Below are 55,188 nucleotides of genomic sequence, written 5' to 3' on the forward strand. Positions count from 1 at the left end.
GTCCGCCCACAACCACCTGCCGACCGCGCCGGGCAGCGACGACCACAGGCGGCTCAGCGACAGGCCGCGCCGCGCCATGCGACCGCTCCGCCTCGCGGTGCCGCTACTCGGGCTTCGTCCAGGTGAGGGAGTACCGGCGGAGCACGTGCCGGCGGTAGCGCACGCCGGGCAGCAGGCGGTGTGCCGCGGCCCGCACCTGCTCGTAGCTCATCCGCGGTGCGGCCACCGGCATCCCCTCCGGCTCCCGCGCGCGGCGCAGCACCTTGGTGATCCGTACGACCGGGGCGGCCGCGATCGTCGCCGCCCAATCGGCCGGGGACGCCTCACGGGCCAGCCCGACCACCACCAGCGTGCCGCCGGGCCGCAGCAGTTCGCGCATCCGGGTGAGGGCCGCGTCGAAGTCCATATGGTGGATCGCGGATACCGAGCAGACGAAGTCGTAGCTCCTGAAGGGCAGGGTGGCGACGAGGAGGTCGCCCTCGACGAAGGTGAGCTCCGGCTGTCCGGCGGACAGCTCGCGGGCGCGCGCGATCATCTCCGGTGACCTGTCGAGGCCGGTGACGCGCTTGGCCCGGCCGGTGAGCTTGCGTGCGAGCAGGCCGTCGCCGCAGCCGACGTCCAGCGCGTCGCCGCACCCCTCCGGTACGGCGCGGAGGATGCCCGGATGCCGGGCGACATTGGTGTTCCAGTACGGCTTCAGGCCGGCCTCGTGCATCCGATCATGGTAGGGCGGGCGCCATGACGAAGTCCCGGAATCGGACGGCGGGGGCGGCCAGGGCGTGGTCGGTACGCCACGTGAGGCCGATGGTGCGCCTGGCGGCCTCCGCCGCGATGCGGACGCCGACGGTCCCGGACTGGCCGGCGAAGGGTTCGGGGACGATGGCCACGCCGAGCCCGGCCGCGACCAGGCCCTCGATGGTGGCGAGATCCTGGCTCTCGAAGGAGACCGCGGGGGACACCCCGGCGTCGCGCAGCAGCGCGTCGACCAGGGCCCGGTAGCCGAAGCCGACCGGCGTGGTGACGAGTTCCTCGTCCGCCAGCTCCCGCAGCTCCACCTCCTTCCGGTCGCGTAGCCGGTGGCTCGGCGGCACGACGAGCACCAGCCGCTCCTCCTGCAGGGGGTGCCAGCCGAAGTCGCCCGACGGGCGTGGGGACACGATCGCGAGATCGGCGGCCCCCGTGCGCAGGTCCCGCACGATCTCGTGCGCCGGCTCCTGGCGCAACAGGATCCGCATCCGGGGCGCGTACTCGTGGAAGGAGCGCAGCAGCCGGGGGACGAGAGAGGTGGCGATGGAGTCGAGGAAGGCCAGGCGCACCACGCCGGCGTCCGGGTCGAGCAGGCTCCGGAGGTCGGCGAGGAGCTGTTCGTAGCGCGCGGTGAGGTCGCGTGCGGCCGCCACCACGAGTGCCCCGTTGGGCGTCAGGTGCACGCCGTCCGGCGCGCGCTCGAACACCCGGGTGCCGAGTTCGGCCTCCACCCTGGCGAGGGCGCGGGAGAGCGTCGGCTGGCTGGTGCGCAGGACGGCGGCGGTGTCGGTCACGTGCTGGTGGTCGGCGAGGGCGACCAGCCAGGACAGGTCCCGGAGCAGCATGCCCGCCATCATACGCATGACGCATCGAAACTGGCCTTTCACCGCATTGGACGCATATCCCCAGGAAGTGCACAGTCGTGGAGGTGACCGCTGTTCTTGAGACCTCCGCCATGGAAGGACACCTGCCGGGGACCGCCGGGTACCGGCGCGTCGTGGTGGCGCTGTTCGCCGCCGGGGTGGCGACCTTCGCGCTGCTCTACAGCACGCAGGCGATCCTGCCCGAGCTCGCCGCGCAGTTCGGGGTGTCCACCGCGGAGAGCACGCTGAGCGTTTCGCTCACCACGCTCGGGCTCGGCGTCGCGCTGCTGGTGGCCGGTCCCCTGTCCGACGTCGTCGGACGCACTCGGCTGATCCACCTGTCGCTGACGGCGTCCGCCGTCGTCGCGGCGGCGTGCGCGCTGGCCCCCGGCTGGCCGGCGCTCGTGATCCTGCGGCTGCTCCAGGGCCTCACGCTGGCCGGGCTCCCCGCCGTCGCCACCGCCTACCTGCGCGAGGAACTGCACCCGTCCACGCACGCCCGCGCCGCCGGTCTGTACGTCGGCGGCACGGCGCTGGGCGGGATGGCGGGCCGCCTCCTGACCGGCGGGGTCGCCCAGGCCGCCGGCTGGCGCTGGGCCCTGGCCGCGGCCGCCGCCCTCGGTCTCCTGTGCGCCCTGACCGTAGGCGTGCTGCTCCCGGCCTCCCGGCGCTTCGTCGCGGCCCCGGCGGGCGTCCGCGCACTCCTGCGCGGGAGTCTGCGCGCGCTGTCGGACCGCGGGCTGCTGGCGTTGTACGGCATCGGCGGCTGCTCGATGGGGGCCCTGGTCGCCGTGTTCAACACCCTGGGCTTCCGGCTCGCGGGCGCGCCGTTCGGCCTCGGTCTCGGCGCCGCCGGCCTGATGTTCCTCGTCTATCCCGTGGGCTCCGTCAGCTCCGCGGTCTTCGGCCGGCTGGCCGACGCCCACGGACGCCGCACCGTGACGCCGCTGGGCTGCCTGCCGGCCGTCGCCGGCGTCCTGGTCACGCTGTCGTCCTCGCTGCCGGTCGTGGTCGTCGGCCTCGCGCTCCTCACCGCGGGGTTCTTCGCCGTCCACGGGGTGGCCAGCGGATGGGTCCCGGCCCGGGCGCACGCGGGCGGGGTGTCCACGGGTCAGGCCGCCTCGCTCTACCTGTTCACCTACTACCTCGGGTCCTCCATCTTCGGCAGCCTCGCGGGCCACGCATGGACGGACGCCGGGTGGCCGGGCGTCGTCGCCCTCGCCGTGCTCCTGCTCACCGCCACCGGCGCTCTCACGCTCCTGCTGCGCAGGACCCCCGCCCTGGGGAAGTGACGCTCCCGTCGTCACCGGGAGCCGCGACGCAGGCGAAGGTCGCCCCCGAAGGCTTCCGCGATCACGCGTCCCGTCTCGAAGACGAACTCCGCCTCCACCCACTGGGTGGGATCCTCGGGGTCGAATCCCTTTCCCACCCGGACGAGTCGCTCGCCGACATGCCGGACGAAGGGGACCTCTGCAGGTGCCCGGACGATGTCCACACGGCTGCCGAGCTCCTCCATCACGTAGCTCTCTCCCGGCTCGTCCGGCGTGACGCGCAGCGCCCAGTCGGCGGTGTCACGGACCACGACGGTCGTCGTCTCCAGATGGAGCCACACGTGCAGGAGTTCGGGGGCGTCGGATTCGTGGGTGAACAGGGCCGCCGTGACCGCGGTCAGACGCAGGCCCTCCAGGGCGGACAGATCCATCACCCCACCGTCCAGGGCCGGAGCCCGCACTACAACCGATTTGCCATTCCGCGATCGATCTTGTCGGTGGCGGTGTCTACGCTCTCCGCTCATGCATGACGATCAACAGCGGACCGTGCGCCTGCAGGTCGAAGTGGAGGACTGCGGTGTCGCCTACCTGGCGGACGATGAATTCAGCGAAGGTGTGGAAACGCCGGCCCAGTCCGCTCGGATCATCGAGGTCGAGAAGGGCTTTGCCACCCTGCACATCACCCACCAGTGGGGACCGGCCCATTTCACGGTGACGGTCGCCGACCGGGATCCGGGGGCGGACCGAGAGGGTTACGAGGACATCGTGGAGGTCAGCTACGTGACCGGGGCGGGCCGATTGGCGATGACCGGGTTCAGCTTCGGAGAGCATGTCATGTGCCCCCTGCCCGCTCTCCCGGCAGGGCCGGGGGCTTATCGCATCCGGTACCACGTCAAGGGCATGGACACCGAGGGCACGCAGGACACCGTCGACGACCATTACCTGCAGATCTGGCCCGCGCCCGTCGGGGATCCCGTCGTCGTCAAGGCCACGACCGAAGCGTTCGAGTACTTTCTCGACCCGGAGAAGTACGAGCGGAGGCACGGGGAAAACGCCGGATGAACCGGCTCGGCCACATCGGCCCGCACCTGAGCGGGGAGCGCACACCGGCGGACACGTCGCCGAGGGTCGGCGGTCGCGGGAAATCCGGATTATGCGGGAACGCCGAAGTGCCGGTCGTGCTCGCCTGCGGAAATGCTACGCTGCGGCACCGTTGAAGATCATGATGTCCGAGTCCGTTTTCTCGAAGGTATGCATTGATGCGCCGATTACCAGTCCTCTTATCCGCCGTACTCGTCGGTCCGGTGGCGACGCTCACCGTCCCGGCCGCGGCCGAAGCCGCGGTTCCCGATGTGGTCCGAGTCGTGCAGAACCAGCTCGCCAGGGGCGCGAGCGTGAAGTTCACCCAGTACGGCGCCGTCTACTTGGGTGCCAGGAACAAATATGACGGTCACCAATCCAATTCGTACCGCTTCACCCTCCTGCAGAACGGAACGCTGCTTCTCGGCAGGCGTGGCGTCGCCGCGGTGGGCACCACGCGCCAGGTGCGGTTCAACCGCTATGAGCTCCCCCTGGTCAAGGAACGCGCCGCCGGAGGCGATCTGGTCTCGCAGAGCCTGATCGCGCAGAGTCAGCCGCAGCGCTGGGTCAACACGAACGGCCGGTTCTACAGCACCGGACGCCTGTGGACCGCGGGACTGCCCAAGGGGAAGACCTGGGCGGCGCGCGGCGCGCGCACCGCTGGAGCCACTGCCTTCGGCGACCAGGTCGTCAACATCTTCGAGATCTCGACGCTCAAGGCACTGATCGCCCATGCGGACAGGCGGACGTTCAACGTGCCGAACCCCTCCGGCAAGACCCCCGACCTCAAGGTGATCGGCTTCTACGACGGCACTATCACGTTCGCCGAGCTCTACCGGCTCTCACCCACGTTCCGGGAAGTGGCGGGGGACCGACCCGACCCGGATTACGCGAAACTGGTCCTCAGGTGGAGCATCACCTTCGACAGGCGGGGTCTTCCACTCAAGGTCACCTCAAGCTGGAGCACTAAGGAACAGAAAAAGCACTTCAGCAGAGGCGGCGCCAGCATCGATTTCGAGTCGTGGGGTTCGACCACGGCCATAGCGGCACCCAGACCGTCTCAGACCGGTGTCGTCCGTGCTCCCGCCGGAGGCCTGCCGGAGTTCGACGACATGGTGGAGATCATCAGAGAGGACGCTCGGCCGACCTTCAAACAGTGAAAAGTGATCACACAGGAAGACTTCGATCGTCAAGGCCAGAATCGCGCCGACTGTCCATGATCACTTTCTCACAGCCGCACAAACGGATCTCGGACAGTTGGTGTGGTTTGACGGCCTGAAGTGAGCGGACGAGTCGGCCTGTAGGCCGGGTTCTTCTCATTCTCGATCCGCGTCATCAGCTTGAGAATAGGTTGCGATCACGCCGCGCGGACACGGGGAACGCGGCCGACGTTGTGCGACACCTTTGGAGAGAGTCGACCATGGTGAATCTGCTCGCCAGTATGGTGGAGATGATCAGCCTCACCCCTGGCGACGATTTCGTCATCACCGAGGTGACGGACGGGGAAATCACCGGCGACCCCGGTCCCGGGGGTGGGGCTCCCCTCGTCGGTCCCGGCGTTCACGCGGGCCCTAGCGGCCTTATTCTGACCAGCCGGCTCCCTTTTCAGACCAGCCGGATGGTTGAAAAGAGCGACCACTTCGTCCGGTACGAGCTGTGGGACGGCCCTCCGGAGCCTTTGGAGTCCTGGGCGGAGCTATGGAACGGCGAACTGCGGATCGATTCGGGGACGATCGTCCTCTCGGAGTACTCCTCCGAACATGAGCCGGAAGAATTTGAGCCGTTCGACCTAGGGGAGACTGGCCTTTCCTGGTCGGTTCGCGTGCTGACCAAAGTCATGACCAATACCGAGGAGCCGGACTTCCCACGTGACGCTTACCAGGTCCAGCTCTACCGCCTCCAACTATGGCGGCCCGGCCTGACGCCCTGACCACTTCCCAATCGGAGCCTTCGGGGACAATCGCGGACGCGCGTGCTGGCCATCCGGGAGCCGGAGCGCCCCCGCCGGGGCGCCACCACGCGCCGCGCGGCACCGGCGACTGTTCCAGCCCGGCCCCACCGCCCGGGAAGAGACCCTGTTCTGTCGCGCGGCGGCCCGCTCCACTCGTCCGCGCCAGCCGCCCGGCGGTGCCGGGCCCAACTCGACCAGGCGGGCCACCGCGGCCGTCACGGTCGTCACCGGCATGCGTAGCGGGGGGCGCCCGAATGTCACCGCGCCACCGTCTCGACACCTGAGACGGCCGCCGCCTAAGATCGATTCAGGCACTCACCCTCGTTTAGCTTTCACGCTGCTCCGAGAATGCGATCCTCGGCGCAGATCTTTGTCGCGTCAGCATCGGAAGAGGAATACGTGGTGCAATTCGCTCAGCGCCCGTCGAAAGTCCGTCGCGCCACAGCGATTCTCCTGATGACAGTCGTCGCGCTGGCGATCTCCCCGCCCGCGCGCGCGACCGCGGATCCCACAATTCACCTGAGAGGGGTGACGGACTGGGACGGGGACGGCCACCAGGACCTCATCGCCATCGACAGCAGCACCGGCTACTTATGGCTCTATCCGGGCGAGAGCAAGCGCGGCTACAGCAGTCAGCAACGGGTGAGAATCGGCAACGGCTGGAACGATTACTACGTCCGCGGGATGACGGACTGGGACGGGGACGGCCACCAGGACATCCTCGCCATCCAGCGCAGCACCGGCCTGTTGTGGCTCTATCCGGGCGAGAGCAGGCGCGGCTACAGCAGGCAGGAACCGGTGGTAATCGGCAACGGATGGGACGGGTACTACATCCGTGGACTGGCCGACTGGGACGGCGACGGCCACCAGGACATCCTGGCGCAGTACCAAGGCAATGGGCTGTGGCTCTACCCCGGCGAGAGCAAGCGAGGCTACAGCAGCCAGCCAAGGGTGTGGGTCAGTAAGGCGGACGGTGCCATCTATTACTACCGGTGGGTGGCGGACTGGGACGGCGACGGCCACCAGGACATCATCGCCAACGGTCGCCTGAACGATCTGTTGACTCTCTATCCCGGTGAAAGTGTCCGAGGCCTCAGCACTCAACCGCCGGTGCAGATCGGTAACGGCTGGCAACGGTATTTCGTCGCCAGCGTCGCGGACTGGGACGGCGACGGCCACCAGGACATCATCGCCATCAATTACGACACTTGGGACCTGTGGCTCTACCCCGGCGAGAGCAAGCGCGGCTACAGCAGTCAACCACCGGTGAAGATCGGCAACGGCTGGATAGGCTAGCTACTCCAGCGACGGTTCGCGATCTTCGCGGCCCAGGTGGCACGAGAACGGCCACCACGTGATCATTCGGAGTTTGTGAAGCCATCTGAAGATCGCGTGATGGCCGTGGCCGACAGCGTAGACCCTGACCACTAGCCGGCCGCCGGGAGCGTCAGCGGGAGGCGGCGGCCTGCCGGCCGGCTCCGCGGCCACTGTCCGGCCAGAACCGGCACGGGGGCGCCCGTGCCGACATGTCGGCTACCGCCTCTGAACGCGGTACCGCTGAAGCAGCGCCGTGATCTTCTCGCTGTTCTTGTCACCGTTCAACTCGCCCAGAAGGTCGTAGGGGCAGAGATCATAGAGGTCACCCCACCAGCGACGGGCCTTGTTGTCCCAGATCCGGTAGCCGCCGGGCACGCCCCTGGCGACGTATCGCCTCCTGCTCACACGGACAGAGTAGGCCCGGCACAACATCTGGTTCGATCACTGGCATCGCTCGCGAGCGTGCTGCTGCCGGATGCGTCGACCTGCACGGCCTAGCCGCATCTCCTGCTTGACGTGGACTCGGGGGGTCACGCGCCGGACGCGCACCCACCTGGTGCCGCTGGAGGAAGGCATGCGAAAGGCCATCGCTCGTGCCGACGGTGCGGCGCGGCCGATGGCCTTTCCTGCGGACGTGAGTGCCCTGAAGGTGCCCTGAACGGGAGGCGTACGGCCCCTCCCGCCCAGGTCGACGGCTCAGAGGATCACACGTCGTAGTAGAGCTCGAACTCGTGCGGGTGCGGGCGGAGGCGGATCGGGTCGACCTCGTTCTCGCGCTTGTAGGCGATCCAGGTCTCGATGAGGTCCGGCGTGAACACGCCGCCCTCGAGCAGGTAGTCGTGGTCGGCCTCGAGCGCGTCGAGCACCTTCTCCAGCGAGCCCGGCACCTGCGGGATGTTGCGGGCCTCCTCCGGCGGCAGCTCGTACAGGTCCTTGTCGACCGGCTCCGGCGGCTCGATCTTGTTGCGGATGCCGTCGATGCCGGCCATGAGCATGGCGGCGAAGGCGAAGTACGGGTTGCAGGACGGGTCCGGCACGCGGAACTCGATGCGCTTGGCCTTCGGGTTCGAGCCCGTGATCGGGATGCGGACGCAGGCCGAGCGGTTGCGCTGGGAGTAGACCAGGTTGACCGGGGCCTCGTAGCCGGGCACCAGGCGGTGGTAGGAGTTCACCGTCGGGTTGGTGAAGGCCAGCAGCGACGGGGCGTGCTTGAGCAGGCCGCCGATGTAGTAGCGGGCCATGTCCGACAGACCGGCGTAGCCGACCTCGTCGTAGAACAGCGGCTCGCCGTCCTTCCAAAGCGACTGGTGGCAGTGCATGCCGGAGCCGTTGTCACCGAAGATCGGCTTGGGCATGAACGTGACCGTACGGCCCGCCTGGATGGCCGTGCTCTTGATGATGTACTTGTACAGCATCAGCTTGTCGGCCGTCTCGAGCAGCGTGCCGAACCTGAAGTCGATCTCGGCCTGACCGGCGGTGCCCACCTCGTGGTGCTGCATCTCGGTCTCGATGCCGGCCTCGATGAGGTTGCGGACCATCTCCGAGCGCAGGTCGGTGAAGTGGTCCATCGGCGGGACCGGGAAGTAGCCGCCCTTGTAGCGGGGCTTGTAGCCCAGGTTGCCGCCCTCGGAGGCCTTGCCGGTGTTCCAGGCGCCCTCGATGGAGTCGATGTAGTAGTAGCCGGCGTTGGCGCGGGTCTCGAAGCGGACGTCGTCGAAGATGTAGAACTCGGCCTCGGGCCCGAAGAACACGGTGTCCGCGATGCCGGTGCCCTTGAGGTACTCCTCGGCCTTGCGGGCGACGTTGCGCGGGTCACGGCTGTAGGCTTCGCCGGTCAGCGGGTCGTGCACGAAGAAGTTGATGTTCAGCGTCTTGTGCTGACGGAACGGGTCGAGCACGGCCGTCGTCGGGTCGGGCAGCAGGAGCATGTCCGACTCGTGGATGGCCTGGAACCCGCGAATCGACGAGCCGTCGAACATGAGGCCGTCGGTGAAGACGTTCGGGCCGAAGTTTTCGGACGGGAAGGTGAAGTGGTGCGTCGTCCCCGGCAGGTCCGTGAACCTGACGTCGACGAACTGCACACCCTCGTCCCGGATGAACTTGAGGACGTCATCGGCGGAGTTGAACACTCTCGAACCTCCCAGGGGCATGGGCTAGCAACCCGAAAGTAGGCCGGTGCCGTTTCCGCCCCGTGTCTCGACTGTTTCGCGCGTGTTAAGGGAAAGCGCTACCCAGGCGGTCGCGGCGATAACGTCGGCCCGCCGTTCCCCGCTCTCCATCGTACGGCCTTCTCGCAGGTCAGGTGCCCAACGCGGCCGGACAGCGCGGCCCGCCGGAAACGCCGGAGAGGCCGGAGACGCGGTCGTAGGGATCGACGGGCTCGCCGGACGGCCGCGCTCCCTGGGGGTCGCCGGGGAATCGCGGATGCACGAAACCGTCATTCGCGTCGCAATTGGCGCCGAAGAGGGTCGAATTATCCGTGGCAAGCCAGACGACGAGTCTGCCGTTCTCCTGATACGCGGAGAACTCGCTTCTGTGGTGCTCGACGACCCTCGCCACGATCAGGGGCGCGCCGGGGCGGCTGACCGGGTGGACGAACAGGTAATCCGCCGTGATCGTGACGCCTCCGCCGGCCCTCTTGGCGATCGTCGTCTCGCCGGAGACCTTCACGACGTCTCCGACCGGCTCGGCCGTGCCCGGGGCGAGGCTGAACAGCCAGGACCGGGTGCCGGTGGGGCCGCCGTCGCCCAGGCGGCGCAGGAACGCCTCGCGCTGCCGGGGATGCAGCAGGCGGGCGAACGCCTCCGGGCGCTCGCCCCGCACTGTGGCCGGGTCGAGGTGCGCGGCCGACAGCAGCCGCCGTACGCGCAGCAGGGCCTGGCCGACCTCCTCCTCGGTGAGCCCGCCGAGCGCCTGCGCCGCGGGCATGACCAGTCCCTGCTCGCCGTCGGCGTACCCGGTGGCGGGGGTCCCGGCGAAGGGGCCCGCGGACGGCGCCGGGACCGGCCCGTGGTCGAACAGGCCCTCCTCGCCGTCCGGAATCGGCGTGAGCACGGGCCCGGGCCGGGCGACCACCGGGCCGGAGACGACCACGTCCTCGCCGCCGCCGGCGGCGGACGGACGGACGACGCCGAGCCTTTCCAGGACGTCGGGCCGCAGGACGACGACGAGTCCCACAAGCACGACCAGGCCCGCGATCGCCGCCGCCACGGCCGGGCGGCGTCGCCGTGCCGGCGCGAACGAGGCCGTCCCGGCCGCGGCGGTCATTCGCCGGATCTCGTCCTCGTCGAACTGCGCGACCAGCGCCTCGAAGCGCGCGTCGATGTCATCGGGGTCCGCCGGCCGCACGGTTCCCTCCAAAACGCTCAGGTCGGAAGCGACTCACCATACCGGGATTTCATGCGATGGCCTGCCCATGATCTCCGGCTTCGCGGCCGGACGCCAGACCGGCGACCCTCCCCGATACGCTGGGAAACCATGAGTGACCGGCAGCCGCGTTGGACGCAGACCTGGCTCGGGGGCCCGCGGGCCGCCGGGGTGGACCTGGGCTACCCGGGGGAGCGCCTCGGCCTGCCCGAGCAGGGTCCCGGGGCGGTCGCCGGGTGGGGACGCAGGATCGGCGCCATCGTCGTCGACTGGCTGGTGTGCACCTGGGCCATCGCCGCGGGCCTGCTGCGCGTGCAGGGCGACGACCTCGGCGCGGTCGGCCTCGGGGTCTTCGCCGCGGAGTACGTCCTTCTCGTCGGCACGATCGGCATGACGCTGGGGATGCGCCTGTTCGGCATTCGCGTGGCCGGGCTCGACGGCGGGCGGCCGCGCCTCCTCGGCGTGCTGGTCCGCACGCTGCTGCTGTGCCTCGCCGTGCCCGCGCTGATCTGGGACCGCGACCGGCGCGGCCTGCACGACCGTGCGGCCGGAACGGTCGTGGTCAACCTCTGACACCGCGGGAGACCTCGGTCAGGGCTCGACGAGGCCGGCGCGGATGGCGTACCGGGTGAGTTCGAGCCGGTCGCGCATGCCCAGCTTCTGCAGGATGTTCGCGCGGTGCCTGTCCACGGTCTTCACGCTGATGAAAAGCGTCTCCGCGATGTCCTTGGCCGAGTTGCCCTCGGCGATGAGCTTGACGATCTCCTCCTCCCGGGGCGTCAGGATGCTGTCCGGCATGCGTTCACCCTGCCGGGCGCGCTGGAGGTAGTCGCGGATGAGGGCGGTGACCGCGCCCGGGTAGAGGAAGGGCTCCCCGCGCATCGCCGCCCGGCAGGCGTCCAGGAGGTCCTGGTCGGCGACCGACTTGAGCACGTAGCCCGAGGCGCCGGCCTTGAGCGCCTCGAAGAAGTACTGCTCGTTGTCGTACATCGACAGGATCAGTATCCGGACCTGGGGCGCGAGCCGTGAGATCTCACGCGCCGCCTGGATCCCGGTCATCCGGGGCATCGCGATGTCGAGGATGGCGAGGTCGATCTCCTCCGATCGAACGGCCTCGACCGCCTCGGCGCCGTCGGCGGCCTCGGCGACCACTTCGAGATCGGGCTCCGCGTCGAGGATCAGCCGCAGTCCGCGCCGGACCAGCGCGTGGTCGTCGGCCAGCAGGATACGGGTTTTGGGGCTTCCCACGGATCAGCTCTCCTTCACCGCGTGTGGGGGTACGACCAGTCGCACGTCCGTGCCGCCGCCGGGCGGGGAGTCGACGGTCAGCCGGGCGCCGATGAGAAGGGCGCGCTCGCGCATGCCGCGGATCCCGGCGCCCTCCTTGCGGACACCTCCGCGCCCGTCATCGGCGATGCGGAGCGTGAGCTGTCCGTTCTCCTGCGTGAGCGACAGCTCCGCATGACGGGCCTGCGAGTGCCTGGCCACGTTCGTCAACCCCTCCTGCGCGATCCGGTAGAGGACGAGTTCGACCTCGCCGCTGAGGGCGGGCAGGGCGGGGTCGACCTCACGGGTGATCGCGATCCCGCTCGCCTGCGAGAAATCGCTGCTCAGCGCGCTCAGCGCACTGTGCAGGCCGAGATCCTCCAGGACTCCGGGCCGCAACCGCCTGGCGACCTGCCGCACCTCGTCCAGGCTGGCGCGGACCGTCTCCTGGGCGGAGCACAGCTCCTCCCGGAGCTCCTCGGGCGCACGGTCGACGACGCGCTTGAGCGACAGCAGCGCCACCGTGAGGCTCTGGCCGATCTCGTCGTGCAGCTCGCGCGCGATCCTCTGCCGTTCTCCCTCCTGCGCGGCCAGCGCGTACGCGCTGCTGGCGCTGCGCTCGGCTTCGAGACGTTCGAGCATCTCGTTGAACGTGCCGATCAGCTGGGCGAGATCGCCGTTGCCGCTGTCGGTGAGCCGGTCGCCCGCCCTCAGCAGGTCGACCCGCCGCATGAGAGTGGTGAGTGCGCCCAGCGGGGCCAGGCTCTTGCGGATCAGCAGCGCGTTGGCCGTGATGATCAGGGCCAGCCCCACGGTCAGGACCGGGATCTCGGCGAGCAGGACCGGTGACGACACCGTGGCGGGGGAGAGCGCGAGCACGAACGTCCCGACGGTGAAGACCAGCCCGTTGATCGCGAACAGCCGCCAGAACAGGGCGCGGGCCGGGTGCCGTGCCCGCGCCGCCGCTCGGCCGCTCTGCGGGTCGGTGCGCTCGTTCACGGCTCACAGCCTGCTCGTTCTCGTACGCCGCTGTCCATGCGGGCTGCCCCCCATCGCGCGGGCCTCCCTACATGTCATACCTCTCCCGATATGGGTGCCGCACCCGATGGTGGTGAGCCGCGCCGTCTCGAAGACTGGAACACAGGAGACGACGGACGGAAAGGGGGACGCGATGACGCCTGCAGGCCTCGGTTCCCAGGCGCCGCTCGCCGCGTGGGCGGTCGTGGCCGGAGTGCTTCTGGTCGTGTCGGCCGTCGCCGCGCTCCGCGTCGTCAAGGAGGGAGAACGACTGGTGGTGTTCCGATTCGGCCGCCTCGCCGCGGTCAAGGAGCCCGGCCTCGCCGCCGTGCTGCCGGGAGCCGACCGCGCCGTACGCGTCCCGCTGGGTCCGGCCTTTCTCGACCTGCTGTGGCTCGACGCCGTGACCGCGGACGGCGTCGCGGTGACCGTGAACGGCACCGGGCTGGCGTCCGTGCGGGATCCGGCCGCGTACGCCCTGGACCCCGGCCTGTCGGAGTCGGCCACCCTCGCGACCACGGAGGCGGAGATCCGCGCCCACGTCGCGGAACGCGACCTGGTGGAGCTGGCTCAGCCGACCGGCGAGAGCCTGCGCGACCTGTCGGCGAGGATCAGCCGCCGCACCCGCGAGTGGGGCGTCGAGGTGACCGTCGTCGACCTGCACCGCGTCGAGGTGCGGCTCAAGGCCGATCTCGTCCGCTGGGCCGAGGGTTACGCGGCCCGGGCGGAACGGGCCCGTGCGGAAGAGGCCCGTGCGGGAGAGGCCCGTGTGGGAGAGGCCCGTGTGGGAGAGGTCCGTGCGGAAGAGGCGCGGAGCGGGTCCTGATCCCGGCCCTGTCACCGATCGGAGGTAGCTGAGATGGACGTGACCCGCGCCACCCTGCCCGGCGTCGCGGCCGTGGTGCACCAGTGCGTCACCCGCGACGGACAGCGCTTCGGCGTGCTCGTGGAGAAGTCCGGTCGTCGCCGGCTTCTCGTCTACGACTCCGCGGAGCCCGACACGCCACTGCAGGCGATCAACCTGGACCAGCGCGAGGCCGACCAGCTCGCCGACATCCTGCACAGCAGGCCGGTCCTCGATCGGCTCGCCCATCTGGAACGCCGCTTCGCCGAGTTCGTGGAGGCGGCCCGATGACCACGACCGAAACCGTCCGCCTTCCCGATCGATGTGATGACCTGATGCAAGCGCGCGATGTCGTTGTGAACCTGCCGACGGTGACCGTCCACGACTCCGTCGCCCGGGCCGTACGGATCATGGTGCTGAACCGGATGCCCGGATTGATCGTGGTGGACGACAGGGGACGGCCGGGATGGGTGCTTCCCGGCACGCAGGTCCTGCGTCTCGCGGTTCCCGGTGCCTACCAGGAGGATCCGGCGCTCGCCCGGGCGATCGACGAGGCCCACGCCGACCGCTTCTGGCAGGAACTGGCCGGCATAACGGTGGGAGACTGCCTGCCGTCCCAGCCGCCCAGGCCGGTGACGGTGTCCCTCGACGCGACCCTGCTCGAAGTGGCCGCCCTCATGACCCGGCTTCGCAGCCCCATCGCCGCGGTCGTCGAGCGCGACGGCACCCTGGCCGGGGCGATCACATTGGAGCGGCTGCTCACCAGCCTGGCGCTCGTCCCACCGGGTGAGTGAGCGCCCCAGACAGGTCGCGGGCCGCCCGCACCCTCAGCTCGGCGCTCGTCCCGCCGGGTGAGTGACCGCCGCAGGCGAGTCGCGGGCCGCCCCGCATTTCTCTTCGGCCGCAGACCCCGTCGCGTCCGTTCGCGCCGCGTCGCGTCATGCGGCATTTCCATGATCCGGAGGTTCGATCATTCACCGCTTCACCATGCCGTCCTCGCGGCGCCGTCCCATCCGGACGCCGTGCCACGATCCCGCCCGCCGTACGCTCGTCGCCGGACCCCCGGGGCGCCGCACGTGAGCGCGGTCGTCTCCTTCGCGATCTTCCTGGTGGCCTTCGTCTTCATCGCGTCGGAGAAGGTGCACAAGGTCAAGGTGGTCCTCATCGCCGCCGGCGCGATGGCCGTCCTGGGGCTGATCCCCGGCGACGAGGTGTTCTTCTCCGAAACCGCGGGCATCGACTGGAACGTCGTCTTCCTGCTGCTCGGCATGATGATCATCGTGGGGATCGTCAAACAGACGGGGGTCTTCGACTACCTCGCCATCTGGGCGGCGAAGAAATCCCAGGGCCGGCCGTACCGGCTGATGGTCATGCTCATGGTGATCACCGCGGTCGCCTCGCCGTTCCTGGACAACGTCACGACGATCATGCTCGTCGCGCCGGTCACCGTGGTGGTCTGCGACCGGCTCCGCGTCCCGGCCCAGCCGTACCTCATCGCCGAGGTCCTCGCGTCCAACATCGGCGGGGCGGCGACACTCATCGGCGACCCGCCCAACATCATCATCGGCAGCCGCGCCGGGCTGACGTTCAACGACTTCCTGGTCCACATGGCGCCGATCGTGGTCGTCGTCTTCGTGGTGTTCGTGCTGCTCACCCGGGTGCTCTTCCGCAAGTCGTTCCGCTACGACCCCGAGCGGGTCGCGGCGGTGATGGCGCTGCAGGAACGGCGGGCGATCACCGACCCCCGCCTGCTCGTGCGGTGCCTGATCGTGCTCGGCGGGGTGGTCGCCGGGTTCTGCCTGCACGCCGTGGTGCACGTGGAGCCGTCGATCGTCGCCCTGGTGGGCGCCGGGGTGATGCTGCTGGTGTCCCGCACCGACGTGTCCGACGTCCTGCGCGAGGTCGAGTGGAGCACCCTGGTCTTCTTCATGGGCCTGTTCGTGATGGTCGCCGGACTGGTGAACACCGGGGTCATCGCGACGATCGGCGGCTGGGCCGTCGGCGCGCTCGGTGACGACTACTTCCTCGCGGCCACGGCGCTGCTGTTCGGCTCCGGCGTGCTCGGCGCGTTCTTCGACAACATCCCCTACGTCGCCACGATGGTGCCCGTCGTCGAGGAGATGGTCGCCCAGGCTCCGGACGCGCAGACCGGGCAGGCGCTGTGGTGGTCCTTCGCCCTGGGGGCCGACTTCAGCGGCAACGGCACCGCGGTGGCGGCCAGCGCCAACGTCGTCGCCATCGGCATCGCCGCCCGCACCGGTCACCGCATCGGCTTCTGGCAGTTCACCAGGTACGGCGTCCTCGTCACCGCGCTGAGCATCACGATGGCCTGGGTGTACGTCTGGCTGCGCTACTTCGCCTGACGCCGGGTCCTACGACACGGGCCGCACGCACTGGAAGATCGCTGTGCCGGGCAGCAGGCGCCCGCGCAGCGGACTCCAGCCGCCCCACGTGCGGTCGTGGCCCGGTGGCCACTCCGGCTCGGTCAGCCCGGTGAGCACGAGGCCGGAGGCGGCGATCAGGCCCACCCAGTCGCCCATCGTCCGGTGGTGCTCCACGTACGACGGCTCGCCGTCCTCGCCGAACTCCACGTAAGGCGACCGGTCGAAGTAGGGGCGGTCGGCGGTCAGGCCGCGCGGGCCCGGATCGTCGGGGAAGGCCCACCGGACGGGGTGGCTGACGGAGAACACGAACCGGCCGCCCGGCCGCAGCACGCGCCGCACCTCGGCCAGCACCGCCCCGGCGTCGGCCACGAACGGCAGCGCGCCGTAGGCCGAGCACGCGAGGTCGAACGACCGGTCCGCGAACGGCAGCGTCTCGGCGTCGGCCTGGACGACGGGCAGGGTCACCCCGGCGGACATGTCGATCCGCCGGGAGTGCTGCAACTGCCGGTAGGACAGGTCGACGGCGGCGACCGAAGCGCCGCGCCCGAGCAGCCACCGGCCGCACTGCCCGGCGCCGCAGCCGATCTCCAGGACCCGGCGCCCCGTCACGTCGCCCAGCAGCCGGGCGTCGGCCTCGTCCAGCCCCTCGGGGCACCACACGAAGCCGTCGTCGCGCAGGAAACCGCCGTGCTCGGCCTGGTACTCGTCGGCCGCGCCGTCCCACCAGCCCCGGTTGGCCCGGGAGGTCTGCGACCGGGAGACCGGCCGCCTGCCCACGAGGTCCAACGGCGTCAGCGCATCTTCGGGCCGCGCGGCATCCGGGCGCCCTTGGGGATGGGGCCCTTCGGCATCGGCATGGCCGGGGTGAGCGCGCGCATCCGGTTGTTGACCTCGGACACCGCGCCCTTCTTCAGGTTGCGGGGCAGCTTCATCACGTGCCGCTGCAGCTTGGCCAGGGGGACCTGGCCCTCCGCGTCACCGCACTGGATGTCGTACACGGGCACGTCGACCGCGACCCGCTGCACGCGCTTCTTCTCCGCGACGAGCATGCGCTGCACCCGGTTGGGCGGGCCCTCGGAGACGAGGATGACCCCCGGATATCCGACGACCCGGAAGACGAGGTCCTGGTCGCGGTTGACCGCGACCGGCTTCTCCTCGACGTACCAGGTGCCGCGCAGGCTCTGCAGGATCGCGTACGTCGCCCCCGGCTGGCCGTGGAGCAACGAGTACTGCGACCGCTGCGCGAAGCGGCTGAAGACGATCATCCCGACCAGTACGGCGGCGAAGACGCCGAACACGATCCACGTCCAGCCGAAGATCACGCCAAGGACGATGAACAGGACGAGCGTGCCGAGAGCCGACGCGTAGACGATCGGCATACCCTTGGGGTTCGCCTGCTGAATGATCTGTGCGACCATCCGGAGCTGCTTGAGGCGCCCCGGAGACGCTGCGTCTTTCGCCATGGTGTGAAGGATACAAACGTCGAGCTGACTTAATGAAAACGAGACTCGCCAACGCGGGCGGCGACGGCCTGCTGGTAGAGGCGGCCGGCCCGGTAGGACGAGCGCACGAGCGGGCCGGACATGACGCCGGCGAAGCCGATCTCCTCGGCCTCCTGCTGGAGCTCCACGAACTCCTCGGGCTTGACCCAGCGGTCCACGGGGTGGTGACGCGGGGTCGGACGCAGGTACTGCGTGATCGTCACCAGGTCGCAGCCGGCCTCGTGGAGGTCGCGCAGCGCCTGGGTGATCTCCTCGCGCTCCTCGCCCATGCCGAGGATGAGGTTCGACTTGGTGACGAGCCCCGCCTCACGGGCCATGCCGATGACCGCCAGCGAGCGCTCGTAGCGGAACGCCGGGCGGATCCGCTTGAAGATCCGGGGCACGGTCTCGATGTTGTGCGCGAAGACCTCGGGCCTGCTGGAGAAGACCTCCTCGAGCTGGCCGCGGTCGCCGTTGAAGTCCGGCACCAACAGCTCGACTCCGCACCCGGGGACCGCCTCGTGGATCTGCCGGGCGGTCTCCGCGTAGAGCCAGGAGCCGCCGTCGGGCAGGTCGTCACGGGCGACGCCGGTCACCGTGGCGTAGCGCAGGCCCATCTGGCGCACCGACTCGGCGACGCGGCGCGGCTCGTCCCTGTCGTACTCGGCGGGCTTGCCCGTGTCGATCTGGCAGAAGTCGCAGCGCCGCGTGCACTGGTCGCCGCCGATGAGGAAGGTCGCCTCGCGGTCCTCCCAGCACTCGGAGATGTTGGGACAGCCCGCCTCCTGGCACACCGTGTGCAGCCCGGCGCCCTTCACCAACGACTTGATCTCGTTGAAGTTGGGGCCGTTGCGCAGCCGCGTCTTGATCCACGGCGGCTTCTTCTCGATGGGGGTCTGGCTGTTGCGCACCTCCAGGCGGAGGAGCTTTCGGCCTTCAGGAGCGACGGTCATGCGACATCCTTCGCAGCACTCCGCGGCAGCGGTCCGCGGGCCCGGGGTCCGAGCGGGGGCACGGGGCCCGGCGCCGTACGCGGGCCTGCGTGCCTGTCGGAACGCTCGTTCACGAACCCAGCTTATTACCTGCCTTCAGGTGATCCGGGACAGCTCCAGGACGGCGCGGGCGAGGTGACGGGACAGCTCGGCGTCGATCCGGTCCGACTCGCCCGGGCCGAGGCCCACCGTGCCGTCCTCGACGCCGGCCGATTCGAGCAGGACGGCCCGCAGCGCCGTCGGCGGCTCCGCCTGCCGGCTCGTCTGCTCGGCGAGGGAGTCCTGCCTGCGCGCGGCCACGAGGCCGGGGGAGGCGTCCCTGGAGAGCACGGCCCGGCGGATCTCCTCGGCCGTCTCCCCGCGCCTGGCCGCCGCCATGACGGGGGTGAGGCGGCTTTCCGCCGTGGTGAGGGCGTCGGCGTACTCGGCGACGGCACGCGACGAGACGGCGCGGGCCGCGACCTGGTCGGCGTAGTAGACGGCGTGCTGCGACTGGGCGGAGACGAGCCGGCGCAGCGCGAGCTCGGCGAGGAACAGCGGCCACGCCAGCACCCAGCCGGTGATCTTGCCGATCGCCTGTGACGCCATCCTGCCCCCCGGGACGGTGCTTCTCATATCGAGCAGGGGGTCGCCGTAGTCGCGGTAGCGATCCACCCGCACGCCCGTCAGCGCGTGCCGCCATTCCCGCGTGGTGGCGAGCGCCGACGGGACCAGCAGGCCGCGGCCGGGGTCGCCGCTGACGTCGCGCGCGAGCTCCGCTCCGAGCATGCCGGCCCGCTCCCGCGGCGTCAGGGTGAGCAGCAGCGGGAGGCCGACGAGCAACACGGGCCGCCGTCGCAGCCCGGGCCGCAGGCAGGCGCACTGGAAGAGGCGGTCGTGCAGGTAGATCGCGGCGGGTGGCGCCGCCCCGACCGCGCCGGCGATCCGGTCGGCCGCCTCGAACAGGGCCGGTGCCTCGGCCCTGGTGACCTCCTCGGCGCCGTCCGGGAGCCGGATCGTCCGGGGCCTGGTCCAGATCGCGATGGCGATGGGCACGCTGCCGCACAGCCAGCCGATCACGTTGCCCTTCCAGCCGGCGACGATGAGGACGCCGCCGGCCAGGAGGGCGGCCGTCACCGCGTGGACGACGGCCGACACGGCGTTGGTGAGCAGCCGGGCGGCCGGACCGAGCCGGTCCAGCCGCCGGCCCCGGAGCCGGAGGAACCGTCTCCTGGCGTCACGGGGAAGCAGGTCGGTGCGGATCTCGCCGGGGGGTGCGGACGCGTTCATTTCGCGAGTATCTCCGAGGCCGCCGCCCCCGGCGAGACCCTGAAAGTGCAATCCATTGCAATTTTACAGTAGGGTCCAGAAATGGCCGAGGGGTTGCGGGAGCGCAAGAAGCGGCGGACGCGACAGCGCATCGCCGAGGTGGCGGTCGGGCTGTTCGTGGAGCGCGGATTCGGCAACGTCACGATGGCCGAGGTCGCGCAGGCCGCCGAGGTGTCGGTCAACACCGTCTACAACTACTTCCAGGCCAAGGAGGACCTCGTGCTCCCGCCCGAGGAGGCGTCGCCCCGGAGGCTGGCCGACATCGTGCGGGAGCGGCCGCCGGGCCGGTCGGCGGCCGTCGCGGTGCTGGAGCGCCTGCGCCGGGAGATACACGGGCGCGAACGCACGGTGGGGCTGAGCGCGGGATTCGGGCGCGTGCTGGAGATGATGCGGGCCGCCCCCACGCTGACCGCCCGGCTGGAGGACCTCGGCCGCCGGATGACCGACGAGCTGGCGGCCGAGCTGGCCGAGGAGACCGGCGCGGACGCCGGCGATCCGCTGCCGCGCGTGGTCGCCTGGCACATCGGCTGCCTCCACTCGCTCGTCTACGCCGAGATCGGGCGGCGCACGACGGCGGGGGAGAGCCCGGACGCCATCGCGGCCGCCGTGCTGGAGCTGCTCGACGTCGCCGAGAGCCTCCTGGGCGAGCGGGTCCGCGACTACGCCGTACGAGAGGGACGACCGTGTTCAGAGTGACGATCAGAGGAAAGTTCAAGGGCCTCGACGACGCCGGCCGGGCCGCCGTGACGGCGGCCGGCGGCGCGGCCTACACCGAGGGCGGCGCGTTCACCTGCGACGCGAGCGTGTCCGCCTTCACCTTCCGCTGCCAGGTGCCCGCGGGGCCGGACGACGGCGAGGACGAGGCCGCGCTCGGAGCGCTGGCCGCGCTGGACGCGCACGGGCATCCGTACGAGATCCTGCGGGTCGCGGTGACCGACATGCGCCAGATCAAGATCCGCCGGAAGGGCCGCGGCGCGTAGCCGTCAGGCGATGTCCTCCTCGTACAGGTCGTACGGCTCCTGGCCGAGGGCCTCGGCGAGACGCTTGCCGGCGAACGGGATGACCTCGTCGACCGTGATCCGCCTGCCGGTCTCGGCCGACAGCGACGTGACCCCGGCGTCGTCGCCCGTGATGCGGGTGTACCAGCTCAGGTCGTTGACGCAGTTGAGCGCGAAGCCGTGCATGGTGACCCCGCCGGAGACCCGGATGCCGATCGTGCCGAGCCTGCGGTCGGGCAGCCCGTGCGCGGGGTCGCCGGGCACCCACACCCCGCCGGCGCCCTCCACCCGGCGCGCCGTCAGCCCGAAGTCGGCGCAGACCTGGAGCAGGACCTCCTCCAGCGCCCGCACGTAGGAGACCACGTCGCCGATGCGGATGATGGGGTAGCAGACGAGCTGACCCGGGCCATGCCAGGTGATCTTCCCGCCCCGGTCCACGTCGATGACCGGCGTGCCGTCCACCGGCCGCTCGTGCGCCAGGGTCCGCTTGCCCGCGGTGTAGACGGGGGCGTGCTCCAGCATGAGGCACAGGTCGGAGATCTCGTCGGCCGCCCGCCGGGCGTGCAGCCGCCGCTGCAGGGTCCAGGCCTGCTCGTACGGTACGTCGACGCCCAGGCGGACGATGGCCACGCCCTTCAGGTTCCCATCGCCCATCACGTTCACAGCGTAGAGGTGAGCAGCCGGGGCTCGATACGCAGCTCCTTCACACCGGGCCCGTCCCGCTCGATCCGGTAGGCGTACCCCTCGGGGTCGATGGTCACCGCCTGGATGAACTCCGTGCCCACGTAGTGCAGCGCCACGCCCTCGTCGGCGGCGTACCCCTCGGGCAGCTCGCCCGACGCGACCGACTCGTGCAGCAGCGTCCGCCGCTGGGGGTCGGAGTTGTAGTGGACGCCGCAGGAGTAGGGGAGCAGGCCGAGACCATCGGCCCAGGGCCGCAGCGCCGGCCCGAACGAGTCGGTGTTGCCCCCGACATGCCAGCACAGCGCGCCGGCGCTCTGCCCGGACAGCACGATTCCCGCCCGCCACGCCTCGGCGAACGCCTCGTCCAGGCCGTGCAGCCGCCACAGCGCGGCGAGGTTGGCGACGCTGCCGCCGCTCACGTAGATCGCGTCCTGCTCCAGGATCCACTCGCGGGGATCCTCGACGTTCGGCATCGGGAAGACCGTCAGATGGCTCACCTCGACGTCCCAGCGGGCGAACGCGCCGTACATCCTGAGCAGCCAGTCGGCGTCGTCGCCGGTGGCGGTGGCGAGCAGGCCGAGCTTGGGCCGGTCCTGCCCGGTCAGGTCGAGGACGTAGCGCAGCAGCGCGGTCGGCTCGATGAAGCCGTACCGCTCGGTCTGCCGGAACGACCCACCCCCGATGGCGACGATGTGCGACTGCCCGATGCGGCTCATGCCCACCACTTCCGTTCCCGGGTCCAATGACTTCTCAGAGTACGGCGGCCAGCGCCTCGCCGACGGTGGGATGGGCGAACCGGTGGCCCGCGTCGAGCAGCCGCCGGGGGAGCACCCGCTGCCCGGCGAGCAGCGCCTCCTCCGCGAACTCCCCGAGCGCCAGGCGCAGCGCGAACCGCGGGGCGGGGACCGGCATCGTCGGGCGCCGCAGCGCCTTCGCCAGAGCGGCCGTGTATTCGGCGTTGGTCACCGGCTCGGGAGCCGTGAGGTTCACCGGCCCGGCCAGTTCGTGCGCCAGCAGGAAGCGGACCGCGTCCACCCAGTCGGGCAGCGAGATCCACGAGACGTACTGCCTGCCGCTGCCGAGCACGGCGCCCGCGCCCATCTTGAAGATCGGCAGCATCCGGGCGAGCGCGCCGCCCCGGCCGCTGAGCACCATGCCGCTGCGCAGCAGCGTCACCCGCGCGCCCGCCTCCGCGGCGGGCTCGGTGGCCGCCTCCCAGCCGCGCACCAGATCGACGAGGAAGCCCCGGCCGGGCGGTGCGGACTCGTCCACCGCCCGGTCGCCGGTGTCGCCGTAGAAGCCGATCGCGGAGGAGGACAGCAGCACCCGCGGTCCGCCCTCGGCGCGGGCCAGCGCCTCTGCGAGGGTCCGCGTGCCGTTGACCCGGCTGTCCACCAGCTCCCGCTTGTACGCCTCGGACCACCGGCGGTCGCCGATCCCGGCGCCGGCCAGATGGACGACGGCGTCCGCGCCCTCCAGCGCCCCGGGGTCGAGCACGCCGTTCGCCGGGTCCCAGAAGCGCTCACCGGGCCCCGCGGGAGTGCGGCGCACCAGGCGGCGCACCTCGTGCCCGTCGGCGCGCAGCGCGTCGACCAGGGCCGTTCCGAGCAGTCCCGAGGAGCCCGTCACCACTGTCGTCATTGTCTCCACGTATGGATCATTACCCCCGGAACGGGCGGCTGCGCGGCGCGCACGTCCTTCGAAGGCCGCGATCGGGTCTCGACCCGGGCCGGAGACGGCGAGGGCCGCCCCGCGAAACGCGGGACGGCCCCGATGCGTCCGGGCGTACGGCTCGCGCCGGCCCGGGTACGGCTACGCCAGGCCGAGCTGGGCCTCGAAGCGGCCCTCCTCGAGACGGTTCTTGATCGTCGTGAGGAAGCGGGCCGCGTCGGCGCCGTCGACCAGGCGGTGGTCGTAGCTGAGCGCGAGGTACACCATCGAGCGGACCGCGATGACCTCGCCCTCCGGGGTGTCCACGACGACCGGGCGCTTGACGACCGCGCCGGTGCCCAGCATGCCGACCTGCGGCTGGTTGAGGATCGGCGTGTCGAACAGCGCGCCCCGGCTGCCGGTGTTGGTCAGCGTGAACGTGCCGCCGGTGATCTCGTCCGGGCTCACCTTGTTGGTGCGGGTGCGCTCGGCGAGGTCGGCGATCTTACGGGCGAGCCCGGCGATGTTGAGGTCGCCCGCGTTCTTGATCACCGGGACGAGCAGGCCGCGCTCGGTGTCGGTCGCGAAGCCCAGGTGCTCGACGTCGAAGTAGGTGACCTCGTTGGTCTCGCTGTTGATCGTGGCATTCAGCTTCGGGTGCTGCTTGAGCGCCTCGATCGCCGCCTGGGCGAAGAACGGCATGAACGACAGCTTGACGCCCTCGCGCCGCAGGAACTCGTCCTTGGCCCGGTTGCGGAGCTGCGCGATGCGGGTGACGTCGACCTCGACCACGGTGGTGAGCTGGGCCGAGACCTGCAGCGACTCCACCATGCGCTTGGCGATGGTCTGCCGCAGGCGCGACATCTTCTCCGTGCGGCCGCGCAGCGTGGTGTCGGCCTTCACCTCGGGCGCCGGGGCGGAGGCGGCGGCCGGGGCGGCGGGCGCCTGGGCCGGGGCGGGCGCCGCCTGCGGCGCCGCCGGAGCGGCGGCGGCGGAGGCGGCCTGCTCGCGCTGGACGCGGGCGGCCTCGATCACGTCCTGCTTGCGGATCCGGCCGCCGACGCCGGTGCCGGTCAGCGCGTCGAGGTCGACGCCGTGCTCGGCGGCGAGCTTGCGGACCAGCGGCGTGACGTACGGGCTCTCACCGGACGACGGCAGCGGGGTCGGCTCGCTCGGCTGCGCGGCCTGGGCGGGCGCCTGCGGCTGCGGGGCCGGAGCCTGCGGAGCCGGGGCGGGCGCCGGGGGCGCCTGCTGCGGCGTCACCACGGCGGGCGCGGGCTGCGGAATCGACGAGATCGGCGCCGGTGCGGGCTGGGCGGGAGCGGGCTCGGGCGCCGCCGCCTGCGGCTGCGGGGCCGGCTCCGGCTCGGGCTCGGGCTGCGGAGCGGGGGCCGGAGCCGCCGGCTCGGCGGCGGCCGGAGCGGCGCCCGCCTCGGAGTCGATCAGGGCCAGCTCGGCGCCGACCTCGACCGTCTCGTCCTCGGCCACGATGATCTTGGTCAGGTAGCCCGCGGACGGCGAAGGGATCTCGGTGTCGACCTTGTCGGTCGACACCTCGAGGAGCGGCTCGTCGGCCTCGACGCGGTCGCCTTCCTTCTTCAGCCAGCGGGTGACGGTGCCCTCGGTAACGCTCTCGCCGAGCTGGGGCATGGTTACGGAGACCGGCATGGTGTGTCTTCTCTCGCGTTCGCTAGGAGGGCTTCAGTTGTGGACGTGCAGCGGCTTGCCGGCCAGGGCCAGCATCGCCTCGCCGAGGGCCTCGGACTGGGTCGGGTGCGGGTGGATCAGCTGGGCGACGTCGGTGGCCGTGGCCTCCCAGTTGAAGATCAGCTGGGCCTCGGCGATCAGCTCGCCCACCCGGCTGCCCACCATGTGGACGCCGAGCACCCGGCCGTCGCGCTCGGCGATGACCTTGACCTCGCCCTGAGTCTGCAGGATCTTGCTCCTGCCGTTGCCCGCGAGGTTGTAGTTCAGCTCGACGACGTCGTGACCGCGCTCGCGGGCGACCGACGTGGCGATGCCCACCGACGCGACCTCGGGCTCGGAGTAGGTGATGCGCGGCACGCCGTCGTAGTCGATCGGCACCGGGTTGAGCCCGGCGATGTGCTCGGCGACCAGGATGCCCTCGGCGAAGCCGACGTGGGCGAGCTGCAGCGTGGGGATGAGGTCGCCCACGGCGTAGACGCCCGGCACGCTGGTCTGGCAGAACTCGTTGACGAGCACGTAGCCGCGCTCCATCGCGACGCCGTTCTCCTCGTAGCCGAGACCGGCCGAGACCGGGCCGCGCCCGACGGCGACGAGCATGATCTCGGCGTCGAGGGTCTTGCCGTTCTCCAGGGAGACGACGACCCCGGTGTCGGTGGTCTTGACGCTCTCGAACCTGGCGCCCAGTTCGTACTTGATCCCGCGGCGGCGGAACGCGCGCTCCAGCAGCTTGGAGCTGGACTCGTCCTCCAGCGGCAGCAGGTGCGGCAGCGCCTCGACGATCGTGACCTCGGCCCCGAACGAGCGCCACACGCTGGCGAACTCGACGCCGATGACGCCGCCGCCCAGGATGACGACCGAGGACGGGACCCGGTCGAGGACCAGCGCGTGGTCGCTGCTGATCACCTTCTCGCCGTCGATGTCCAGGCCGGGCAGCGACTTCGGCACCGAGCCGGTCGCCAGCACGACGTTGCGGCCCTCGTACACCTGGTCGCCGACCACGACGCGGTTGGGGCCGGCCAGGCGGCCCTCGCCCTCGACCACGGTGATCTTCTTGCTCTTGATGAGCCCGGCCAGGCCCTTGTAGAGGCCGCCGATCACCTTGTCCTTGTACGCGTGGACGCCCGGGACGTCGATGCCCTCCAGGCGGGTGCGGACGCCGAACGACTCGCCCTCGCGGGCCTGGTCCGCCAGCTCGGCCGCGTGCAGCAGCGCCTTGGTGGGGATGCAGCCGCGGTGCAGGCAGGTGCCCCCGACCTTGTCCTTCTCGATGAGGACGACGTTCATGCCGAGCTCGGCCGCCCGCAGGGCACAGGCGTATCCACCGCTACCGCCACCTAGGACGACGATGTCGTAGGGGCCGCTGCCATCAGCCACTGGAATGCTCCTTGGTCGTATTCACACCGCCGGAAGGACCCGGCAGCATCTTTTCACTTGTCCCGGAAGATCGTGGCCCCGGCCCGGGGGCCCGCCGCGGGCGAGCCGCGACGGGGCCGTTCCGAGGGCCGTCTCCCTGTTTAAACAGCCTGCGCGGGCGTGCCGTTCCCCGCGTAGCGCTCGGCGACCGCGACGAGCGTGCGGGTCATCGCGCCGGTGCCGCCCTTGGGGGTGTAGCCGTGCGGCTCGCCCTTGTTGAACGCCGGGCCGGCCATGTCGATGTGCGCCCACTGGACGCTCTCGGGCACGAACTCGCGCAGGAAGATGCCCGCGGCGAGCATGCTGCCCCACCGCTCGGGCTGGAGGTTGGCGATGTCGGCGACCGCGGAGTCGAGCCCCCTGCGCAGCTCGGCGGGCAGCGGCATGCCCCAGGCGCCCTCGCCCTGCTCGCCGGCGATGCGGACGACCTCCTCGCGGAGGGCGTCGTCGTTGGCCATCACGCCGGCCGTACGCCAGCCGAGCGCGACGATCTGGGCGCCGGTCAGGGTGGCGACGTCGATGATCACGTCGGGTTCGTCCTGGGCGGCGCGGGCGATGCCGTCGATCAGCACCAGACGGCCCTCGGCGTCGGTGTCGAGCACCTCGACCGTCTTGCCGCTGTAGGTGTGCAGGACGTCGGAGGGGCGCTGCGCGCTTCCCGAGGGCATGTTCTCGGCCAGGCAGAGATAGCCGACCGCGTTGACGCGCAGGCCCAGCCGGGCGATCGCGACGAGCGCGCCGAACACGGCTCCCGCGCCGCCCATGTCGGACTTCATCCAGTCCATGGAGGCGGACGGCTTGAGCGACAGGCCGCCGGAGTCGAACGTGATGCCCTTGCCGACGAAGGCGACCTTCCGGGTGGCCTCGGGGTGGCTGTAGGCGACGCGGACCAGGCGCGGCGGATTGACCGAGCCCTGGCCGACGCCGACGATTCCGCCGTAGCCGTCCTCCTTGAGCCTGACCTCGTCGAGCACCTCCACCGAGAGGCCGGCCTTGCCGCCGGTCTCCTGGGCGATCTCGGCGAAGCGCGCGGGCCACAGGTCGGACGGAGGCGTGTTCACCAGGTCGCGGACGAGGGCGACGGAGTCGGCGAGCGTCGCCGCGTGCGCGGCGGCCTCCTCGGCCCCGGCGGCGCCGGACAGGACGGCCAGCTCGCCGACCGGAGCCTTGCGGTCGCCCCCGGTACGGTACCGAGTGAAGTCGTAGGCCCCGAGCAGACCGCCCAGTGCGACGGCCTCCGCCTCCTCAGCCGTACGGGCGGGCAGGGCGAGCGCCGCGGACGCCGTCCCGGCGAGGGAGCGGACGGCCGCTCCGGCCGCGCGGCGCAGGGTTTCCAGGTCGTAGCCGTCCTCGGGCGCGTCGCCGAGGCCCACGGCGACGGCGACGGGCGCCGGCAGCGCCCCGAAGGTCGGGATCTTGACGACTTCCTCGGCCTTGCCGGTGAACCCCATCGTGGTGAGGATCTCGGCCAGTCGTCCGTCCAGGGCCTGGTCGAGGCCTTCGCCGCCCGGGGCGGGGCGTGGACCTTCCGGGGTCGTGTGGACGCCGATTATGAGAGCTCCGGTCTCGATGGAGACCGCGTCAGATGCGTTTATGCGCACTGTGGTCACGTGAGCCGATGCTAGCTGGGCTTACTCGGCTACGCATAAACGAGGGTTCATCCTACCTATCAGTAGGGTGGATGGTGCCAGTGGAAGTAGCACCATCGCGACACTTTGGGTAGATGGTGCTAATGTGACTAGCACTATGTTGCTCACGCTCGATCTCAACGATCCGCGGCCCCTGCACGAACAGGTGGCCGCCGCCGTCAGGCGCGCGATCGGGGCCGGGGACATCGCCCCGGGCGATCGGCTGCCGCCGGCCCGCGACCTGGCCCGCGCGCTGGGCGTCAACGCGAACACGGTGCTGCGCTCGCTGCGCGACCTGCGCGACGAGGGCCTGCTGGAGTTCCGCCGCGGGCGCGGCGTGTCGGTGCTGCGCAGACCGGACGGCCGCGAGGCGCTGAGGGCGCGGGTGCGAGACCTGCTCGACGAGGCCGCCGGATACGGCCTCACCGCGGACGACGTCGTCGCCCTCGTCAGGGACATCGGCGAAGACCTCGGCAACGACCCCGGCAACGACCCCGGCAAGGACTCCAGCAAGGACTCCAGCAAGGAGACGGCATGACCGATCCGTACGACAGCTCACTGACCGATGTCCGCGCGCGGCTGATGGTGGCCATCGCGGGCTGGGCCGTGCTGGTCGCCGCCGTGCTGGTGGCGGTGCCACTGGCGTTCGCGGACCGCCTCCCCGACCCGCTGGCCACCCACTGGGGGTCCTCCGAGGGGCCCGACGGCTCCATGCCGTTCACCGCCTTCATGATCCTCCTGATCGGGATGTGGGCCGTCCTCGCGGTGATCGGCCTCGGGGTCGCCGCGCGCCGCCGTAACCTGGCCCGCCGGGTGACGCGCGCCTGGTTCTGCGCCGGGCTGGCCTGGGCGGGCGGGTTCATGGTGACCACGCAGGCCGTCACGATCGCCGCCAACCTCGACCGCGGTCACTGGACCCGCGCGGAGGACGTGAGCTGGCAGGTCGCGGTGGTCCTCGCCGCGCCGATCGCGCTCGGGGCGCTGGGCTGGCTCGCGGGGCGGCCCGGCCCGGACGTCCCCGCCGCGTCGCCGGAGACCGGACCGCTGATCGACCTCGACCCCGGGAAGCGGCCGGTGTGGGTCTCCACCACCACCGCGCGCTGGGCGGCCGGGCTCGCGCTCGTCTCCCTCGCCGCCGCGGTGGTCATCGCGGGCGTGGCCGTGACCGGCCGGTTCCCCGGCGGCTGGGGCGGTGTGGTGCCGCTCGCTCTGGTGGGTGTGATCGGCACGGTGCTGTCGTCGGTCTCGGTGCGGGTCGTCCCCGAGGCGCTGACCGTGTCGGTCGGTCCGCTGCGGTGGCCCTCGCGCAGGGTGCGGCTCGAGCGCGTGGAGCGGGCGTGGGTGGAGGAGCGGTACCCGGCCCAGGTGGGCGGATGGGGCTTCCGGGGGCTTCCAGGACGGGCCACGATCATGATCCGCGGTGGCGAGTGCCTGGTCGTCCGATACGTCTCAGGCGGCGAACTGGCGATCACGGTGGACGACGCCGCCACGGGCGCCGCTCTCGTCAACGCCCTCGTCGCGCGTCGGCACTCCTCCGCGGGACGGTGATGACGGTGACGCGGCGTCACGCCGACGTCCGGCTGTTCCTCCTCGTCGCGTTCGCGGCCTCGTGGCTGATCGCGCTGCCCGTCTGGCTGGGGGCCGTCCCGTTCGGCGGGGCCGCCTTCCGGATCCTCGGCATCCTGATCATGTTCACCCCCTCCCTCGGCGTACTGGCCGTGTGGCTCACCCGGCGGCGCGGTACGACGGCGCGGCAGTGGGCGCGGGCGACCGGGCTCACGTTCGGCCCGCGGCGGGGGAGGACCGCCGCGCTCCTGGCGGCGGCCCTGATCGGCGTGCCGCTTCTCGTGGCCGTCGCCCTGCTGGTGAGCGCCGCCGCGGGCGTCGTGCGCCTCGACGTCGCCGGGCTGAGCCTCTACCGCGCGCAACTGGCCGCCGTCCTCGACCAGGTGCCGCTGGACCCGAGGGTCCTGTACGCGGTTCAGGTCGCGCAGGCCGTGCTGATCGCCCCGATCCTCAACGCGATTCCCGCGCTCGGGGAGGAGTGGGGCTGGCGGGGCTGGCTGCTGCCCCGCCTGCTCGGCGACCCGGCGGTCTCGCCCACACCGGCCACGGGGGAGTTCAGCAGTGGGGAGCCCGGCACTGCGGAGCCCGGCACTGCGGAGCCCGGCACTGTGGAAGCCGGCACCGGGGAGTGGCGGCCCGCCCGGGTGTGGCCCGCGCTGGTGCTGTCCGGTGTGATCTGGGGTCTGTGGCACGCCCCGCTCACGCTCAAGGGGTACAACTACCCGGCGCTCGGCGCCTGGGCGGCGGTGCTGTTCGTCGGCTTCTGCGTCATATTCGGGGCGCTGCTCGGCTGGGTGCGGCTGCGCTCGCGCAGCGTGTGGCCCGCGGTCGCCGCGCACGCCTCGGTGAACGCCACGACGGGCCTGGCGCTGCTCCTCGGCGACGCGGCCGCCCCGCCGAACCCGGCGCTCGCCGGGATCAGCGGGATCGTCGGCTGGGTGCTGCTCTCGGTCGTCGTCCTCGTCGTCTACCGGCTGCGTCCCGTCGCCGTACCGCGCTGACGCGCGCCTCCCCGGGAGTCCCCGGCTGTCACAGCAGCAGGACGGCGGCCAGCAGCGTCACCGTGGTGGCCGTCTCCACGAGGGCGCCGAGCACGTCGCCCGTGATGCCGCCCAGCCGCCGTACGGCCCGGCGGCGCAGCAGCGCGGCGGCCCCCAGCCCGGCGGTCATCGCCAGCAGCAGCCCGGCGGGTGCGAGCAGGTACGGGTCGACGGTCAGGTGGGACAGCAGTCCGGTGGCCCGCGGACCGGTATCGCTGATCGACCCGGCGTAGGGGCTCAGGCCGGAATAGTCGGCATAACGGCGCTCGAAGCCGGCGGGGAACAGCGCGCCGAGGTCCAGGACGAATCGGGTCCCGTCGCCGGCCGGCACGCAGAAGGCCGGTGCGCCGATCACCGCCACCAGGGCGAGCACCGCCACGACGACGGCCGATCCGAGGGTGGCCCCCATCGCGGCGCCCCGCCGTACGGTGCCGGCGACGAGCGCGCCGAGGCCGGTGGGCCGGGCCGGGGGCACGCCGGCGCGGCAGGCCCACGTGACGGCCAGCCTGCCGGTCACCGTCGCGGACACCAGCGCCACCCAGGCGACGGCGTCACCTCGCGACAGCGCGGCCACCTGGACGAGCAGGGCGATGATGGCGGTGACGACCCCGAACGGGCCGATGTCGGAGCGCTTCATCACTTCCAGCGCTCCGTCGGACGGCTTGCCGCTGCCGAGCCCGTCGGCCAGGTCCGCGAGTCCGTCGAGATGCAGGGCCCGCGTCAGCCACGCGAGCGCGCCCACCGCGAGGACGGCGCCGAGCAGCGGCGAGCCCGACAACGAACCGGTGACGACGAGCACCACGGCCCCGGCCAGGCCGAGGACCACGCCGACGAACGGCGCCAGTGCCATGGCGCGTCCCACGACGACGCGGCCGGCGTCCACCGGCCTTACGGGGAGGATCGTGAGCGTCCCGACCGCGAACCGCCAGGCCGCGCCAAGTCCGCTAGTGCGAGGTTCGTCGGACACGAGGGGAAAGCGTAGTTCTCACGCGGGCAACGGGACGACCCGTCCGGCGATCACCAGGGCGACGTCCTCGGACTCGCGGGCGAGGCCCTGGTTGAGGCGGCCGAGCGCGTCGCGGAACAGCCGTCCGGCGGGGGTGGCCGGGATCACCCCGAGGCCGACCTCGTCGCTCACCGCCACCACGCGGGCGCGGGCGCCGCGCCAGGCGGCCACCAGCGCGTCGCACCGCCGCGACACCCGGTCGAGCGCCGTGCGGTGGTCGTCCGCGGGGGTGCCGTCCGGCCAGGCGGCGCACTCGTCGAACACGGCGGCCAGCCAGGTGCCGATCCCGTCGACGAGGAACGTCCCCGAGCCGGCGGACAGGACGGCGACGAGGTCGGTGGTCTCCGCGGTGCGCCAGTGCGCCGGGCGCCGCTCCCGGTGGGCCCGTACGCGGGCCAGCCAGGCCGGGTCGTCGCCGCCGGAGGGCCCGGTGGCGACGTAGGTCACGTCGGGTTCGGCGGCCAGCCGGAGCTCGGCCTCCTCGGACTTGCCGGACCGCGACCCGCCCAGCAGCAGCGTCCTGCGTGGCAGCGCGCCACCCGGCCGTACCCTGAGCGCCGCCTCCGCGCTCGCCGTGCCGGCCGTGTCCACGACGGTCCCGTCGGGGACGGCCGTCGCGCCCCAGAAGCCGAGGCAGCGGGCCAGTTCGTCCTCGGTCGTGACACGGTGGTCGAGACGCACCGCGATGATCCGCGTCGCGGGCGTGACCCGTCCGCGCCGGCGCAGGTCGCCCAGCCGCTCCGGCCGGTCGGGCAGGTCCATGAGCACCACGTCGAAGGGCGCGTCGTCGTCCCGCGCTCCGGCGGACGGTCCCACGGAGCAGAGCAGGCGGCCGCCGTCCGGGCCGGTGACCTCGCAGCCGTCGGCGGTGTGACGGATCCGGTAGCCGCCGGGCAGGCGGGCGTCCGTGAGCCGTACGCGGCCGTCGACCACGACCGAGAAGGGGAGGCGGTGGCCGGGGGCGAGCCGGCCGCAGGACGCGCAGGGACAGCCGGGGGCGGGCCAGCCGTCCGGGCCTCCGGTTCCCTCCAGACGGACCTCCATGCCGCTCCTCTCCAGCGTCTCGGATGATCGGGCGGCCCCGACCCTAGCCGCGGCCCCAGGGGGAGGTGGAGGCCGGGGAGGAGAGGATAGGGTCCGGCTGCACGGCCTTTGTGCCGTACCGGTCCCGGCGCGGGGACGGCCAGGAGTCGAAGGAGCGGGTGCGGATGATTTGGCGGTGGCGTTACGAGGACGCGAACGGCGGCGAGGTCACGGACCGGCCGCTGCCGAGGGAGATCTTCTCCAGCCAGTCCGACGCGGAGTCGTGGCTGGGGGAGAGCTGGCGCGAGCTGCTCGAGGCCGGTGTCGAGCAGGTCACGCTCATGGAGGACGAACGGGTCGAATACTCAGGGATGTCCCTGCGCGCCGAGTGAGCCGGGCGGGGCCGGGACCGCGACGGGCGCGGTCCCGGCCCCGGCTACGACACCGCCCCGGTGGGACGGGAGCCGGATATCAGGGACGCGCGGACGGGCTGACGGTCTTGGCCGGGTCGCGCTCGACGACCGTCCCGAGCACGTCGTCGATCTTCTTGAGCACCTCGGCGTCGAGCTTCACGCCCGAGGCCTTCACGTTGTCGCGCACCTGCTCGGGCCTGGTGGCCCCGACGATGGCCGACGACACGTTGGGGTTCTGCAGCACCCACGCCACGGCGAGCTGGGCCATCGTCAGCCCGAGGTCGGCCGCGATCGGCTTGAGGTCCTGCACCCGGCGCAGCACGTCGTCCTCCAGCAGCCGGCTGATGAAGCCCGAGCCGCTGGGGTCGGTGGCGCGGGACCCGGCCGGCGGCGGCTGGCCGGGCAGGTACTTGCCGGTCAGCACGCCCTGCGCGATGGGCGACCACACGATCTGGCCCAGCCCCTCCTTCTCGCACAGCGGCACGACCTCGGACTCGATGACCCGCCACAGCATCGAGTACTGCGGCTGGTTCGACACCAGCCGGTCGAACCCCATCTCGTCGGCGATCTTCAGTGCCCGCGCGATCTGGTCGGCGGTCCACTCGCTGACGCCGACGTACAGGACCTTGCCCTGCCGTACGAGGTCGTCGAAGGCGCGCAGGGTCTCCTCGAGGGGGGTCTCGAAGTCGAAGCGGTGCGCCTGGTAGAGGTCGACGTAGTCGGTCTGCAGGCGGCGCAGCGAGCCGTTGATCGACTCCATGATGTGCTTGCGGGACAGTCCGCGGTCGTTCCTGCCCTCGCCGGTGGGCCAGTAGACCTTGGTGAAGATCTCAAGCGACTCGCGGCGGAGGCCCTTGAGGGCCCGGCCGAGCACCTCCTCCGCCCTTGTCCCGGCGTAGACGTCGGCGGTGTCGAAGGTGGTGACACCCTCGTCGAGGGCCGCGCGCACGCACTCGACGGCGGCGTCCTCCTCCACCTGGGACCCGTGCGTGATCCAGTTGCCGTAGCTGATCTCGCTGACCATGAGGCCACTGCGGCCAAGATGACGGTATTCCATGGTTCTGACCCTAGGTCATCCCGCCGGGACAGCCCTCCTAAGTGGTTCGCGGTAAGGTGCCCGGCGTGCGCCGGTTGATCGTCTCTCGCCCTGTACGACTGGCTCTGGCCGTCGCGCTGGTCGCCGGCGTCGCCGCCGGGCTGGTAGTCGCCGCACGCCGCCGCCGTGCCGCCGTGCCGGTGCCGCCTGGTCCGCGTCCGGCCCCGTGGCGGGACGCCGCGGCCCCCGCCAGGAGCGGCCCCGAGCCGGTGCTCGGGTGGCCCACGGCGGACGACCTCGCGAGGTACGCCCGGCCGGAGGGCGGCGCGCCGATCGCCCGTCTCCTCTCCGGGCTTCCCCGGATCGGGCGGCCGCGCGGGACGAAGGCGCGCCGCTGGACGGCCGCGCTCGTCGCGCTCGGCCTGCTCGCGCTCGGAGCGCAGGCGCTCGACAGCGCGGTGTTCGGCCCGGAGCGCGGATCGTCCGGCTGGACGGCGTACGCGGGCGAAGACGTCGAACCTTGTCTCGAGGAAGGTTGCCCGGCGGCCGGGAACCACATGCCACCCGGCTACCGTCCCTGTCCCGCGTCCGGCTGCGGCGTGGCGGGGGAGCCGGTGCCGTCCGCCGATCCCGTCGCCGACGTACCCGTGGCGGAGCCGCCGCCGTCCCTCGACGCCGCGTGCGCGCTCAGGCGGACGGGCGGCACCACCCCGGTCGTACGGCCGATCTCCCGCCGGGTGACGGCCGCCGTGAACCGCCAGTGGCGGCGGATGGAGAAGTGGCTGAAGGCGCACGCGCCGAAGACGTACGCCTCGCTGAACAAACCGGCCGGCCCCCGGCTGGTGGCCAAGGCGGAGGCGCGGCTCGGGAGGCCCATCCCCGACTCGCTGCGGGCCTCGCTGCTGCGCCACGACGGCGCACGCGGGCCGGCGGCGTTCCGGCTCCCGTCGAACCACGCGCTCATGGGTGCGCGCGGACTGGTCGCGTCCTGGCCGGAGGCGTGCGCGATGGGCGGCGGCATCCCCCTCGCCTACGACCCCGATTCCGGCGGCTACCTCGTGACGAGCTCCGCCACCGGCGGCGTGGGCTTCGCCGACTGGGAGCTGCCGTATTTCGAGGACGAGTGGTCGTCGTACTACGCGCTGCTCAAGAGCACGGCGGACGCCCTCGCCGGCAGCCGTGCCGTGGACGGGTCGGTCCCGGTGGTGCGCGAGGGCGTCCTGGGGTGGGACTGAGAGTCCCGGGTCACACGCGGGTCACGCGCGCCACGAGGGTCACTTCTTCGCGCCGGCCGTGTCCTTGACGGCGACCGGGATGCCGCCGGGCAGGACCGTGGGCTTGGGGAAGCGAAGGCGGCGCATCTGGGACGAGCGCATCGCCGCGTAGAAGCCCACGCCCTTGAGGTCCTCGCCCGGGAACTTCGCCGCCGCCGCCTTCTTCACCTTGCTGGCCACGTAGAACGAGCTCGCGAGCACGAGCACCATCACGATCGGCAGGGACAGCGTGTAGACCGTGAGGACGGCCGAGCGGATCGGGATCGGGAACTGCACCATCGACAGCAGCATGATGACGAACACGACGGGCAGGAAGTACTGCCCGGGCAGCCGCCGCGCGTCCACCCAGTCGCGGGCGAACTTGCGCACCGGGCCACGGTCGCGCGCGGGGAGCGCCCGCTCATCGCCGCGCAGCATGGCCTCGCGCTGCTTGGCGCGCAGTGCCTTATCGCGCTCGCGCGCCAGGCGGTAGGCCTCCTTGCGGTTGGCCGGAGCGGTCACCGGGGAGCGGCGGCGGCCCTGCGCCTCGCTCCGCTTCGGGGTGGGACGGCCCTTCCCCGGGGTGCCGTGGGGCTTAGGATCCTCTACAGGGACGGGGGAGTCCTCCGCTGAGGTCTGAGTGCGACGTCGGAACACGTCGCCCAGCCTACCGGGAGTGCAACTTAGTGACGCCCTCGCGCGTTATGCGTAGGGTGAACCCAGGCGGCTATGCCGCCTGACAAGGGGCTTGAGACGGCTGGGATCACCCACGCACAACCTTGGAGAAGGGGACGGCCGACGCGCATGAGCGTGATGAAGAGACTTTCCATGATCTTCAAGTCCAAGGCCAACAAGGCCCTGGACAAAATGGAGGATCCGCGGGAGACGCTGGACTATTCCTATCAGCGCCAGCTCGAGTTGCTGCAGAAGGTCCGCCGTGGCGTGGCAGACGTGGCCACCAGCCGCAAGCGGGTGGAGCTGCAGATCAACCAGCTGGAAGGGCAGGCCGCCAAGCTGGAGAACCAGAGCAGGCAGGCCCTGTCGGCCGGGCGCGAGGACCTGGCCCGCGAGGCGCTGACCCGCCGCAACGGCCTCAACGCCCAGATCGCCGACCTGCGTATCCAATACAGCAACCTCCAGGGCGAGGAGGAGAAGCTCACCCTCGCCAGCCAGCGGCTGCAGGCCAAGGTGGACTCCTTCCGTACGAAGAAGGAGACCATCAAGGCCACCTACACGGCGGCCGAGGCCCAGACGCGGATCAACGAGGCGTTCTCCGGAATCTCCGAGGAGATGGGCGACGTCGGCCTGGCGATCCAGCGGGCGGAGGACAAGACGGCGCAGATGCAGGCGCGCGCCGGCGCGATCGACGAGCTGCTGGCCAGCGGCGCGCTGGACGACTTCACCGGGCAGCGTGACGACATCCAGGCCGAGCTCGACCGCATGGGCGCGGGCTCGGACGTGGAGCTGGAGCTCGCCAAGATGAAGGCCGAGCTCGGCCAGGGCCCGGCGCCCCGGAGCGCCATCGAGCCCGGCCAGCAGGGTCAGGCGGCCCCGTCCAGCCAGCAGCAGCACACGCAGCAGCTGCGCCAGCCGGGGGAGGGACTGTGATCGTCAGAATCATGGGTGAGGGACAGGTCGAGATCGGCGCCGCCGACATCGACGTCCTGAACGAGCTCGACAGCGAGCTGGAAGCCGCGATCGAGTCGGGCGACGAGAACGATTTCCGGACGAAGCTCCACGCTTTGCTCGACAAGGTGCGTCACGTGGGCAAGGCCCTGCCGGACGACTCGCTGGAGCCGTCCGAGCTGATCCTGCCGCCGGCCGACGCCTCGATCGAGGAAGTGCGGGAGATGCTCGGGGACACCGGGCTCATTCCCGGCTGATGTCCTCCACGCGGTTCGCCCCTGATCGCGGCCTCACCGTCCGGATGACCGTGACGATGTTCCTGCTCGGGCTGCTCTACGTCGCGTTCGTGGCCGTCCTGGTCGCGGCGGGCGTACGCGCGGTCACCGTGCTCGTGATCGCCGGGGCTCTCCTGCTGGCGCAGTACTTCCTGTCCGACAAGATCGCGCTGTTCGCGATGCACGGGCGGGAGGTCTCGCCGCAGGAGGCCCCCGAGCTGCACGGGATCATCGACCGGCTGAGCGCGATGGCGGGAATGCCGAAGCCGCGGGTGGCGATCGCGGACTCGGACATCCCGAACGCGTTCGCCACGGGGCGCGACCGGAAGAACTCGGTGGTCTGCGTGACCACCGGCATCCTGCGCAGGCTCGACGCGCGGGAGCTCGAAGGGGTGCTGGCCCACGAGATGTCCCACGTGGCCCACCGGGACGTGGCGGTGATGACGATCGCCTCGTTCCTGGGGGTCGTGGCCGGCCTGATGACGCGCTTCGCGCTCTACACGGGCCTGGGCGGCCGGCGCAACGACAACGGCCCCCCGATCGGGCTGATCATCTTCGCGGTCTCCGGCCTGGTCTACGCCGTCAGCTTCCTGCTGACGCGGGCGCTGTCGCGCTACCGCGAACTGGCCGCGGACCGCGCGGGCGCGCTGCTGACGCAGCAGCCGAGCGCCCTGGCCAGCGCCCTGGTGAAGATCAGCGGCGACATCGGCAGGATCCCGACGAGGGACCTGCGCGAGGCGCAGCCGTTCAACGCCTTCTTCTTCGCGCCGGCCATCTCGGGCCAGAGCGTCGCCTCGCTGCTGTCGACTCACCCGCCGCTTGAGCGCCGGCTGGAGCAGTTGTCCAGGATCTCCGCGGCGCTGGGCCGCGGATGAGGGGGCGCTGATGGGCTGGTTCGACGCGCTGCTCGGCCGGTCCAAGCCCGCCAGGCCCGACCTGGACGCGTTGTTCGCGCTGCCGTCCGCCGCCGTCACGCTGCAGGCTGCCACGGGCTTCGCCCCGGCGGGCGCCGGGTCGGTGTGCTTCCGCGCCGCCGAGGGCGGCGCCTTCGCCCGGCTCGAACAGGACGTCCAGGCCCTGATGGGCAAGGTGGATGTCGTGCGGGACTCCTACGGCTACACCTGGCTGCAGGTGCGCAACCCCGACGTGGCCGGGCTCGTGACCGACCTGCACGCCGCCAACTCGTCCCTGGAGTCGGCCGGGTTCGGCCCCTCGCTGCTGTGCTCGCTCGTCGCGTTCGCCGATCCCTCCGGAAGGCGGCTCGCGATCGTCTACCTCTACAAGCGCGGCACGTTCTACCCCTTCGTCCCTGCCGGCGAACCGCGCCGCGACAACGCGCTGGAACTGCAGGTGCGCGGTGTCCTGGAGCGCGAGCTCAAGATCGAACCCGATCTGGCGAGCTGGTTCCCCGTCTGGGGCGCCCCCGGCCTCTGACCGTTCCAGGAGCCTTCATGACCGAGTGGACCCACCTGCGGTACACCGAGGCGGCGGCCGCGGAGATCGGCCGCATGGCCGGCGCCGTACGGGGCCGGGACGGCGCCACCCCTGTCCCGACCTGTCCCGGCTGGGATCTGCGCGCCCTGACCGAGCACACGGGGGCCATCCACCGGTGGGCGGCCGCGATGGTGCGCGACGCCGCGCCGCGCCGGTACGACCGCGAGGCCATGGACCACGGCTTCCCCGAGGACTTCGCCGAGGCCGCCGGCTGGCTGGAGGCGGGAGGCGTCCTGCTCACCGAGGCGCTGAAGAGCCGCGACCCGGACACGGAGATGTGGGGATGGGCGGAGGATCGGCGCGCCCGGTTCTGGTCCCGCCGCCAGCTCCACGAGACCGTCGTCCACCGCGCGGACGCCGAGATCGCTCTCGGCATCACACCCCGTATCGACGAGGACGTCGCGGCCGACGGCGTGGAGGAGTTCTTCGCCGTCCTCCCGTACGCCCGGTGGCGGCCGCAGGTCGCCGAGCTCAGGAGCGACGGAGAGGCGATCTCCTGGCGGACCGGAACCGGTCTCGCCTGGCTCGTGCGGCTCACTCACAAGGGGTTCACCTGCGAGAGGTCCGAGGAGGCCGCGGACGTCACCGTACGCGTGCCGACGGCCGGGGACCTGATGCTGACGCTGTGGAACCGGCGCGAGCCCGACGCGGTCCACGGTGACGACGAGCTGCTGCGCTTCTGGCGCGAGCGCGCGCGGATCTGAGCCGGGACCCGGAGCCGGGACCGGAAGCGGGGATCCGAAGACGCGAACGCCCCCGGAGCACGGCTCCGGGGGCGCCCACGTCCTACGCGCGTGGTTACGGCAGGGCGAGCATGCGGTCGAGGGCGACCTTGGCCCAGTGGGTGGTGTCCTCGTCGACCGTGATCCGGTTGACGACCTCGCCGTCGGCCAGCGACTCCAGCGCCCAGACCAGGTGCGGCAGGTCGATCCGGTTCATGGTGGAGCAGTAGCAGACGGTCTTGTCGAGGAAAGTGATCGTCTTGTCCGGGAACCGGTCGGCCAGGCGGCGCACCAGGTTCAGCTCGGTGCCGACCGCCCAGGACGACCCGGCCGGGGCCTCCTCCAGCTTCCGGATGATGTACTCGGTCGACCCGACGAAGTCCGCCTTGGTCACGACCTCGTGGCGGCACTCTGGGTGGACGAGCACGTTCACCCCGGGGATGCGGGCCCGCACGTCGTCCACGCACGCCGCGGAGAAGCGCCCGTGGACCGAGCAGTGCCCCTTCCACAGGATCATCTTCGCGTTCTCCAGCTGCTCCCGGGTGAGGCCGCCGTTCGGGCGGTGCGGGTTGTAGACCACGCAGTCGTCCAGGGACAGCCCCATCTCCAGCACCGCGGTGTTGCGGCCCAGGTGCTGGTCGGGCAGGAACAGCACCTTCTCGCCCTGCTCGAAGGCCCAGGTCAGGGCGCGCCGGGCGTTGGAGGAGGTGCACACGGCGCCGCCGTGGCGTCCGCAGAACGCCTTGATGTCCGCGCTGGAGTTCATGTAGGTGATCGGCACCACCCGGTCGGCGATGCCGGCGTCCTCCAGGGCGTCCCAGCAGTCCTCGACCTGGGTGAAGGTCGCCATGTCGGCCATCGAGCAGCCGGCGGCCAGATCGGGGAGCACGACCTTCTGCGTGTCGCTGGTCAGGATGTCGGCCGACTCGGCCATGAAGTGGACGCCGCAGAACACGATGTACTCCGCCTCGGGCCGGGCGGCGGCCTCGCGGGCCAGCTTGAACGAGTCACCGGTCACGTCGGCGAACTGGATGACCTCGTCACGCTGGTAGTGGTGACCGAGCACGAACAGCCGGTCGCCCAGCCGCTCCTTGGCCACGCGTGCGCGCTCCACGAGCGTCGGATCGGACGCGGGAGGCAGCTCGCCCGGACAGTCGACGCCGCGTTCGCTGTGCGGGTCGGTGCCCTGGCCGAGGATGAAGAGCGGAAGGCCGGTCTCGGTGATCGTCACGACCACACCCCCTCGGGGACTTATCGTCTAACTGACGACTAATCATTACACATGGCATCGGCTGGTTCGTCGCGGGTCGCCGGTGGGGCACTGGAATGTGTAGGGCTTCACGGGTGTTGGTAGCGTCTAGGTAGGACGTCAGAACCAATCGACCGCCCCGATGGGCGGTTGGCGCAGACGCGGGAGTCAGCACATGACGGTTGAGAGCAGCGAGACCACTCAGCAGGGCCTGATCCTGACTGACGCGGCCGCCGCCAAGGTCAAGAGCCTGCTCGAGCAGCAGGGCGAGGAAGGGCTGCAGCTTCGGGTGGCCGTCCAGCCGGGTGGCTGTTCCGGCCTGCGTTACCAGCTCTTCTTCGACGACCGGTCGATGGACGGTGACGTGGTCTCCACCTTCGGCGGCGTGAACGTCGTCACCGACCGGATGAGCGCGCCGTACCTCATCGGGGCCACGGTCGACTTCGTGGACACCATCGAGAAGCAGGGCTTCACCATCGACAACCCCAACGCGACGGGGTCGTGCGCCTGCGGCGACTCGTTCAACTGACGGCGAGCGCGCGCCCGGCCGCGGGCGACGGATGATGCGTCGAGCGCCCCGCACGGATTCCTCCGTGCGGGGCGTCGTCACGTCACGAGACGGTACGCTCAGTAGGTTCGGCGGGATTCATCCCGGCCCCCCGTCTTCCTGATGCTGACAACGAGGAGAATGACCCCGTGCGCATCGCCGTCACCGGCTCCATCGCCACCGACCATCTGATGACGTTCCCCGGCCGCTTCGGCGACCAGCTCATCGCCGAGCAGCTCGACCGGGTGTCGTTGTCGTTCCTCGTCGACGATCTGCAGATCCGCCGTGGCGGATGCGCGGCCAACATCGCCTTCGGCATGGGCTGCCTCGGGCTCACCCCGATCCTGATCGGCGCCGTGGGCACGGACTTCGCCGACTACCGCTCCTGGCTGGAGCGCCACGGCGTCGACTGCGAGTCGGTCCACGTGTCGGAGCTGCACCACACCGCGCGCTTCCTGTGCACTACGGACGAGGACCACAACCAGATCGCCTCGTTCTACACCGGCGCGATGGCGGAGGCGAGGGAGATCGAGCTGGGCCCGATCGCCGAGCGTCTCGGCGGGCTCGATTTGGTCCTCATCAGCCCCAACGACCCGGCGGCGATGGTGCGGCACACCGACGAGGCGCGCCAGCGGGGCATCCCGTTCGCCGCGGACCCGTCGCAGCAGCTCGCCCGCATGCCCGGCGAGGAGATCCGCCAGCTCGTCGAGGGTGCGGCGTACCTGTTCAGCAACGACTACGAGCTCGGTCTGATCGCGCAGAAGACCGGCTGGTCGGACGAGGAGATCCTGGACCGGGTCGGCGTACGGGTGACGACCCTCGGCCCCAAGGGCGCCAGGATCGACCGGAAGGGCGAGCCGTCGCTGCACATCCCGCCGGCGCCCGAGCTGGGCAAGGCCGACCCGACCGGCGTCGGGGACGCCTTCCGTGCCGGGTTCCTGTCCGGGCTCGCCTGGGGCCTGTCCCTGGAGCGCTGCGGACAGCTCGGCAACCTCACCGCGACGCACGTGCTGGAGCGGGTCGGCTGCCAGGAGTACGAGCTCGGCCAGCGGGTCTTCCTGGAGCGGTTCGCCGGCGCCTACGGGCCCGACGCGGCCGCCGAGGTGGCCGGGCACGTCCGCTGCCACCACGCCTGAGGCCGCCGAATCGTCAGGCGCGGCTCAGTAGTTGCGGCGCACGTGGATGGACCAGCCGCCCTGGGGCAGCTCGTAGCTCCCCACGTGCTCGTGTGACTTCAACCGGCACCAGGCCGGGACGTCGGTGAACGCGGCGGGGTCGTCGGCCAGTACGGCGACCACGCCGCCCGTCGCCACCTGGTTGATCCGCTCGGCCAGCATGATGATCGGGATCGGGCACTTGCGGCCCAGCGCGTCGATCGTCAGCGCGGGCGGTTCCGCCGGCCGGGCGGGCGCGGCGGGCTCGGCCCGCTCCGCCGCCCTGGCCGCCTCGGGAGACCGCCGGGCGCCGCCGCCCGTCCGTCTGCGCCACATCAGTGCACCCCCAAGCTCGACCGGATCCGCCGCACGATGTCCGGGAGCACCGCGAGGAAACGATCGATGTCGTCCTCGGACACGCCACGGGGCAGCGATACCCGCACATTTCCATGCGTAAGCACGCCCATGGCCTCCAGAACGTGCGATGGACGAAGCGTACTCGCCGTGCAGGAGCTTCCGGACGAGACGGCGAAACCGGCCTTGTCGAGCTCGGTCAGCAGCGCCTCGCCCTCGACGTACAGGCAGGAGAACGTCACGATGTGCGGCAGCCGCAGGACCGGCGCGCCGACGACCTCGACGTCGGGCACCAGGAGGGGCACCTCGGCGCGGATCCGGTCGACCAGGGCCGACAGCCGCCTGTTCTCCGCCTCCGCCTCCTCGGCCCGCGCGCGCAGCGCCGCGGCGGCTGCCACGATCGCCGGCACGTTCTCGAACCCCGGCACGCGCCGCCGCTCCCGCTCGTCCTCCGGCAGCGGCGAGCGCCAGCGCACGCCCTTGCGCACCGCCAGCACGCCCACCCCCGCCGGGCCGCCCCACTTGTGCGCGCTCGCGGTGAGGACCGACCAGCCCTCGGGGAGCGGCAGGCGCCCAGCGGACTGGGCGGCGTCGACCAGCAGCGGCACGCCCGCCTCCCGGCAGGCCCGCGCCGCCTCCTCGACCGGCTGGAGCGTCCCGACCTCGTGGTTGGCGGTCTGCAGGCACGCCAGGGCCGTGCCGGGCCGCGCGACGGCCTCGGCGAACGCGCCCGCGTCCACCCGGCCCGTACGGCTCACGCCCACGAGCTCCACCTCGCCGCCCGCGCGCTCGTGGACCTCGCCCGCGTGCAGGACACTGGAGTGCTCGACGGCGCCCGCCACCAGGCGCGTCCCGGCCCGCCGGCGGCCGGCCAGCGTGCCGAGCACCCCGAGGTGGACTGCCTGCGTCCCCGACGAGGTGAACGACACCTCGTCGGGCCGGGCGCCGATCAGTTCGGCTACCTCCGCCCTCGCGCGCTCCAGTAACATCTGGGCGCGGCGCGCCGTGCCGTACAGGCGGGCGGGATCGGCCCAACCGGCGTCGATCGCCGCCAGCAGGGCGTCACGGGCCGCGGGATGGAGAGGTTCGGTCGAAGCCGCGTCCAGGTAGGCCACAGTTGAGACATTAACGGGGGCTGGTCAGGGGGGCGGCGCCGGTCCGCGCTAATGTGTCCCCCAGCGTGAACTCAGCTAAGTAAAGGGCAGACCGGCCGGAAGGTTGGTGCCGGTCTCACCTAAGGGTCAATTGGAAAAACCGCCCAGGAGAGGAACTCTTGGGCTTCATCTGTGGGGTAGGCGATCCGTGAGTCCGACCCGCCGTACGACACGGCGACCGTGGGCACGCCGCCGGTTGCCCGGAGCCGCCGCCGTGGCGCTGCTGGTGGCGTCCGGCACGGCGTGTAGCAACCAGGCGATCGATCAATGGTCCCGTGGGGGCATGCCGGAAGGTGTCACCAAGCAGGCCGGCATCATCCAGACGCTCTGGAACGGGAGCTGGATCGCGGCTCTCGCCACCGGCGTGGTCGTCTGGGGACTGATCCTGTGGGCGTGCATCTTCCACCGCAAGAAGAAGAACAGTCCCGACCAGCTGCCTCCGCAGGTGCGCTACAACCTGCCGATCGAGATCCTCTACACGGTGGTCCCGGTCATCATGGTCGCGGTCTTCTTCTACTTCACGGCCCGTGACGAGACCGAGGTCACGCGGATCACCAAGGCCGCCCCGGTCAAGGTGGCCGTCGAGGGCTACCAGTGGAGCTGGCGCTTCACCACCGAGTACCAGGGCCAGAAGGCCGTGGTCGCGGGTGTGCCGGTGGACCTCAGCAAGCAGAGCGAGCAGACCCCGCAGGGTCCGCAGCTCGTGCTGCCGGTCAACACCCAGGTGCAGTTCGACCTGCACTCGCCCGACGTCATCCACTCGTTCTGGGTGCCGGCCTTCCTGTTCAAGCAGGACGTCTTCCCGGGCAACGTGCACAACCACTTCCAGATCACGACGCTCGACAAGACGGGTGTCTTCGTCGGCCGTTGCGCCGAGCTCTGCGGCAGCGACCACAGCAAGATGCTGTTCTCCGTGAAGCTCGTCCCGCAGGCCGAGTTCGACCAGTACATCAAGAGCCAGGCGGGGAGTGCGCAGTGACCGCCATCCAGGAACCGGTCGGCGTCGCCGCGCGGCCGTACACCAAGGGCACGGTCATCGCCAAGTGGCTGTCCTCGACCGACCACAAGGTGATCGGGCACCTCTACCTGATCACGTCGTTCGTCTTCTTCCTCATCGGCGGCCTCATGGCGCTGGTGATGCGGGCCGAGCTCGCGCAGCCGGGGCTGCAGGTCGTCAGCAACGAGCAGTTCAACCAGCTGTTCACGATGCACGGCACGATCATGCTGCTCATGTTCGCGACGCCGCTGTTCGCCGGCTTCGCCAACGAGCTGATGCCGCTGCAGATCGGCGCCCCCGACGTGGCGTTCCCCCGGCTGAACATGGTGAGCTACTGGCTCTACCTGTTCGGCAGCACGATCGCCGTCCTCGGCTTCTTCACCCCGGGTGGCTCGGCGTCGTTCGGCTGGACCGCGTACGCGCCGCTGTCGAACGCGGTGACGTCGCCCGGCCTGGGCAGCGACCTGTGGATCATGGGTCTGGCGCTGTCCGGCCTCGGCACCATCCTCGGCGCGGTGAACTTCATCACCACGATCCTCACCATGCGCGCCCCCGGCATGACGATGTTCCGGATGCCGATCTTCACCTGGAACATCCTGCTGACCAGCATCCTGGTGCTGCTGGCCTTCCCGGTGCTGGCCGCCGCGCTGCTCGCCCTGGAGGCCGACCGCAAACTGGGCGCGCACATCTTCGACTCGCCCACCGGCGGACCGATGCTGTGGCAGCACCTGTTCTGGTTCTTCGGCCACCCCGAGGTCTACATCATCGCGCTGCCGTTCTTCGGCATCATCACCGAGGTCCTGCCGGTCTTCAGCCGTAAGCCGATCTTCGGCTACATCGGCCTGGTGGGCGCGACCATCGCCATCGCGGGTCTGTCCGTCACCGTGTGGGCCCACCACATGTTCGTGACCGGCCAGGTGCTGTTGCCGTTCTTCTCGTTCATGACGTTCCTCATCGCGGTGCCCACCGGGGTGAAGTTCTTCAACTGGATCGGCACGATGTGGCGCGGGCACCTGTCGTTCGAGTCGCCGATGCTGTTCGCGGTCGGCTTCCTGGTGACCTTCCTGTTCGGTGGCCTGACCGGCGTCATCCTGGCCTCGCCGCCGCTGGACTTCCACGTCAGCGACACCTACTTCGTCGTCGCGCACTTCCACTACGTGGTCTTCGGCACCGTGGTGTTCGCGATGTTCGCGGGCTTCTACTTCTGGTGGCCGAAGTTCACCGGCAAGATGCTCAACGACAAGATCGGCAAGCTCCACTTCTGGCTGCTGTTCTTCGGCTTCCACCTGACCTTCCTGGTGCAGCACTGGCTGGGCGTCATCGGCTTCCCCCGGCGGTACGCCGACTACTCGGCGAGCGACGGCTTCACCGACCTGAACATGGTCTCCTCCGCCGGCGCCCTCCTGCTGGGCCTGTCCACCCTGCCGTTCTTCTACAACGTCTGGGTGACGTGGCGGAAGGCGCCCAAGGTCACCGTGGACGACCCGTGGGGCTTCGGCGGCTCGCTCGAGTGGGCGACCTCCTGCCCGCCGCCGCGGCACAACTTCCTGTCGCTGCCGCGGATCCGGTCCGAGCGCCCGGCGTTCGACCTCAAGTACCCGCACATCACCGCCAAGCCTGAGCTGGTGGAGGAGTCCCGATGAAGATCCAGGGATGGATGTTCCTGCTCTGCGGCATCTTCTTCGCCGCCGCGGACGTGGTCTACTGGTTCTGGTCGAAGGAGCCGACCGGCACCACCGCCATGGCGATCTCCGTCGGCCTGGCCCTCATGATCGGCTACTACCTGCTGTTCACGGCGCGTCGCATCGGCGACCAGCCGGAGGACAACAAGGAAGCCGAGATCAGCGACGGCGCGGGCGAGATCGGCTTCTACAGCCCGCACAGCTGGTGGCCGCTGTTCGTCTGCCTGTCGGCCGCGCTGACGTTCTTCGGCTTCGCCGTCGGCTGGTGGCTGTTCTTCATCGGCCTGTTCTGCACGATCATGGCCATGATCGGGTTCGTGTTCCAGTACTACCGGGGCAACTTCTCGCACTGATTCCGTGAACCCCGCTGTGCGGCCGGTCGGCGATCTCGCCGACCGGCCGTCGGCGTTCTTTGCCCGTACGCGGTGCCCAGACAGCCCGAACGGTACGCCAACGGGGAATAACCCCCAGAAAGCGACGCTAGGGGGACGGACGTGCGTGCTGGTGCGGGGGTGCTGGCCCTTCTCGTGGTGGTTGCCGGATGTTCCACGTCGGGTGGACAGGACGAGGATCGAGACGCCAGGACGGCGATCAGCATCAGCCCGCTCGACGGCGCCGCCGACCTGCCGCCCGAGCTCCCGATCCTGATCGGCGCGGCGGGCGGCAAGCTCACGCATGTGGCCGTACAGGCCGCAGGGCGGCCCGTGGCGGGCGTTTTCAGCTCCGACCGCACCCAGTGGCGCAGCGAGCGTCCCATGGCCCCCGGCACGGCCTACAGCGTCGAGGCGACGGCCGCGGGCCCCGGCGGCCCGGCGACCAGGACCGTCCGCTTCACCACGAAACAGGCCGCCAAGACCTTCGGCATCTCCACCCTGCTGCCCAACAAGCAGGACACCGGCCTCACGGTCGGCGTCGGCATGCCGATCATCATCACCTTCGACAAGCCGATCACCGACCGGGTGTCCGTCGAGCGCAACCTGGTCGTGCGGGCGTCCAAGCCCATCGAGGGCGCCTGGCACTGGCTCGACGACAAGAACGTGGTCTACCGCCCCGAGAAGTACTGGCCGACGTACACGAAGGTCCGCATCACCGCACGTCTGGCCGGCATCAGGGGCGGCGAGGGCATGTACGGCAAGCAGGACTACGTCCGGGACTTCGAGATCGGCCGTTCGCAGATCAGCGTGGCCGACACCCAGACCCACCACATGAAGATCGAGCGGGACGGCAAGCAGATCAAGAACATGCCGATCAGCGCGGGCATGGGCGGCGTGATGCGCCACCACACCACCAGCGGCATCCACGTGGCGATGTCCCGGGAGGACGTCACGGTCATGACCTCGCCGGACGCCGGCCCGGGCCAGGCCGGCTACTACCAGACCACCGTCTACAACACCGTGCGCATCTCCAACAGCGGTGAGTACGTCCACTCGGCGCCCTGGTCGGTGGGCGACCAGGGCAACTCCAACGTGAGCCACGGCTGCGTGAACGTCAGCCCGGAGAACGGCAAGTGGTTCAAGGAGAACACCCTGATCGGCGACCCGATCATCGTGACCGGCACGCCGCGCAGGCTGGAGGCGACCAACGGCTGGAGCTACTGGCAGGACTCCTGGCCGGTCTGGCTCAAGCACAGCCGCCTGCGCGCCGCTCCCGCCGACACCCTCTGAACGGGCCCTCGTCCTTCGGCGCGTGGTGACGGGTCTCGTGGCCGCGGAAGACCGCCGAGCACACCGCCAAGACCGTCGCGAACACCGGCAGCCACGCCAGGCGGACGGCCACCCATCCGGGATCGACGGGGGCGGTGTGCAGCCCGGGCAGCGCCCGGTCCGCGACGCGCAGGGCCGTCGCCGTGACCGCGATCAGCGCGGTCTGGTGCCACAGGAAAATCGTCATCGCGGCGAGGTTGGCCGTCGTCACGAGCGCCCATGGGGCGGGACGCCGCAGCACCCGCCGCAGGGGGCCGGACAGCACCAGGGCCGCGCCGCACTGGGACAGCCCGAACGTCACGGCCGCCAGAGTGGGCGGGGCCTGGTTGGAGACCGGGGCGCCGGGCACGCCGACCATGGACGCCGGGTAGCCGGCCCACAGGACGAGACCCGCGGTGGCCGCGGCCCCGCCGAGGAGCAGCGCCCACCTGGTCACCCGCCCGTCCAGGCGTCCGCCGGCCCACAGGACGCCGAGACAGTACGGCACCAGCCAGCCGGTCCCCAGGTTGATCCAGCCGACCCAGGACGGCCCGTCCAGACCGAACCTGACGAGATCGGCGACGGCCACGGCGGCGAACGGCCACACCGGGTGCAGCCGGGAGACGAGCGGGGTCGCCGCCGTCAGCGCCGCGAAGACCAGCAGGAACCACATCGGCGACCACACCAGCTTGACCAGCGCGTACACGGTGCCCGGGTCGGCGCCCCACGCGAGCATCGCCACGGCGGCCGCGCTCCACACCCCGAGCAGGGGCGCGATCGGGCGGAACAGGCGGGTCATCCGGGCGGCGGCCCACCGCCCGTGGCCGGCGCCCCGGTCCCGGGCACGGCCGCGGCTCTCCACGGCCATCCGGCCACCGACGAAGAAGAACACCGCCATGGTCTGGAGCAGCCAGGAGACGGGCGTGAGTTGCGGCAGGTACTTCAGCGGGCTGGTGACGCGGAGGGTGCCGCTGTCGGCGACCACGGCGGTCACCAGCCAGTGGCCGAGCACCACGCCGAGGATGGCGAAGGCGCGCAGGGCGTCGACGGCGCGGTCACGTGGTGTCTGCGAGGCCCGCTCGCTCGGAGTCTGCGAGACGCGCTCGCGCCGGACCGGTGCCACGGCGTCGGCGCGCCCGGCGAAGTCGTCAGTCACGGCGCATCCCGGCGGGAGCGCGCCCGGAGACGATCAGGGCGATGTTCGCCAGCGCGGGCGATCCGTCCTTCAGATAGTCGCTGTGGCCGGCGTCGCCCGCGGAGAAGACCCGCGCGCCGAACCGGGGGGACAGGGGATCCGCCCCGAGCCCGATCGTGCCGGAGGGCAGGCGCACCGCCGCGTGCGGCAGGTGGGCCACCCAGTCCCCGGCACCGCGGGTGGCCCACACCGCCGCCCGGGTGCGCATCGCCGCCGCGTCGTCCCTACCGGCGCCTGGGCTGCCGTAGAGGACGATGTCCGCCACCTCCAGGCCGGGTGCGGCCCGGCCGCACACCACGCCGCCGTACGAGTGACACAGCAGGCTGAGGCGGGCGGCGGGCCTGAGCCGGGCCAGGTCGCGTACGAAGGCTCGCAGGGCGGGGACGGCCTCGTCCGCGCGGCCGGGGGTCATCGCCTGGAGGCTCACGGTGCTCGGGGTCCGGTATCCGAGCCAGGCGACCACGGCTCCCCGTCCGCCGATCGCCCGCTGCAGCCGCATCGCGCCCCCGCGCAGGAGCCCGTACGTGTCGAGGCCGGTGCCCGAGCCGGGGACGAGGACCGCGATCCGGTCGGCGGCGGCCAGGTCGCCGAACACCTCGGCGGTCCGGCCGCCGTCGCGGCCGTCGAAGGACAGGAAGTGTCGCGCGGGGTCGGCCATCGCCTTCAGCATCGCGGCCCGCCACCGGTGCCCCGCCGCGGCGGCGGTCCGCATGGCCGTCTCGATGGCGTCGAGGGTGGCGGCGTACCGCTCGGCCAGGCTCGCGGTGGTCGCGGCCCGCAGCGGGGGCAGGGAAGGCGGGGCGGGCGCCGGGACCGCCTCGGGACGCGCGGCGGCGGTCACGGGGAGGGCGAGCGAGACGCTGACGAGCGCGGCCTGCAGCCTTCGGCGCAGACGGCCCCGGCCCCGGCCCGGGCGGAGGATGGCGGGCGGGACGCGGCGTGCGCTCGTGCCGCCGCGGGGGAGCGGCGCGGGCGGCCGGTCGCGGGCCGCCTGCGGCTGTGCGGTGTCGATCACCCGGTTCACGGTGCCGTGCGGCGCCGGCCCGCCGCATCGCACCGGCGTGGACATCCGCGGCGGCACGGGCCGACCGCGGATGTAGACCCCTGGTCGGATGCCCGCGAGAAGGACACGTGGTTACGCTCTGATCATGCAGGTCGCATCCCCTCCGCTGCTGAGACGGCTGCCGCCCGGGGCGTGGGTGGTCCTCGCCTGGTGCGGGGGCACGGTGTTCACGTTCCTGATGCGGATGCGGCTGCCCGGCGAGTGGATGTACAGCGAGCGCCCCTCCCCGCAGCTCTTCCAACGGCACGGGCTGGCCTTCTTCGCGGTGGCCGCCGCCCTGGCGCTGGCGGGCGGCGTCCTGCTGCGCCGCAGGCCGCTGCCCTCCCTGGTCCTGCTGCTCGCCGCGGCCGTCCTCGGGACGGTGCCCCTGGGCGTGGGGGAGATCCCGCTGCCCCAGTTCATCGCGGCCGAGGTCGCGGTGTTCTTCATCGCCGCCGAGCGCCCACGCGCGACCGGCGTCGCCGCCGTCGTCACGGCCCTCGCGGTGCTCGCCGGTTTTCTGCTCACGCGGCTGCTGTACGGCTGGCCGATCGGCACCTCCACCGAGCTCGCCGTGGCTCTGACGACCGTCATCGCCTGGCTGCTCGGCAACTCGGCACGCGAGTCCCGGGCGCACGCCGAGGAATTGCGCGCCCGCGCGGCGACCCAGGCCGTCACCGACGAGCGGCTCAGGATCGCCCGTGAGCTGCACGACATGGTCGCGCACAGCATCGGCGTCATCGCGCTGCAGGCCGGCGCCGCGCGGCGGGTCATCGACACGCAGCCGGAGCGGGCGCGGGACGCCCTCGGGGAAATCGAGACGGCCGGCCGCCAGACGTTGTCCGGGCTGCGCCGGATGCTCGGCGCGTTGCGGAGCCACGATCCGGAGCGGCCCGCGCCGGTGGTGCCCCCGCCACCGGGGCCGCCGGAGCCGGCGCGTCCGGAATCGGGCTGCCCGGGACAAGTGCTCGGCCTCGCCGACGTCGACCGGCTGGCCGTCACGACCACACAGGCGGGCGTACGGGTCGACGTACGCCGGCTGGGGGAGCCGCGTCCGCTGCCGCCCGAGATCGACGTGGCGGCCTACCGTGTCGTCCAGGAGGCCGTCACCAACGTGCTGCGTCACGCCGGTGCGGCGTCCTGCCGGGTCTCGATCGACTACCGGGACGACGAGGTGCGCGTCGAGGTGCTCGACGACGGGTGCGGCGGCGACGCCGGGGACGGCTACGGCCTGCTCGGGATGCGTGAGCGGGTCGGCGTCCTGCACGGGACCCTCGCGGCCGGGCCGCGTCCCGGCGGAGGCTTCCGCGTCGCGGCCCGGCTGCCCGTGCCCGAGGGAATCCGATGACCGTCCGCGTGCTGCTCGCCGACGACCAGCCCCTGGTCCGCGCCGCCCTGCAGATGGTCATCGCCGAGGCGCCCGATCTCGACCTGGCAGGGGAGGCGGGCACCGGTGAGGAGGCGGTGCGGATGACCGAGGACACCGGCCCCGACGTGGTGGTCATGGACATCCGCATGCCCGGCATGGGCGGCATCGAGGCCACCCGGCTGATCACCACGGGTCGCGGCGCCCAGGTCCTCGTTCTCACGACCTTCGACGACGACGAGTACGTCTACGGCGCGCTGCGCGCGGGGGCGTCCGGGTTCCTCGTCAAGGACATGGCCCTGGACGACATCCTCGCGGCGATCCGGGTGGTGGCCGCCGGTGACGCGCTGATCGATCCGCGCGTCACCCGCAGGCTGATCGGGGAGTTCGCCGCCCGCCCCGCGCCCGGTCCGCGACCCCGGCGGGTCGCCGGGCTCACCGAGCGGGAGACCGAGGTGCTCACCCTCGTCGGGCGCGGCCTGTCCAACGCGGAGATCGCCGCCGAGCTGTTCATCAGCGCCGCCACCGTCAAGACGTACGTGACCAGGCTGCTCGCGAAGCTCGACGCCCGCGACCGCGTGCGACTGGTCATCATGGCCTACGAGACGGGCCTCGTGCCCCCGACCCCCTAAACCGCAAACGCGGGAAACACCGAGCGAGCCGGAGGGGCGCGCCGGTGTCTGGACTGAGGAACGCGCGCAGCGAGGTACGAGCGAGCACGTGACGAGGGAAGACATCGGAAGTGAGCGCCCCGATGCGCGAAGCGGGAAACGCAGCGGCCCGGCGGGGGAGTGTTCCCCTCGCCGGGCCGCTTCGTGCCGGTCGTTCAGGCGTCCGTCAGTGGAGCTCCTTGCGGTCGCCGCCGCCGACGCCCGCGTGCTCCTCCTCGTGGGCCTCCTCGTGGTGGCCGTTGGTGAGCGGGACCCGGTCGGTGCCGTACGCCTCGCTCATCCTGGTGCGGAGCCGGCCGAGGGCGCTGCGGGCGCCCTTGGGCGGGATGCCCTCGCCGTCCTCGGCGGCCGTGAGAACCGGGATCTCCTTCTTGCCGCGCATGTGCTCGGCGATGTCCTCCGCGGCCGGGGTGTGGACCTCGATGTACTGGCCGTTCGGCAGCCGCTTGATGACACCGGACTCCACCCCGTGGGACAGCACCTCGGCGTCCTTGCGCTGGAGGCCGATGCACATCCGGTAGGTGATCCAGTACGCGATGGCCGGGCCGACGAAGACGGCGATCCGCCCGAACCAGGTCGTCGTGTACAGGTCGATGTGGAAGTTCGCCGAGATCTCGTCGTTGGCGCCCAGCAGCCACAGGATGCCGTAGAACGTGATGCCCGCGATGCCGATCGAGGTGCGGTGCGGGTTGTTGCGCGGCCGGTCGCACACGTGGTGCTCGCGGCGGTCGCCCGTGACCCACTGTTCCAGGAACGGATACAGCGCCAGGCCCGTCATGACGATGCCCAGTGGCACGAGCGCCGGGATCAGCACGCTCAGCGTCACCGTATGGCCGAGGAAGTTGATCTCCCAGGCCGGCATGAGGCGGAGCGCACCCTCCAGGAATCCCATGTACCAGTCCGGCTGCGATCCCGCCGAGATGTCCGCCGGCGTGTACGGCCCGAACAGCCAGATCGGGTTGATCTGGGCGAACGCGCCGAGCAGTGCGATGACCCCGAACGTGAAGAGGAAGAACGCGCCCGACTTGATCATGAACGCCGGGTAGAACGGAGCGCCGACAACGTTCTTCTCGGTCCTGTTCTTGCCCGGCATCTGCGTGTGCTTCTGCACCCACATCAGGATCATGTGGGCCGAGATGAGCGCGAGCAGGATGCCCGGGATCAGCAGGATGTGGAGCGTGTAGAACCGCGGGATGATGTCGTGGCCCGGATACTCGCCCCCGAACAGGAAGAACGAGACGTACGTGCCCACGATCGGGATCGACTGGGCCACGCCCTGGGTGATCCGCAGACCCGCGCCTGAGAGCAGGTCGTCGGGCAGGGAGTAACCGGTGAGACCCTCGATGAGCGCGAGCGACAGCAGCAGGATGCCGATGATCCAGTTGATCTCACGCGGCTTGCGGTACGCACCGGTGAAGAAGATCCGGAGCATGTGCACCGTCATGCCGGCCACGAACAGCAGCGCCGCCCAGTGGTGGATCTGCCGCATGAGCAGACCGCCACGGACGTCGAAGCTGATGTGCAGCGCCGAGGCGTAGGCCTCCGACATGTGCACGCCGTACAGCGGGGCGTAGCTGCCCGTGTACGGGACCTCGCTCATGCTCGGCTTGAACCAGAACGTCAGGAACGTACCGGTCAGCAGCAGGATGACGAACGAGTAGAGCGCGATCTCCCCCAGGAGGAACGACCAGTGGTCGGGGAAGATCTTCCTCAGGTTGCGCTTGAGGAAGTTCCCCGCACCGATCCGGTCGTCGACGAAGGTCGAGACGCCTGCGATGGCCTTCGGGGGAGCGTTCATGATGCGTTCTCCCTAACTTCGGCTTCCGCGTCGCCACGCTCCCAGAAGCTGGGACCGACGGGGACCTTGAAGTCGGACTTCGCGACGAGGTAGCCCTCCTCGTCGATACCGATGGGGAGCTGCGGCAGCGGACGGGCGGCGGGGCCGAAGATGACCTTCGCTCCGTCCGCGGCGTCGAAGGTCGACTGGTGACACGGGCAGAGGATGTGATGCGTCGTCTGCTCGTACAGCGCCGCGGGGCAGCCCACGTGGGTGCAGATCTTGGAGTAGGCGACGATGCCGTCGTGGGTCCAGTTCAGGTTCGTGCCGGACTTGAGCTCCTCCGGACGGAACTTGAGCAGGATCAGCGTCGCCTTGGCCAGCGCGTTCAGGTCCTCCTCATAGCCCTCGGGGACTACCGAGAGGATGCCGCCCGGCGAGTTGAAGTCGGCCGCCCGGATCGGCTGGCCGGTGCCCTCGACGACGAGGCGGCGCGGCTTGCCGTCCTTGGTGGGCTCGCCCCAGGCGGTGTGCCTGAGCGCGGTCCCGGGGAGCGGGCCGAGGTCCTTCAGCAGCACCAGCGGGGCCAGGCCCAGCGGAGCGGCGGCCAGCAGCAGCGTGCGGCGCAGCAGCCGGTGCTTGACGAACCCGCTCTCCTCGGCGCCCTGGAGGAAGGTCTCCTTGACGTACCCGCGCGCCTCGTCGTCGGAGCGCATCTCGTGGCGCTCCTGGATGAGGTTGTACTTCGGCATGATCTGCCGCACCCACACCGTGAGACCCGCGCCCAGCGAGAGCAGGGCCAGGGCCAGGGTGCCGCCGAGCGCGAGGTTCGACGTGGCCGTCTTGTCGATCGTGCCGACCTGGAAGATCACATACGACGCGACGAACCCGGCGCCG

At 71.2% G+C, this 55,188-nt stretch carries 59 protein-coding genes (1 of these 59 only partly in view); 30 read left to right on the forward strand and 29 right to left on the reverse strand.

Annotated features, from left to right (window positions below):
• Positions 1 to 103: 103 nt before the first annotated feature.
• A complete protein-coding gene (locus tag ACWEQG_RS03235) occupies positions 104 to 715 on the reverse strand; it encodes a class I SAM-dependent methyltransferase (protein ID WP_452281309.1) in 612 nt (203 codons plus the stop codon).
• Between the two features lie 4 nt (positions 716 to 719).
• Complete coding sequence (locus tag ACWEQG_RS03240; protein ID WP_363467563.1) at positions 720 to 1,592, reverse strand: LysR family transcriptional regulator; 873 nt, start codon at positions 1,590 to 1,592, stop codon at positions 720 to 722.
• A gap of 83 nt (positions 1,593 to 1,675) precedes the next feature.
• Here ACWEQG_RS03240 and ACWEQG_RS03245 point away from each other — a divergent pair, with 83 nt between their 5' ends.
• Complete coding sequence (locus ACWEQG_RS03245; protein ID WP_452281311.1) at positions 1,676 to 2,902, forward strand: MFS transporter; 1,227 nt, start codon at positions 1,676 to 1,678, stop codon at positions 2,900 to 2,902.
• Between the two features lie 11 nt (positions 2,903 to 2,913).
• On the opposite strand, the gene ACWEQG_RS03250 is transcribed toward ACWEQG_RS03245, so the two are convergent.
• A complete protein-coding gene (locus ACWEQG_RS03250; protein ID WP_452281313.1) occupies positions 2,914 to 3,312 on the reverse strand; it encodes a hypothetical protein in 399 nt (132 codons plus the stop codon).
• A 91-nt stretch (positions 3,313 to 3,403) separates the two neighbouring features.
• On the opposite strand from ACWEQG_RS03250, the gene ACWEQG_RS03255 reads away from it, so the two are divergent.
• The 4 genes from ACWEQG_RS03255 to ACWEQG_RS03270 all read left to right on the forward strand — a co-directional run bounded on the left by ACWEQG_RS03255 (position 3,404) and on the right by ACWEQG_RS03270 (position 7,208).
• Complete coding sequence (locus ACWEQG_RS03255) at positions 3,404 to 3,943, forward strand: hypothetical protein (protein ID WP_452281314.1); 540 nt, start codon at positions 3,404 to 3,406, stop codon at positions 3,941 to 3,943.
• A 242-nt stretch (positions 3,944 to 4,185) separates the two neighbouring features.
• Entirely contained in the window at positions 4,186 to 5,121 is a 936-nt protein-coding gene (locus tag ACWEQG_RS03260) for a hypothetical protein (RefSeq protein ID WP_452281315.1), read from the forward strand.
• Between the two features lie 260 nt (positions 5,122 to 5,381).
• Positions 5,382 to 5,891 (forward strand): hypothetical protein, encoded by a 510-nt coding sequence (locus ACWEQG_RS03265; RefSeq protein WP_452281317.1) that lies wholly within the window; start codon positions 5,382 to 5,384, stop codon positions 5,889 to 5,891.
• 369 nt (positions 5,892 to 6,260) lie between these two features.
• Positions 6,261 to 7,208 carry an FG-GAP repeat domain-containing protein gene (locus ACWEQG_RS03270; RefSeq protein WP_452281319.1) on the forward strand — a complete coding sequence of 316 codons (948 nt, stop codon included), beginning with the start codon at positions 6,261 to 6,263 and terminating at the stop codon, positions 7,206 to 7,208.
• A 237-nt stretch (positions 7,209 to 7,445) separates the two neighbouring features.
• Here ACWEQG_RS03270 and ACWEQG_RS03275 read toward each other — a convergent pair whose 3' ends face one another.
• From ACWEQG_RS03275 to ACWEQG_RS03285, 3 genes are all read right to left on the reverse strand, one after another.
• Positions 7,446 to 7,634 carry a hypothetical protein gene (locus ACWEQG_RS03275; protein WP_452281321.1) on the reverse strand — a complete coding sequence of 63 codons (189 nt, stop codon included), beginning with the start codon at positions 7,632 to 7,634 and terminating at the stop codon, positions 7,446 to 7,448.
• 299 nt (positions 7,635 to 7,933) lie between these two features.
• Positions 7,934 to 9,358, reverse strand: coding sequence for a type I glutamate--ammonia ligase (gene glnA / locus ACWEQG_RS03280; protein WP_363467549.1), 1,425 nt, complete (start codon positions 9,356 to 9,358; stop codon positions 7,934 to 7,936).
• Between the two features lie 169 nt (positions 9,359 to 9,527).
• The gene (locus tag ACWEQG_RS03285) at positions 9,528 to 10,577 is read right to left on the reverse strand and encodes a hypothetical protein (RefSeq protein ID WP_452281323.1); all 1,050 of its coding nucleotides are present in this window, start codon (positions 10,575 to 10,577) and stop codon (positions 9,528 to 9,530) included.
• A gap of 129 nt (positions 10,578 to 10,706) precedes the next feature.
• Between ACWEQG_RS03285 and ACWEQG_RS03290 the strand changes: the two genes are divergently transcribed.
• A complete protein-coding gene (locus tag ACWEQG_RS03290) occupies positions 10,707 to 11,168 on the forward strand; it encodes an RDD family protein (protein ID WP_363467544.1) in 462 nt (153 codons plus the stop codon).
• An 18-nt stretch (positions 11,169 to 11,186) separates the two neighbouring features.
• Here the strand turns inward: ACWEQG_RS03290 and ACWEQG_RS03295 are convergent, their stop codons facing one another.
• Together ACWEQG_RS03295 and ACWEQG_RS03300 are read right to left on the reverse strand one after the other, a co-directional pair.
• Positions 11,187 to 11,843: a response regulator gene (locus ACWEQG_RS03295; RefSeq protein ID WP_452281324.1), complete on the reverse strand. Its 657-nt coding sequence runs from the start codon at positions 11,841 to 11,843 to the stop codon at positions 11,187 to 11,189.
• A 3-nt stretch (positions 11,844 to 11,846) separates the two neighbouring features.
• Positions 11,847 to 12,860, reverse strand: coding sequence for a HAMP domain-containing sensor histidine kinase (locus tag ACWEQG_RS03300; protein ID WP_452281326.1), 1,014 nt, complete (start codon positions 12,858 to 12,860; stop codon positions 11,847 to 11,849).
• Between the two features lie 172 nt (positions 12,861 to 13,032).
• Here ACWEQG_RS03300 and ACWEQG_RS03305 point away from each other — a divergent pair, with 172 nt between their 5' ends.
• The 4 genes from ACWEQG_RS03305 to ACWEQG_RS03320 all read left to right on the forward strand — a co-directional run bounded on the left by ACWEQG_RS03305 (position 13,033) and on the right by ACWEQG_RS03320 (position 16,085).
• Entirely contained in the window at positions 13,033 to 13,704 is a 672-nt protein-coding gene (locus ACWEQG_RS03305; RefSeq protein WP_452281328.1) for an SPFH domain-containing protein, read from the forward strand.
• Between the two features lie 33 nt (positions 13,705 to 13,737).
• On the forward strand, positions 13,738 to 14,013 hold the full coding sequence (locus ACWEQG_RS03310) for a hypothetical protein (protein WP_363467534.1): 276 nt from the start codon (positions 13,738 to 13,740) through the stop codon (positions 14,011 to 14,013).
• A gap of 44 nt (positions 14,014 to 14,057) precedes the next feature.
• Positions 14,058 to 14,516 (forward strand): CBS domain-containing protein, encoded by a 459-nt coding sequence (locus tag ACWEQG_RS03315; RefSeq protein WP_363467532.1) that lies wholly within the window; start codon positions 14,058 to 14,060, stop codon positions 14,514 to 14,516.
• A 282-nt stretch (positions 14,517 to 14,798) separates the two neighbouring features.
• Complete coding sequence (locus ACWEQG_RS03320) at positions 14,799 to 16,085, forward strand: SLC13 family permease (protein WP_452281330.1); 1,287 nt, start codon at positions 14,799 to 14,801, stop codon at positions 16,083 to 16,085.
• A gap of 9 nt (positions 16,086 to 16,094) precedes the next feature.
• Here ACWEQG_RS03320 and ACWEQG_RS03325 read toward each other — a convergent pair whose 3' ends face one another.
• From ACWEQG_RS03325 to ACWEQG_RS03340, 4 genes are all read right to left on the reverse strand, one after another.
• Positions 16,095 to 16,892, reverse strand: a complete 798-nt coding sequence (locus tag ACWEQG_RS03325) for a class I SAM-dependent methyltransferase (RefSeq protein ID WP_452281332.1) — start codon at positions 16,890 to 16,892, stop codon at positions 16,095 to 16,097.
• A 5-nt stretch (positions 16,893 to 16,897) separates the two neighbouring features.
• A complete protein-coding gene (locus tag ACWEQG_RS03330) occupies positions 16,898 to 17,569 on the reverse strand; it encodes a DUF4191 domain-containing protein (protein WP_363467525.1) in 672 nt (223 codons plus the stop codon).
• Positions 17,570 to 17,598: 29 nt separating this feature from the next.
• Complete coding sequence (gene lipA / locus ACWEQG_RS03335) at positions 17,599 to 18,540, reverse strand: lipoyl synthase (RefSeq protein ID WP_363467523.1); 942 nt, start codon at positions 18,538 to 18,540, stop codon at positions 17,599 to 17,601.
• 135 nt (positions 18,541 to 18,675) lie between these two features.
• Positions 18,676 to 19,848 (reverse strand): hypothetical protein, encoded by a 1,173-nt coding sequence (locus tag ACWEQG_RS03340; protein ID WP_452281334.1) that lies wholly within the window; start codon positions 19,846 to 19,848, stop codon positions 18,676 to 18,678.
• A gap of 81 nt (positions 19,849 to 19,929) precedes the next feature.
• On the opposite strand from ACWEQG_RS03340, the gene ACWEQG_RS03345 reads away from it, so the two are divergent.
• Complete coding sequence (locus tag ACWEQG_RS03345) at positions 19,930 to 20,583, forward strand: TetR/AcrR family transcriptional regulator (protein ID WP_452281336.1); 654 nt, start codon at positions 19,930 to 19,932, stop codon at positions 20,581 to 20,583.
• Positions 20,580 to 20,867 carry a DUF6204 family protein gene (locus ACWEQG_RS03350; RefSeq protein ID WP_363467515.1) on the forward strand — a complete coding sequence of 96 codons (288 nt, stop codon included), beginning with the start codon at positions 20,580 to 20,582 and terminating at the stop codon, positions 20,865 to 20,867. The genes ACWEQG_RS03345 and ACWEQG_RS03350 overlap by 4 nt, the downstream gene beginning before the upstream one ends.
• A gap of 3 nt (positions 20,868 to 20,870) precedes the next feature.
• On the opposite strand, the gene lipB is transcribed toward ACWEQG_RS03350, so the two are convergent.
• The 6 genes from lipB to ACWEQG_RS03380 form a co-directional block, all read right to left on the reverse strand.
• A complete protein-coding gene (gene lipB / locus ACWEQG_RS03355; RefSeq protein ID WP_452281338.1) occupies positions 20,871 to 21,539 on the reverse strand; it encodes a lipoyl(octanoyl) transferase LipB in 669 nt (222 codons plus the stop codon).
• A 5-nt stretch (positions 21,540 to 21,544) separates the two neighbouring features.
• On the reverse strand, positions 21,545 to 22,285 hold the full coding sequence (locus ACWEQG_RS03360; RefSeq protein ID WP_363467512.1) for a Type 1 glutamine amidotransferase-like domain-containing protein: 741 nt from the start codon (positions 22,283 to 22,285) through the stop codon (positions 21,545 to 21,547).
• Positions 22,286 to 22,319: 34 nt separating this feature from the next.
• A complete protein-coding gene (locus ACWEQG_RS03365) occupies positions 22,320 to 23,210 on the reverse strand; it encodes a TIGR01777 family oxidoreductase (protein ID WP_452281340.1) in 891 nt (296 codons plus the stop codon).
• A 171-nt stretch (positions 23,211 to 23,381) separates the two neighbouring features.
• Positions 23,382 to 24,887 carry a 2-oxoglutarate dehydrogenase, E2 component, dihydrolipoamide succinyltransferase gene (gene sucB, locus ACWEQG_RS03370; protein WP_452281342.1) on the reverse strand — a complete coding sequence of 502 codons (1,506 nt, stop codon included), beginning with the start codon at positions 24,885 to 24,887 and terminating at the stop codon, positions 23,382 to 23,384.
• 33 nt (positions 24,888 to 24,920) lie between these two features.
• Positions 24,921 to 26,300 (reverse strand): dihydrolipoyl dehydrogenase, encoded by a 1,380-nt coding sequence (lpdA, locus tag ACWEQG_RS03375; protein WP_363467504.1) that lies wholly within the window; start codon positions 26,298 to 26,300, stop codon positions 24,921 to 24,923.
• Positions 26,301 to 26,440: 140 nt separating this feature from the next.
• A complete protein-coding gene (locus tag ACWEQG_RS03380) occupies positions 26,441 to 27,949 on the reverse strand; it encodes a leucyl aminopeptidase (RefSeq protein ID WP_452281344.1) in 1,509 nt (502 codons plus the stop codon).
• A 124-nt stretch (positions 27,950 to 28,073) separates the two neighbouring features.
• Here ACWEQG_RS03380 and ACWEQG_RS03385 point away from each other — a divergent pair, with 124 nt between their 5' ends.
• Genes ACWEQG_RS03385 through ACWEQG_RS03395 form a run of 3 tightly spaced genes read left to right on the forward strand, consistent with a single transcriptional unit; the run spans position 28,074 to position 30,534 of the window.
• Entirely contained in the window at positions 28,074 to 28,505 is a 432-nt protein-coding gene (locus tag ACWEQG_RS03385; protein ID WP_452281346.1) for a GntR family transcriptional regulator, read from the forward strand.
• Positions 28,502 to 29,515: a hypothetical protein gene (locus tag ACWEQG_RS03390; RefSeq protein WP_452281348.1), complete on the forward strand. Its 1,014-nt coding sequence runs from the start codon at positions 28,502 to 28,504 to the stop codon at positions 29,513 to 29,515. The genes ACWEQG_RS03385 and ACWEQG_RS03390 overlap by 4 nt, the downstream gene beginning before the upstream one ends.
• 5 nt (positions 29,516 to 29,520) lie before the next feature.
• Positions 29,521 to 30,534: a CPBP family intramembrane glutamic endopeptidase gene (locus ACWEQG_RS03395; RefSeq protein ID WP_452281350.1), complete on the forward strand. Its 1,014-nt coding sequence runs from the start codon at positions 29,521 to 29,523 to the stop codon at positions 30,532 to 30,534.
• A gap of 28 nt (positions 30,535 to 30,562) precedes the next feature.
• Here the strand turns inward: ACWEQG_RS03395 and ACWEQG_RS03400 are convergent, their stop codons facing one another.
• A complete protein-coding gene (locus ACWEQG_RS03400) occupies positions 30,563 to 31,540 on the reverse strand; it encodes an adenosylcobinamide-GDP ribazoletransferase (protein WP_452281352.1) in 978 nt (325 codons plus the stop codon).
• An 18-nt stretch (positions 31,541 to 31,558) separates the two neighbouring features.
• Positions 31,559 to 32,623: a bifunctional adenosylcobinamide kinase/adenosylcobinamide-phosphate guanylyltransferase gene (locus ACWEQG_RS03405; RefSeq protein WP_452281354.1), complete on the reverse strand. Its 1,065-nt coding sequence runs from the start codon at positions 32,621 to 32,623 to the stop codon at positions 31,559 to 31,561.
• Positions 32,624 to 32,787: 164 nt separating this feature from the next.
• Between ACWEQG_RS03405 and ACWEQG_RS03410 the strand changes: the two genes are divergently transcribed.
• On the forward strand, positions 32,788 to 32,994 hold the full coding sequence (locus ACWEQG_RS03410) for a hypothetical protein (RefSeq protein WP_079313380.1): 207 nt from the start codon (positions 32,788 to 32,790) through the stop codon (positions 32,992 to 32,994).
• A gap of 79 nt (positions 32,995 to 33,073) precedes the next feature.
• On the opposite strand, the gene ACWEQG_RS03415 is transcribed toward ACWEQG_RS03410, so the two are convergent.
• On the reverse strand, positions 33,074 to 34,072 hold the full coding sequence (locus ACWEQG_RS03415) for an aldo/keto reductase family protein (protein WP_452281356.1): 999 nt from the start codon (positions 34,070 to 34,072) through the stop codon (positions 33,074 to 33,076).
• 65 nt (positions 34,073 to 34,137) lie between these two features.
• Here ACWEQG_RS03415 and ACWEQG_RS03420 point away from each other — a divergent pair, with 65 nt between their 5' ends.
• Positions 34,138 to 35,286: a hypothetical protein gene (locus tag ACWEQG_RS03420; protein ID WP_452281358.1), complete on the forward strand. Its 1,149-nt coding sequence runs from the start codon at positions 34,138 to 34,140 to the stop codon at positions 35,284 to 35,286.
• Between the two features lie 39 nt (positions 35,287 to 35,325).
• Here ACWEQG_RS03420 and ACWEQG_RS03425 read toward each other — a convergent pair whose 3' ends face one another.
• Positions 35,326 to 35,961 (reverse strand): DUF3043 domain-containing protein, encoded by a 636-nt coding sequence (locus tag ACWEQG_RS03425; RefSeq protein WP_452281360.1) that lies wholly within the window; start codon positions 35,959 to 35,961, stop codon positions 35,326 to 35,328.
• A gap of 147 nt (positions 35,962 to 36,108) precedes the next feature.
• On the opposite strand from ACWEQG_RS03425, the gene ACWEQG_RS03430 reads away from it, so the two are divergent.
• Genes ACWEQG_RS03430 through ACWEQG_RS03450 form a run of 5 tightly spaced genes read left to right on the forward strand, consistent with a single transcriptional unit; the run spans position 36,109 to position 39,403 of the window.
• Positions 36,109 to 36,912 carry a PspA/IM30 family protein gene (locus ACWEQG_RS03430; RefSeq protein ID WP_363472638.1) on the forward strand — a complete coding sequence of 268 codons (804 nt, stop codon included), beginning with the start codon at positions 36,109 to 36,111 and terminating at the stop codon, positions 36,910 to 36,912.
• The gene (pspAA, locus tag ACWEQG_RS03435) at positions 36,909 to 37,187 is read left to right on the forward strand and encodes a PspA-associated protein PspAA (RefSeq protein ID WP_346225732.1); all 279 of its coding nucleotides are present in this window, start codon (positions 36,909 to 36,911) and stop codon (positions 37,185 to 37,187) included. The genes ACWEQG_RS03430 and pspAA overlap by 4 nt, the downstream gene beginning before the upstream one ends.
• Complete coding sequence (gene htpX / locus ACWEQG_RS03440) at positions 37,187 to 38,080, forward strand: zinc metalloprotease HtpX (protein ID WP_452281362.1); 894 nt, start codon at positions 37,187 to 37,189, stop codon at positions 38,078 to 38,080. Before pspAA ends, htpX begins: the two co-directional genes overlap by 1 nt.
• Before the next feature lie 10 nt (positions 38,081 to 38,090).
• A complete protein-coding gene (pspAB, locus tag ACWEQG_RS03445) occupies positions 38,091 to 38,639 on the forward strand; it encodes a PspA-associated protein PspAB (protein WP_452281364.1) in 549 nt (182 codons plus the stop codon).
• A 17-nt stretch (positions 38,640 to 38,656) separates the two neighbouring features.
• Positions 38,657 to 39,403, forward strand: a complete 747-nt coding sequence (locus tag ACWEQG_RS03450; protein WP_452281366.1) for a maleylpyruvate isomerase family mycothiol-dependent enzyme — start codon at positions 38,657 to 38,659, stop codon at positions 39,401 to 39,403.
• A gap of 94 nt (positions 39,404 to 39,497) precedes the next feature.
• Here ACWEQG_RS03450 and nadA read toward each other — a convergent pair whose 3' ends face one another.
• The gene (nadA, locus tag ACWEQG_RS03455) at positions 39,498 to 40,652 is read right to left on the reverse strand and encodes a quinolinate synthase NadA (RefSeq protein ID WP_452281368.1); all 1,155 of its coding nucleotides are present in this window, start codon (positions 40,650 to 40,652) and stop codon (positions 39,498 to 39,500) included.
• A gap of 193 nt (positions 40,653 to 40,845) precedes the next feature.
• Here nadA and erpA point away from each other — a divergent pair, with 193 nt between their 5' ends.
• Positions 40,846 to 41,199: an iron-sulfur cluster insertion protein ErpA gene (gene erpA / locus ACWEQG_RS03460; protein WP_079313357.1), complete on the forward strand. Its 354-nt coding sequence runs from the start codon at positions 40,846 to 40,848 to the stop codon at positions 41,197 to 41,199.
• A gap of 167 nt (positions 41,200 to 41,366) precedes the next feature.
• A complete protein-coding gene (locus ACWEQG_RS03465; RefSeq protein ID WP_452281370.1) occupies positions 41,367 to 42,353 on the forward strand; it encodes a carbohydrate kinase family protein in 987 nt (328 codons plus the stop codon).
• 24 nt (positions 42,354 to 42,377) lie between these two features.
• Here ACWEQG_RS03465 and ACWEQG_RS03470 read toward each other — a convergent pair whose 3' ends face one another.
• On the reverse strand, positions 42,378 to 42,707 hold the full coding sequence (locus ACWEQG_RS03470; protein ID WP_452281372.1) for a sulfurtransferase TusA family protein: 330 nt from the start codon (positions 42,705 to 42,707) through the stop codon (positions 42,378 to 42,380).
• Entirely contained in the window at positions 42,707 to 43,840 is a 1,134-nt protein-coding gene (locus ACWEQG_RS03475) for a cysteine desulfurase family protein (protein WP_452281374.1), read from the reverse strand. The genes ACWEQG_RS03470 and ACWEQG_RS03475 overlap by 1 nt, the downstream gene beginning before the upstream one ends.
• A 253-nt stretch (positions 43,841 to 44,093) precedes the next feature.
• Between ACWEQG_RS03475 and ctaC the strand changes: the two genes are divergently transcribed.
• The 4 genes from ctaC (at position 44,094) to ACWEQG_RS03495 (ending at position 48,222) form a co-directional block, all read left to right on the forward strand.
• Positions 44,094 to 44,858 carry an aa3-type cytochrome oxidase subunit II gene (ctaC, locus tag ACWEQG_RS03480; RefSeq protein ID WP_452281376.1) on the forward strand — a complete coding sequence of 255 codons (765 nt, stop codon included), beginning with the start codon at positions 44,094 to 44,096 and terminating at the stop codon, positions 44,856 to 44,858.
• A complete protein-coding gene (gene ctaD, locus ACWEQG_RS03485; RefSeq protein WP_363473377.1) occupies positions 44,855 to 46,519 on the forward strand; it encodes an aa3-type cytochrome oxidase subunit I in 1,665 nt (554 codons plus the stop codon). Before ctaC ends, ctaD begins: the two co-directional genes overlap by 4 nt.
• Entirely contained in the window at positions 46,516 to 46,911 is a 396-nt protein-coding gene (locus ACWEQG_RS03490; protein WP_452281378.1) for a cytochrome c oxidase subunit 4, read from the forward strand. The genes ctaD and ACWEQG_RS03490 overlap by 4 nt, the downstream gene beginning before the upstream one ends.
• A 141-nt stretch (positions 46,912 to 47,052) precedes the next feature.
• Positions 47,053 to 48,222: an Ig-like domain-containing protein gene (locus tag ACWEQG_RS03495; protein ID WP_452281380.1), complete on the forward strand. Its 1,170-nt coding sequence runs from the start codon at positions 47,053 to 47,055 to the stop codon at positions 48,220 to 48,222.
• On the opposite strand, the gene ACWEQG_RS03500 is transcribed toward ACWEQG_RS03495, so the two are convergent.
• On the reverse strand, positions 48,179 to 49,396 hold the full coding sequence (locus tag ACWEQG_RS03500; RefSeq protein WP_452281382.1) for an acyltransferase family protein: 1,218 nt from the start codon (positions 49,394 to 49,396) through the stop codon (positions 48,179 to 48,181). The genes ACWEQG_RS03495 and ACWEQG_RS03500 overlap by 44 nt on opposite strands.
• Positions 49,389 to 50,450 (reverse strand): alpha/beta hydrolase, encoded by a 1,062-nt coding sequence (locus tag ACWEQG_RS03505; RefSeq protein ID WP_452281384.1) that lies wholly within the window; start codon positions 50,448 to 50,450, stop codon positions 49,389 to 49,391. The genes ACWEQG_RS03500 and ACWEQG_RS03505 overlap by 8 nt, the downstream gene beginning before the upstream one ends.
• Before the next feature lie 133 nt (positions 50,451 to 50,583).
• On the opposite strand from ACWEQG_RS03505, the gene ACWEQG_RS03510 reads away from it, so the two are divergent.
• Positions 50,584 to 51,825 carry a sensor histidine kinase gene (locus ACWEQG_RS03510; RefSeq protein ID WP_452281386.1) on the forward strand — a complete coding sequence of 414 codons (1,242 nt, stop codon included), beginning with the start codon at positions 50,584 to 50,586 and terminating at the stop codon, positions 51,823 to 51,825.
• Positions 51,822 to 52,475, forward strand: coding sequence for a response regulator (locus ACWEQG_RS03515; protein ID WP_452281388.1), 654 nt, complete (start codon positions 51,822 to 51,824; stop codon positions 52,473 to 52,475). Before ACWEQG_RS03510 ends, ACWEQG_RS03515 begins: the two co-directional genes overlap by 4 nt.
• Positions 52,476 to 52,680: 205 nt before the next feature.
• Here ACWEQG_RS03515 and qcrB read toward each other — a convergent pair whose 3' ends face one another.
• Complete coding sequence (gene qcrB / locus ACWEQG_RS03520; protein ID WP_452281389.1) at positions 52,681 to 54,312, reverse strand: cytochrome bc1 complex cytochrome b subunit; 1,632 nt, start codon at positions 54,310 to 54,312, stop codon at positions 52,681 to 52,683.
• Positions 54,309 to 55,188 carry the 3' portion of a cytochrome bc1 complex Rieske iron-sulfur subunit gene (gene qcrA, locus ACWEQG_RS03525; RefSeq protein WP_363470716.1) on the reverse strand. 200 nt of this gene lie beyond the right edge of the window, so only the last 880 of its 1,080 coding nucleotides appear in the window; its start codon lies beyond the right edge, outside the window; the stop codon is at positions 54,309 to 54,311. Before qcrA ends, qcrB begins: the two co-directional genes overlap by 4 nt.

The sequence above is a fragment of the Microbispora sp. NPDC004025 genome (genome assembly GCF_053604425.1).

Coding starts and splice junctions, on each gene's coding strand:
- ACWEQG_RS03340 (WP_452281334.1), bottom strand. CDS start 19,848: ATGAACGCGTCCGCACCCCCCGGCGAGATCCGCACCGACCTGCTTCCC.
- ACWEQG_RS03450 (WP_452281366.1), top strand. CDS start 38,657: ATGACCGAGTGGACCCACCTGCGGTACACCGAGGCGGCGGCCGCGGAG.
- ACWEQG_RS03515 (WP_452281388.1), top strand. CDS start 51,822: ATGACCGTCCGCGTGCTGCTCGCCGACGACCAGCCCCTGGTCCGCGCC.
- lipA (WP_363467523.1), bottom strand. CDS start 18,540: ATGACCGTCGCTCCTGAAGGCCGAAAGCTCCTCCGCCTGGAGGTGCGC.
- ACWEQG_RS03265 (WP_452281317.1), top strand. CDS start 5,382: ATGGTGAATCTGCTCGCCAGTATGGTGGAGATGATCAGCCTCACCCCT.
- ACWEQG_RS03240 (WP_363467563.1), bottom strand. CDS start 1,592: ATGCTGCTCCGGGACCTGTCCTGGCTGGTCGCCCTCGCCGACCACCAG.
- sucB (WP_452281342.1), bottom strand. CDS start 24,887: ATGCCGGTCTCCGTAACCATGCCCCAGCTCGGCGAGAGCGTTACCGAG.
- qcrB (WP_452281389.1), bottom strand. CDS start 54,312: ATGAACGCTCCCCCGAAGGCCATCGCAGGCGTCTCGACCTTCGTCGAC.
- ACWEQG_RS03470 (WP_452281372.1), bottom strand. CDS start 42,707: ATGTGGCGCAGACGGACGGGCGGCGGCGCCCGGCGGTCTCCCGAGGCG.
- ACWEQG_RS03365 (WP_452281340.1), bottom strand. CDS start 23,210: ATGACGACAGTGGTGACGGGCTCCTCGGGACTGCTCGGAACGGCCCTG.
- ACWEQG_RS03490 (WP_452281378.1), top strand. CDS start 46,516: ATGAAGATCCAGGGATGGATGTTCCTGCTCTGCGGCATCTTCTTCGCC.
- htpX (WP_452281362.1), top strand. CDS start 37,187: ATGTCCTCCACGCGGTTCGCCCCTGATCGCGGCCTCACCGTCCGGATG.
- ACWEQG_RS03415 (WP_452281356.1), bottom strand. CDS start 34,072: ATGGAATACCGTCATCTTGGCCGCAGTGGCCTCATGGTCAGCGAGATC.
- ACWEQG_RS03390 (WP_452281348.1), top strand. CDS start 28,502: ATGACCGATCCGTACGACAGCTCACTGACCGATGTCCGCGCGCGGCTG.
- ACWEQG_RS03345 (WP_452281336.1), top strand. CDS start 19,930: ATGGCCGAGGGGTTGCGGGAGCGCAAGAAGCGGCGGACGCGACAGCGC.
- ACWEQG_RS03250 (WP_452281313.1), bottom strand. CDS start 3,312: ATGGATCTGTCCGCCCTGGAGGGCCTGCGTCTGACCGCGGTCACGGCG.
- ACWEQG_RS03330 (WP_363467525.1), bottom strand. CDS start 17,569: ATGGCGAAAGACGCAGCGTCTCCGGGGCGCCTCAAGCAGCTCCGGATG.
- ACWEQG_RS03315 (WP_363467532.1), top strand. CDS start 14,058: ATGCAAGCGCGCGATGTCGTTGTGAACCTGCCGACGGTGACCGTCCAC.
- ACWEQG_RS03235 (WP_452281309.1), bottom strand. CDS start 715: ATGCACGAGGCCGGCCTGAAGCCGTACTGGAACACCAATGTCGCCCGG.
- ACWEQG_RS03255 (WP_452281314.1), top strand. CDS start 3,404: ATGCATGACGATCAACAGCGGACCGTGCGCCTGCAGGTCGAAGTGGAG.
- lipB (WP_452281338.1), bottom strand. CDS start 21,539: ATGGGCGATGGGAACCTGAAGGGCGTGGCCATCGTCCGCCTGGGCGTC.
- erpA (WP_079313357.1), top strand. CDS start 40,846: ATGACGGTTGAGAGCAGCGAGACCACTCAGCAGGGCCTGATCCTGACT.
- pspAB (WP_452281364.1), top strand. CDS start 38,091: ATGGGCTGGTTCGACGCGCTGCTCGGCCGGTCCAAGCCCGCCAGGCCC.
- ACWEQG_RS03360 (WP_363467512.1), bottom strand. CDS start 22,285: ATGAGCCGCATCGGGCAGTCGCACATCGTCGCCATCGGGGGTGGGTCG.
- ACWEQG_RS03410 (WP_079313380.1), top strand. CDS start 32,788: ATGATTTGGCGGTGGCGTTACGAGGACGCGAACGGCGGCGAGGTCACG.
- ACWEQG_RS03405 (WP_452281354.1), bottom strand. CDS start 32,623: ATGGAGGTCCGTCTGGAGGGAACCGGAGGCCCGGACGGCTGGCCCGCC.
- ACWEQG_RS03270 (WP_452281319.1), top strand. CDS start 6,261: ATGCGATCCTCGGCGCAGATCTTTGTCGCGTCAGCATCGGAAGAGGAA.
- ACWEQG_RS03310 (WP_363467534.1), top strand. CDS start 13,738: ATGGACGTGACCCGCGCCACCCTGCCCGGCGTCGCGGCCGTGGTGCAC.
- ACWEQG_RS03510 (WP_452281386.1), top strand. CDS start 50,584: ATGCAGGTCGCATCCCCTCCGCTGCTGAGACGGCTGCCGCCCGGGGCG.
- ACWEQG_RS03290 (WP_363467544.1), top strand. CDS start 10,707: ATGAGTGACCGGCAGCCGCGTTGGACGCAGACCTGGCTCGGGGGCCCG.
- ACWEQG_RS03430 (WP_363472638.1), top strand. CDS start 36,109: ATGAGCGTGATGAAGAGACTTTCCATGATCTTCAAGTCCAAGGCCAAC.
- ACWEQG_RS03305 (WP_452281328.1), top strand. CDS start 13,033: ATGACGCCTGCAGGCCTCGGTTCCCAGGCGCCGCTCGCCGCGTGGGCG.